Source organism: Neobacillus sp. FW104-15D2 (assembly GCF_058790155.1).
Genome location: NZ_JBYTCJ010000017.1, coordinates 57672 through 114662 on the forward strand (window position 1 = coordinate 57672; position 56991 = coordinate 114662).

The 56991-nt window shown below is 39.9% G+C and carries 61 protein-coding genes and 1 pseudogene (1 of these 62 cut by a window edge); 51 read left to right on the forward strand and 11 right to left on the reverse strand.

The window, feature by feature from the left end:
• The 4 genes from AC3WR0_RS14480 to AC3WR0_RS14495 all read left to right on the forward strand — a co-directional run.
• Nucleotides 1-2782, forward strand: partial view of a dynamin family protein gene (locus AC3WR0_RS14480; RefSeq protein WP_492552974.1) — the 3' portion only. Its footprint begins 869 nt before the window's first position; the window shows 2782 of its 3651 coding nt (coding positions 870-3651); its start codon lies beyond the left edge, outside the window; its stop codon occupies nt 2780-2782.
• 8 nt (nt 2783-2790) lie between these two features.
• Complete coding sequence (locus AC3WR0_RS14485; RefSeq protein ID WP_492552975.1) at nt 2791-3552, forward strand: nucleotidyltransferase domain-containing protein; 762 nt, start codon at nt 2791-2793, stop codon at nt 3550-3552.
• Nucleotides 3553-3563: 11 nt separating this feature from the next.
• A complete protein-coding gene (locus AC3WR0_RS14490; RefSeq protein ID WP_492552976.1) occupies nt 3564-4406 on the forward strand; it encodes a sulfurtransferase in 843 nt (280 codons plus the stop codon).
• 81 nt (nt 4407-4487) lie between these two features.
• On the forward strand, nt 4488-5390 hold the full coding sequence (locus tag AC3WR0_RS14495; RefSeq protein ID WP_492552977.1) for a 5'-3' exonuclease: 903 nt from the start codon (nt 4488-4490) through the stop codon (nt 5388-5390).
• 268 nt (nt 5391-5658) lie between these two features.
• Here the strand turns inward: AC3WR0_RS14495 and sspL are convergent, their stop codons facing one another.
• Nucleotides 5659-5799, reverse strand: a complete 141-nt coding sequence (sspL, locus tag AC3WR0_RS14500; RefSeq protein ID WP_027321989.1) for a small, acid-soluble spore protein L — start codon at nt 5797-5799, stop codon at nt 5659-5661.
• 84 nt (nt 5800-5883) lie between these two features.
• Between sspL and AC3WR0_RS14505 the strand changes: the two genes are divergently transcribed.
• Both AC3WR0_RS14505 and AC3WR0_RS14510 read left to right on the forward strand, forming a co-directional pair.
• Nucleotides 5884-6381, forward strand: coding sequence for a divergent PAP2 family protein (locus AC3WR0_RS14505; RefSeq protein ID WP_492552978.1), 498 nt, complete (start codon nt 5884-5886; stop codon nt 6379-6381).
• A gap of 39 nt (nt 6382-6420) precedes the next feature.
• Nucleotides 6421-6690: a DUF6123 family protein gene (locus tag AC3WR0_RS14510; protein ID WP_027321991.1), complete on the forward strand. Its 270-nt coding sequence runs from the start codon at nt 6421-6423 to the stop codon at nt 6688-6690.
• 30 nt (nt 6691-6720) lie between these two features.
• Here the strand turns inward: AC3WR0_RS14510 and AC3WR0_RS14515 are convergent, their stop codons facing one another.
• The gene (locus tag AC3WR0_RS14515) at nt 6721-7647 is read right to left on the reverse strand and encodes a DMT family transporter (protein WP_492552979.1); all 927 of its coding nucleotides are present in this window, start codon (nt 7645-7647) and stop codon (nt 6721-6723) included.
• Nucleotides 7644-8054, reverse strand: coding sequence for a reverse transcriptase-like protein (locus AC3WR0_RS14520; RefSeq protein ID WP_492552980.1), 411 nt, complete (start codon nt 8052-8054; stop codon nt 7644-7646). Before AC3WR0_RS14520 ends, AC3WR0_RS14515 begins: the two co-directional genes overlap by 4 nt.
• A 142-nt stretch (nt 8055-8196) precedes the next feature.
• Between AC3WR0_RS14520 and AC3WR0_RS14525 the strand changes: the two genes are divergently transcribed.
• Both AC3WR0_RS14525 and AC3WR0_RS14530 read left to right on the forward strand, forming a co-directional pair.
• The gene (locus tag AC3WR0_RS14525) at nt 8197-8853 is read left to right on the forward strand and encodes a reverse transcriptase-like protein (RefSeq protein WP_492552981.1); all 657 of its coding nucleotides are present in this window, start codon (nt 8197-8199) and stop codon (nt 8851-8853) included.
• Nucleotides 8854-8871: 18 nt separating this feature from the next.
• Nucleotides 8872-9057: a zinc-finger domain-containing protein gene (locus tag AC3WR0_RS14530; protein ID WP_027321995.1), complete on the forward strand. Its 186-nt coding sequence runs from the start codon at nt 8872-8874 to the stop codon at nt 9055-9057.
• Nucleotides 9058-9217: 160 nt separating this feature from the next.
• Here AC3WR0_RS14530 and cspD read toward each other — a convergent pair whose 3' ends face one another.
• Nucleotides 9218-9418: a cold-shock protein CspD gene (gene cspD / locus AC3WR0_RS14535; protein WP_027321996.1), complete on the reverse strand. Its 201-nt coding sequence runs from the start codon at nt 9416-9418 to the stop codon at nt 9218-9220.
• A 272-nt stretch (nt 9419-9690) separates the two neighbouring features.
• Between cspD and AC3WR0_RS14540 the strand changes: the two genes are divergently transcribed.
• From AC3WR0_RS14540 to mntR, 3 genes are all read left to right on the forward strand, one after another.
• The gene (locus AC3WR0_RS14540; protein WP_492552982.1) at nt 9691-9945 is read left to right on the forward strand and encodes a hypothetical protein; all 255 of its coding nucleotides are present in this window, start codon (nt 9691-9693) and stop codon (nt 9943-9945) included.
• Between the two features lie 206 nt (nt 9946-10151).
• Nucleotides 10152-12335: a DNA topoisomerase III gene (locus AC3WR0_RS14545; RefSeq protein WP_492553032.1), complete on the forward strand. Its 2184-nt coding sequence runs from the start codon at nt 10152-10154 to the stop codon at nt 12333-12335.
• Nucleotides 12336-12519: 184 nt separating this feature from the next.
• Nucleotides 12520-12942: a transcriptional regulator MntR gene (gene mntR, locus AC3WR0_RS14550; protein ID WP_492552983.1), complete on the forward strand. Its 423-nt coding sequence runs from the start codon at nt 12520-12522 to the stop codon at nt 12940-12942.
• 43 nt (nt 12943-12985) lie between these two features.
• Here the strand turns inward: mntR and AC3WR0_RS14555 are convergent, their stop codons facing one another.
• Nucleotides 12986-13198 carry a DUF3892 domain-containing protein gene (locus AC3WR0_RS14555; protein ID WP_492552984.1) on the reverse strand — a complete coding sequence of 71 codons (213 nt, stop codon included), beginning with the start codon at nt 13196-13198 and terminating at the stop codon, nt 12986-12988.
• Between the two features lie 134 nt (nt 13199-13332).
• Here AC3WR0_RS14555 and AC3WR0_RS14560 point away from each other — a divergent pair, with 134 nt between their 5' ends.
• Complete coding sequence (locus tag AC3WR0_RS14560) at nt 13333-14013, forward strand: class I SAM-dependent methyltransferase (RefSeq protein ID WP_492552985.1); 681 nt, start codon at nt 13333-13335, stop codon at nt 14011-14013.
• A gap of 40 nt (nt 14014-14053) precedes the next feature.
• Here AC3WR0_RS14560 and metA read toward each other — a convergent pair whose 3' ends face one another.
• On the reverse strand, nt 14054-14962 hold the full coding sequence (metA, locus tag AC3WR0_RS14565; protein WP_492552986.1) for a homoserine O-acetyltransferase MetA: 909 nt from the start codon (nt 14960-14962) through the stop codon (nt 14054-14056).
• A gap of 332 nt (nt 14963-15294) precedes the next feature.
• On the opposite strand from metA, the gene AC3WR0_RS14570 reads away from it, so the two are divergent.
• The 16 genes from AC3WR0_RS14570 to AC3WR0_RS14645 all read left to right on the forward strand — a co-directional run bounded on the left by AC3WR0_RS14570 (nt 15295) and on the right by AC3WR0_RS14645 (nt 31739).
• Entirely contained in the window at nt 15295-16983 is a 1689-nt protein-coding gene (locus tag AC3WR0_RS14570) for a formate--tetrahydrofolate ligase (RefSeq protein WP_492552987.1), read from the forward strand.
• 57 nt (nt 16984-17040) lie between these two features.
• Nucleotides 17041-17568 (forward strand): hypothetical protein, encoded by a 528-nt coding sequence (locus AC3WR0_RS14575; protein ID WP_492552988.1) that lies wholly within the window; start codon nt 17041-17043, stop codon nt 17566-17568.
• Between the two features lie 18 nt (nt 17569-17586).
• On the forward strand, nt 17587-18066 hold the full coding sequence (locus tag AC3WR0_RS14580; protein ID WP_492552989.1) for a glutathione peroxidase: 480 nt from the start codon (nt 17587-17589) through the stop codon (nt 18064-18066).
• Nucleotides 18067-18511: 445 nt separating this feature from the next.
• A complete protein-coding gene (locus tag AC3WR0_RS14585) occupies nt 18512-19360 on the forward strand; it encodes a DegV family protein (RefSeq protein WP_492552990.1) in 849 nt (282 codons plus the stop codon).
• 164 nt (nt 19361-19524) lie between these two features.
• A complete protein-coding gene (locus AC3WR0_RS14590) occupies nt 19525-20172 on the forward strand; it encodes an HD domain-containing protein (protein ID WP_492552991.1) in 648 nt (215 codons plus the stop codon).
• Nucleotides 20169-22052, forward strand: coding sequence for an ABC-F family ATP-binding cassette domain-containing protein (locus tag AC3WR0_RS14595; RefSeq protein ID WP_492552992.1), 1884 nt, complete (start codon nt 20169-20171; stop codon nt 22050-22052). Before AC3WR0_RS14590 ends, AC3WR0_RS14595 begins: the two co-directional genes overlap by 4 nt.
• A 56-nt stretch (nt 22053-22108) precedes the next feature.
• The gene (locus AC3WR0_RS14600) at nt 22109-23245 is read left to right on the forward strand and encodes a conserved virulence factor C family protein (RefSeq protein ID WP_492552993.1); all 1137 of its coding nucleotides are present in this window, start codon (nt 22109-22111) and stop codon (nt 23243-23245) included.
• A gap of 72 nt (nt 23246-23317) precedes the next feature.
• The gene (locus tag AC3WR0_RS14605) at nt 23318-23752 is read left to right on the forward strand and encodes a BrxA/BrxB family bacilliredoxin (RefSeq protein WP_492552994.1); all 435 of its coding nucleotides are present in this window, start codon (nt 23318-23320) and stop codon (nt 23750-23752) included.
• 172 nt (nt 23753-23924) lie between these two features.
• Nucleotides 23925-24698, forward strand: coding sequence for a class I SAM-dependent methyltransferase (locus tag AC3WR0_RS14610; RefSeq protein ID WP_492552995.1), 774 nt, complete (start codon nt 23925-23927; stop codon nt 24696-24698).
• 308 nt (nt 24699-25006) lie between these two features.
• Nucleotides 25007-25582 (forward strand): YpjP family protein, encoded by a 576-nt coding sequence (locus tag AC3WR0_RS14615; protein WP_492552996.1) that lies wholly within the window; start codon nt 25007-25009, stop codon nt 25580-25582.
• Between the two features lie 110 nt (nt 25583-25692).
• Nucleotides 25693-26274, forward strand: a complete 582-nt coding sequence (locus AC3WR0_RS14620; RefSeq protein WP_492552997.1) for a TerD family protein — start codon at nt 25693-25695, stop codon at nt 26272-26274.
• Nucleotides 26275-26410: 136 nt separating this feature from the next.
• Nucleotides 26411-27178, forward strand: a complete 768-nt coding sequence (locus tag AC3WR0_RS14625) for a TerC family protein (protein WP_492552998.1) — start codon at nt 26411-26413, stop codon at nt 27176-27178.
• A 135-nt stretch (nt 27179-27313) separates the two neighbouring features.
• The gene (locus AC3WR0_RS14630; protein ID WP_492552999.1) at nt 27314-28501 is read left to right on the forward strand and encodes an HpcH/HpaI aldolase/citrate lyase family protein; all 1188 of its coding nucleotides are present in this window, start codon (nt 27314-27316) and stop codon (nt 28499-28501) included.
• Complete coding sequence (locus AC3WR0_RS14635; RefSeq protein WP_492553000.1) at nt 28452-29828, forward strand: phosphoribosyltransferase family protein; 1377 nt, start codon at nt 28452-28454, stop codon at nt 29826-29828. The genes AC3WR0_RS14630 and AC3WR0_RS14635 overlap by 50 nt, the downstream gene beginning before the upstream one ends.
• Nucleotides 29821-30942, forward strand: a complete 1122-nt coding sequence (locus AC3WR0_RS14640) for a cysteine protease StiP family protein (protein ID WP_492553001.1) — start codon at nt 29821-29823, stop codon at nt 30940-30942. Before AC3WR0_RS14635 ends, AC3WR0_RS14640 begins: the two co-directional genes overlap by 8 nt.
• On the forward strand, nt 30939-31739 hold the full coding sequence (locus AC3WR0_RS14645) for an HAD family hydrolase (RefSeq protein WP_492553002.1): 801 nt from the start codon (nt 30939-30941) through the stop codon (nt 31737-31739). Before AC3WR0_RS14640 ends, AC3WR0_RS14645 begins: the two co-directional genes overlap by 4 nt.
• Here the strand turns inward: AC3WR0_RS14645 and AC3WR0_RS14650 are convergent.
• Complete coding sequence (locus AC3WR0_RS14650) at nt 31720-31980, reverse strand: hypothetical protein (RefSeq protein WP_492553003.1); 261 nt, start codon at nt 31978-31980, stop codon at nt 31720-31722. The two genes, AC3WR0_RS14645 and AC3WR0_RS14650, sit on opposite strands and share 20 nt — an antisense overlap.
• A 217-nt stretch (nt 31981-32197) precedes the next feature.
• On the opposite strand from AC3WR0_RS14650, the gene AC3WR0_RS14655 reads away from it, so the two are divergent.
• The 7 genes from AC3WR0_RS14655 to AC3WR0_RS14685 all read left to right on the forward strand — a co-directional run bounded on the left by AC3WR0_RS14655 (nt 32198) and on the right by AC3WR0_RS14685 (nt 38719).
• Entirely contained in the window at nt 32198-33835 is a 1638-nt protein-coding gene (locus AC3WR0_RS14655) for a YceG family protein (RefSeq protein ID WP_492553004.1), read from the forward strand.
• A gap of 4 nt (nt 33836-33839) precedes the next feature.
• Nucleotides 33840-34946, forward strand: coding sequence for a toxic anion resistance protein (locus tag AC3WR0_RS14660; RefSeq protein ID WP_492553005.1), 1107 nt, complete (start codon nt 33840-33842; stop codon nt 34944-34946).
• 39 nt (nt 34947-34985) lie between these two features.
• The gene (locus AC3WR0_RS14665; RefSeq protein ID WP_027322022.1) at nt 34986-35603 is read left to right on the forward strand and encodes a TerD family protein; all 618 of its coding nucleotides are present in this window, start codon (nt 34986-34988) and stop codon (nt 35601-35603) included.
• Between the two features lie 26 nt (nt 35604-35629).
• Nucleotides 35630-36208 carry a TerD family protein gene (locus AC3WR0_RS14670; RefSeq protein ID WP_492553006.1) on the forward strand — a complete coding sequence of 193 codons (579 nt, stop codon included), beginning with the start codon at nt 35630-35632 and terminating at the stop codon, nt 36206-36208.
• A gap of 237 nt (nt 36209-36445) precedes the next feature.
• Entirely contained in the window at nt 36446-37153 is a 708-nt protein-coding gene (locus AC3WR0_RS14675; protein WP_492553007.1) for an anthrax toxin lethal factor-related metalloendopeptidase, read from the forward strand.
• A 289-nt stretch (nt 37154-37442) separates the two neighbouring features.
• Nucleotides 37443-38237 (forward strand): thymidylate synthase, encoded by a 795-nt coding sequence (locus tag AC3WR0_RS14680; protein WP_492553008.1) that lies wholly within the window; start codon nt 37443-37445, stop codon nt 38235-38237.
• Nucleotides 38234-38719, forward strand: coding sequence for a dihydrofolate reductase (locus AC3WR0_RS14685; RefSeq protein WP_492553009.1), 486 nt, complete (start codon nt 38234-38236; stop codon nt 38717-38719). The genes AC3WR0_RS14680 and AC3WR0_RS14685 overlap by 4 nt, the downstream gene beginning before the upstream one ends.
• Before the next feature lie 51 nt (nt 38720-38770).
• On the opposite strand, the gene AC3WR0_RS14690 is transcribed toward AC3WR0_RS14685, so the two are convergent.
• Nucleotides 38771-39010, reverse strand: coding sequence for a hypothetical protein (locus AC3WR0_RS14690; protein WP_492553010.1), 240 nt, complete (start codon nt 39008-39010; stop codon nt 38771-38773).
• 324 nt (nt 39011-39334) lie between these two features.
• On the opposite strand from AC3WR0_RS14690, the gene AC3WR0_RS14695 reads away from it, so the two are divergent.
• The 13 genes from AC3WR0_RS14695 to hypE all read left to right on the forward strand — a co-directional run bounded on the left by AC3WR0_RS14695 (nt 39335) and on the right by hypE (nt 50986).
• The gene (locus AC3WR0_RS14695) at nt 39335-39529 is read left to right on the forward strand and encodes a twin-arginine translocase TatA/TatE family subunit (protein WP_492553011.1); all 195 of its coding nucleotides are present in this window, start codon (nt 39335-39337) and stop codon (nt 39527-39529) included.
• A gap of 126 nt (nt 39530-39655) precedes the next feature.
• Nucleotides 39656-40420 (forward strand): twin-arginine translocase subunit TatC, encoded by a 765-nt coding sequence (gene tatC / locus AC3WR0_RS14700; RefSeq protein ID WP_492553012.1) that lies wholly within the window; start codon nt 39656-39658, stop codon nt 40418-40420.
• A 455-nt stretch (nt 40421-40875) separates the two neighbouring features.
• Entirely contained in the window at nt 40876-41952 is a 1077-nt protein-coding gene (locus AC3WR0_RS14705) for a hydrogenase small subunit (RefSeq protein WP_492553013.1), read from the forward strand.
• Nucleotides 41949-43673, forward strand: a complete 1725-nt coding sequence (locus AC3WR0_RS14710) for a nickel-dependent hydrogenase large subunit (protein WP_492553014.1) — start codon at nt 41949-41951, stop codon at nt 43671-43673. The genes AC3WR0_RS14705 and AC3WR0_RS14710 overlap by 4 nt, the downstream gene beginning before the upstream one ends.
• 13 nt (nt 43674-43686) lie before the next feature.
• Entirely contained in the window at nt 43687-44490 is an 804-nt protein-coding gene (gene cybH, locus AC3WR0_RS14715) for a Ni/Fe-hydrogenase, b-type cytochrome subunit (protein WP_492553015.1), read from the forward strand.
• Nucleotides 44483-44971: a HyaD/HybD family hydrogenase maturation endopeptidase gene (locus tag AC3WR0_RS14720; protein WP_492553016.1), complete on the forward strand. Its 489-nt coding sequence runs from the start codon at nt 44483-44485 to the stop codon at nt 44969-44971. The genes cybH and AC3WR0_RS14720 overlap by 8 nt, the downstream gene beginning before the upstream one ends.
• Nucleotides 44968-45402 (forward strand): hypothetical protein, encoded by a 435-nt coding sequence (locus AC3WR0_RS14725; protein WP_492553017.1) that lies wholly within the window; start codon nt 44968-44970, stop codon nt 45400-45402. Before AC3WR0_RS14720 ends, AC3WR0_RS14725 begins: the two co-directional genes overlap by 4 nt.
• A complete protein-coding gene (locus AC3WR0_RS14730) occupies nt 45395-45754 on the forward strand; it encodes a hydrogenase maturation nickel metallochaperone HypA/HybF (protein ID WP_492553018.1) in 360 nt (119 codons plus the stop codon). The genes AC3WR0_RS14725 and AC3WR0_RS14730 overlap by 8 nt, the downstream gene beginning before the upstream one ends.
• Nucleotides 45751-46410 carry a hydrogenase nickel incorporation protein HypB gene (gene hypB, locus AC3WR0_RS14735; RefSeq protein WP_492553019.1) on the forward strand — a complete coding sequence of 220 codons (660 nt, stop codon included), beginning with the start codon at nt 45751-45753 and terminating at the stop codon, nt 46408-46410. Before AC3WR0_RS14730 ends, hypB begins: the two co-directional genes overlap by 4 nt.
• Nucleotides 46395-48692: a carbamoyltransferase HypF gene (hypF, locus tag AC3WR0_RS14740; RefSeq protein ID WP_492553020.1), complete on the forward strand. Its 2298-nt coding sequence runs from the start codon at nt 46395-46397 to the stop codon at nt 48690-48692. Before hypB ends, hypF begins: the two co-directional genes overlap by 16 nt.
• On the forward strand, nt 48665-48898 hold the full coding sequence (locus AC3WR0_RS14745; protein WP_492553021.1) for a HypC/HybG/HupF family hydrogenase formation chaperone: 234 nt from the start codon (nt 48665-48667) through the stop codon (nt 48896-48898). Before hypF ends, AC3WR0_RS14745 begins: the two co-directional genes overlap by 28 nt.
• A complete protein-coding gene (hypD, locus tag AC3WR0_RS14750; protein WP_492553022.1) occupies nt 48873-49985 on the forward strand; it encodes a hydrogenase formation protein HypD in 1113 nt (370 codons plus the stop codon). Before AC3WR0_RS14745 ends, hypD begins: the two co-directional genes overlap by 26 nt.
• Nucleotides 49985-50986 (forward strand): hydrogenase expression/formation protein HypE, encoded by a 1002-nt coding sequence (hypE, locus tag AC3WR0_RS14755; RefSeq protein ID WP_492553023.1) that lies wholly within the window; start codon nt 49985-49987, stop codon nt 50984-50986. Before hypD ends, hypE begins: the two co-directional genes overlap by 1 nt.
• A gap of 413 nt (nt 50987-51399) precedes the next feature.
• Here hypE and AC3WR0_RS14760 read toward each other — a convergent pair whose 3' ends face one another.
• Together AC3WR0_RS14760 and AC3WR0_RS14765 are read right to left on the reverse strand one after the other, a co-directional pair.
• The gene (locus tag AC3WR0_RS14760) at nt 51400-51567 is read right to left on the reverse strand and encodes a hypothetical protein (RefSeq protein WP_492553024.1); all 168 of its coding nucleotides are present in this window, start codon (nt 51565-51567) and stop codon (nt 51400-51402) included.
• A 49-nt stretch (nt 51568-51616) separates the two neighbouring features.
• On the reverse strand, nt 51617-53668 hold the full coding sequence (locus AC3WR0_RS14765) for a DUF7507 domain-containing protein (RefSeq protein WP_492553025.1): 2052 nt from the start codon (nt 53666-53668) through the stop codon (nt 51617-51619).
• A 521-nt stretch (nt 53669-54189) separates the two neighbouring features.
• Here AC3WR0_RS14765 and AC3WR0_RS14770 point away from each other — a divergent pair.
• Nucleotides 54190-54824, forward strand: a pseudogene (locus AC3WR0_RS14770) (ATP-binding protein); the annotation flags it as partial.
• 243 nt (nt 54825-55067) lie between these two features.
• Here the strand turns inward: AC3WR0_RS14770 and AC3WR0_RS14775 are convergent.
• The gene (locus AC3WR0_RS14775) at nt 55068-55424 is read right to left on the reverse strand and encodes a helix-turn-helix domain-containing protein (RefSeq protein WP_492553026.1); all 357 of its coding nucleotides are present in this window, start codon (nt 55422-55424) and stop codon (nt 55068-55070) included.
• 509 nt (nt 55425-55933) lie between these two features.
• Here AC3WR0_RS14775 and AC3WR0_RS14780 point away from each other — a divergent pair.
• On the forward strand, nt 55934-56632 hold the full coding sequence (locus AC3WR0_RS14780) for a YveK family protein (RefSeq protein WP_492553027.1): 699 nt from the start codon (nt 55934-55936) through the stop codon (nt 56630-56632).
• A partial coding sequence (locus AC3WR0_RS14785; protein WP_492553028.1) for a CpsD/CapB family tyrosine-protein kinase occupies nt 56616-56991 on the forward strand: 376 nt, incomplete at its 3' end. The genes AC3WR0_RS14780 and AC3WR0_RS14785, both read left to right, overlap by 17 nt.

The following is a 56991-nucleotide window of genomic DNA, read 5'->3' on the forward strand; positions in this document are numbered from 1 at the left end:
GCTTGAAAAGGAAGATTATCTTGCGCCATATCGTGAACTTCTAACAGAATTATCAGCTGAGGAACAGAGAAAAATTCCTGAAAACCTTTTTCATTTTAAAGAGGAATTAAAGGCTTTAGATGACAAAAAAGACAAGGCTATTGATGCGTTTGAGAATGAGTCAGAAAAAATTATAAAAAACGCTTATTTAATGCCATTCCAAACGAGGGAGTTGGCTGAACGCTACTTGGAATCCTGCCAGCCTGAATTTAAAGTGGGCATTTTATTCTCTAGGCAAAAAACTCAAGATGAACGAGAAGCACGGCTTGATCACTTTTATAATGACCTGTTTGAAAAAACAAAATCTCAGCTTGAGTGGCATCTTAGGGAATATTTAATTAGCGTTACAAAAGAATATAGACTTGAAGAGCAAAAACTGACTGCGATGGCACAGTCTTTTTCAATTCAATTTTCAAAAGAACTCCTTGAAAGTACTGTCAAGAAGGGTGCACGGCTTTCAGGAGATTATGTTCTGAATTATACGGATGATGTGGTAAAAGAAATAAACAAACTAGCCAGAGTTCAGTTAACTGACTTTAAAGAAGCCTTCTCAGATTCCATCAAACTGAAGAATGATAGCGGGAAAAAGAAGCTGGAAAGTGAATTAAGCGAAATTTCACGACTCGCAAATGCCCTCAAAGAAATTAAAGGTAAAGAGGAAGAAATCGGGAACTCTGAATCATCTATTTATACTATCTTAACCGAGGATATCAGCAATAAAGCATTGGTACAGGCTCACTTTTTCAGTGATGAAGAAGAAGTGGAAATTATTCGAAACAGCTTACATAAGGAAGAAAAACAAAAAATAGTTTCAAACGGAGCTTCTGACAACAATCCTCTCCCTGTTAATAAAAGTGGTGCTGAGTCAGAAGAAAGCCGGGTTCCAATATATGCAAACCGTCTAAGAAGTGCTTCTGCTCTTGTAGAAGGGATTTCCGGTTTCAGCAAGCTCGCAAATGGGCTTAGAGAGAAAGCGGGAAGACTGGAAAACCGCAGCTTTACTGTAGCTCTGTTTGGAGCATTTAGCGCTGGGAAATCTTCATTTGCCAATGCATTAATCGGTGAAAAAGTTCTGCCTGTTTCACCAAATCCGACAACAGCAGCTATTAATAAGATTAAACCGGTAACTTCAAGTATTCCTCATGGAACTGTTTTAGTTAAAGTCAAGGATTCAAAAACTTTACTAGAGGATGTAAACAAATCTCTTGAGGTGTTTGGACTCAGTGCAGTTAGTTTTCATGAAGCTCAATCAGGAATAATTGAGGTCTTAAAAAACGAAAAACAAGACAATGCACTGGAAAAGACACACTTTTCCTTTTTAAAGGCATTTAGAGATGGCTTTTCCTCCTTCGAGAGCCTTTTTGGCAATATTATCGAAAAAAATCTTGATGATTTTTCTGATTATGTAGCTAAAGAGGAAAAATCCTGTTTTGTCGAATGGATAGAATTATATTATGATTGCGAACTAACCAGAAAAGGCATTACCCTGGTGGACACTCCTGGGGCAGATTCAATTAATGCCCGTCATACAGGGGTTGCCTTTGAATATATAAGAAATTCAGATGCGATTTTATTTGTAACGTATTATAACCATGCTTTTTCAAGAGCGGACAGGGAATTTCTCATTCAGCTGGGAAGGGTAAAAGAATCCTTCCAGCTTGATAAAATGTTTTTTATTATTAATGCTGCCGATTTGGCTGAGAGTGAGGAAGAGAAAAACTCTGTGGTCCAATATGTAGGTGAGCAGCTTGTTCAATATGGGATTAAAAGGCCTCATCTATATCCTTTATCGAGTTTGCAGGCTTTAGAAGAGAAGAAAACCGAAACCCCTGAGTTAATCTCTGGGATGCCAGCTTTTGAGAATAATTTTTATCATTTTATCAACCATGATCTTACCGATATAGCAATTTCTTCTGCTCGGAATGAATTAGATCGACTCAAGGAGAGAATACAGAATCTCATCCAGGCTGCTTTAGAGGATCAAACCGAAAGGGAAAAGAAACGGGCAGAAATTGAAGCGAAACAGGACCAGGCACTTGCATGGATAGAGAAACAGACTCCTGAATATTTGTTAAAAAGTATGACTCAGGAATCAGATGAACTTACCTATTATATTAAGCAAAGAGTTTTCCTGCGGTTTTCGGACTTTTTTAAGGAGTCATTTAATCCTGCTACTTTAAAGGATGATGGGCGGAATTTGAAAAAGGAAATTCAAAACTGTCTGGAAGATCTGCTTAAGAGTATAGGCTTTGATTTTGCTCAGGAAATGAGGGCTACCCTTCTGCGCCTTGAAAATTATTCAACAAAGCTTTTAAAAGAATTTAATTCCTCTATGCAGGAGAAATTTGCTGATATTGATCAAGGACTATCTTTGGCTGAACCGGACTTATCACTTGGGGTTGAGATGGACTTTCCAAACGCCTTTGAAAATATGAACAGACAAGTCTTCGCAAAAGCACTTTCATATTTTAAAAACCCAAAATCATTTTTCGAGAAGAATGACAAAAAGTTAACGAGTGAGGAAGTATACAATGTCCTGCAAATACCTGCAGATGAGTATCTATCAAAGGAAAACGGACGCCTGAAGGATTCTTTTGAAAATTCTCTGGATAATGAATTTATAAACCTGCAGAATCAAATGAAGGAACAGGCAGAAGAATATTTCTTAAGTATCCTTTCCGCACTTGGAGGCGATGTGCCGCTTGATAAGCTGGAAGGAATTATCAGACAGCTTGAGGAATAGGTGATTAGATGATAGACCGCTGGCTATCGGAATTAGAAAATGAATATAATATTGAAATCTTATTCGCCTGTGAAGCTGGCAGCAGAGCCTGGGGGACCGCTACCGAACAGTCCGATCATGATATCCGTTTTATTTACCGCTGTAAGGATATCAGGTCTTATTTATCTATCAGAAAAAATCCTGCTGTATTGGACCTATCATCCCCCTATGATGCAGTTGGGTATGATATTTATAAAGCAATTGAATTGATACGGAAGTCCAACCCCGGGATTTATGAATGGGTGTATTCTCCGGAAATCTATAAGAATAAGGGCAGCTTTTTAAAGGATTTGACCGCTATCATAGAGGAGGAGTATTCTCCTTTCTCACTCTTAAAGCACTATCAGTCTTTGAAAACACGCAACCTTAAAGAAATATCAAGAAAAAAATCATTTAGTCCTTCGGCCCAAAAACAGCTGATTCATGTTATAAGAGCAGAGCTGATCAGCCAGGGAATTATTAGAGATAAAAAGGTTTTATCTCCTTTTCATTTACTAGAAGATAGTGCTGAATTTCTTCCTGCTATGAATGAAGCCTATATAAAGGTGTCGGATGCTAAGAGGAAAGGGAGCCTTATTGCTGATTCTGAAGTACAGGATATCATTTCTCTGATGGAGAGTAAGAGCAGCAGTATAGAAGTTAAAGCCGATCTGCTTAAAAAGGATCAGCCTAGTATAGATATATTAGATAAATGGCTTTCAAAAATATTGGACCTTACAAAACCAATTTAAGGAGGGTGAAAATGAAATATATAATTGATAAAGACGGGCTTTTTAAGAATTTACAGAATCCTAAATTGAGAATAGCCGATTGCCGTTTTTCATTGAAAGACTCGGGACAGGGGGCACGTGAGTATAGTATGAATCACCTGCCGGATGCTATATATTTTGATCTTGAAAAGGATTTGTCTGCCCCTCCGGGAGTCCATGGAGGCCGCCATCCGCTTCCAAATTGGGATCAGTTCATCAAGAAATTAGAACAGGCAGGAATTGGGAAAGATACAATCCTTATTGCATATGACAATGGTGATGGCGCCTTTGCTGCACGGTTCTGGTGGATGCTGAGATATCTCGGCCATGAAAAGGTTTATGTTTTAGATGGAGGGTTTCAAGACTGGTTAAAAGCAGGAGCCCCTTTATCTCAAACAATACCTCACTTTGAAAAAGCGACTTTCATTCCTGATTTTCAAAATGATATAAAGGCTGAATATGAGGAAGTTAAGAATCTTGTAAATGAAGAAAATAAAGGCTCCAAAATTTTAATTGATTCAAGAGAGAAAAATCGTTATCTGGGTTTTGAAGAACCTATTGATAAAAAGGCAGGCCGTATTCCCGGTGCTTTGAACAAACCATGGTTTGAAGGCTATGAGAATGGTAATGTGAAACCTGCAGAAAAACAGCGGGAAAGATTTTCTGATTTGGACCCGAAAAAGGAAATAATTGTTTACTGCGGCTCAGGAGTAACTGCCGCTCCAAATTATCTTTTATTAAAGGAAGCGGGATTTGAAAAGGTAAAGCTTTATCCTGGTTCCTTTAGCGATTGGATTTCTTATGAGGATAATCCAGTTGCTGCTGGTGAAGAGTAGGATATGGTATCAATATACAGCCAAAAGAGCCTAGAAATATGGTATAATAAATGAATAATTTTATTTTTGGAGGCTGTAAAATTGCAAATACAAAAACCTTCTCTTCTGCTTGTAGATGGCATGGCTTTGCTGTTTAGGGCATTTTATGCAACAGCAATGTCAGGCCAGTTTATGATAAATTCAAAGGGTATTCCCACTAATGCGATTCACGGTTTTACAAAGCATTTATTAACTGCTGTCTCCTCTTTTCGGCCAACACACTTGGCTGTTTGCTGGGATATGGGAAGCAAGACTTTCCGAACAGAGATGTTCCAGGACTACAAATCCAATCGTGCAGAAGCCCCTGTTGAGCTCCTGCCGCAATTCGATTTGGTAAAAGAGGTTGTTTCATCCTTTGATATACCTAATATCGGGCTTGCTGGTTTTGAGGCAGATGACTGCATCGGAACTATTGCACAGCAGGCGAAGGGTTTCGCGAAAGTATCTATTCTTACCGGTGATCAGGATATTCTTCAGTTAATAGATGAGGACGTATCGGTTATCCTGATGAAAAAAGGATATGGAAACTACCTGGTTCACACACCTGAAAGCTTTTTTGAGGAAAAAGGGATCACCCCAAGGCAAATGATTGACTTAAAAGCGTTAATGGGCGACCCGTCAGATAATTATCCCGGAGTAAAGGGGATAGGGGAAAAAACAGCCCTGAAGCTGTTAAAGGAATTCGAACATGTTGAAGGCATCATTGCCAATCTTGAAAACCTTTCAAAATCCCATAAAACAAAAATAGAACAGGATCTCGAAATGCTTCATCTTTCAAGAAAATTGGCAGAGATTAAATGTGATGTTCCTGTTTCAGTAACACTCGAAGAGGCAGAATGGCGCTTTGCAAGAGAAAAAGTAATAGATATGTTCACTCAAATGGAATTAAAAGGGCTTCACAGAATGCTTCCACTTGAAGAAGAAGAAGAAGAGGTAATAGCTTAATTAGAACGCTAAACCTATCCGCAAAAGGCGATGAAAAACAAATGCCGCGAAAGCGTACTGTGTCCGGCAGTGTTCTGTGATAAGATTTTTATTAAGGCTCTTTTTGTAAAGTAAAAATAGACTCGCTTTTCCGCGGGCCTGGTCAGCTAATGGAAATCAGCTGGCCCCTCTAAAAAAAGACTGTAGGTAAGCTCGATTACATCGGGCTTGTCTACAGTCTGAACGGCTGCTTCCGATTGGATCAGCCGTTTTTTTTGCACGCAGTTTTCTAGCGCTTTGTATTGCTTTTTTTAGCCCGATTTTCCAATTCGCTTTTTGGATCTTCAGTCATAGCTGCATCCTGACCGTACCCCTGCGGATTTACACCAGGTGCCTTTACTCCACGATTTCCATTATTCTTTTTACTCAATTCCCTCACCTCCGTTTTCTTAGTGTCTCCTTCGGGAATAATAAAACACGGATATTTTTAAAATCGTTAAAAGAGGTGAAGGTTTTGGTAAACAAAGGAGTCTACTTAGCATTATTTAGTATTGGACTAGCACAAGGTTTAAAAATCCCCATTCATTATTTTAAAAAGAAAGAACTTCGGCCTGATTTGTTTTTCCAGACAGGAGGGATGCCTAGCTCCCATTCAGCCGGGGTTGCATCTCTGACCACTTTTATTGCGCTTAAGCGCGGTCTTCCGACCTTTGATTTTGCTCTTTCTCTAGTATATGGGTTGATTGTAATGTATGACGCCCAAGGAATTCGCCGCCAAACTGGGGAATTAACATTAAAAGTGAATTCGCTTGATGACCTTATGGAAAAAATCCACAAGGATGATCCTGTTGCCTTTAAAGAAAACTCTCCAAAAAAACTCAAGGAAATGCTTGGACATCAGCCAGAAGAAGTAATCGGTGGTGCCCTTCTTGGAGTACTTATCGGGGTAACAGGCCATTTATTGACAAAAAAAGATAGAAAATTGTCGAAAAATGGGTTAAAATTGAAATAGAGAGATATATTTAAGGTGTACGAGAGGAAGGGTAAAAGATTGCGGACGGTAGATCAATATCTGAATGCGCTTCAAGGGAAAGGTTTTCAGCTGCACGAGGATGCGATTGGTTTTATATATTTTGGCAAGCATTATACCAACGCACCAGATGAACTGATTAACGCGGCGATTGAGCTGACACTAAAAGCTCAAAAGAGCTTTGACGGAAGTTTTTATATGTCATTGCTAGAAACGTTTATACAAAATAAAATTAGAACAAGAACAGCAGCAATAAAGTTTGTAAAAGAGAAAGAATTGCTGGCTATTTAAAGGGCATGCAAAACGCATGCCCTTGTTTTTTTAAATTTTCCCTTCGATTGCTTCCTTTTTGCGCAGGAAGGGAATTTTGCCAGCAGGCAGCTCGGCAAATACCATCCCGGCAAAAATCAGGACACATCCGATAAGGGCGCTGTTGGAAAGATGTTCATGCGCCCATACATATCCGGTAATGGCGGCAAACACCGGCTCCATTGCAAAAATCAATGCAACACGTGTTGGAGTTGTATATCTCTGAAAATTGGTTTGTGCAAAAAAAGCGATAGCTGTTGCGAACACTGAGGTTACAACAAGAGCAGTCAAAACATCACCGGATTCCATAATAGCTGGTTCAAATGCTCTTTTCCAATCCTCAAATAAAAAAGAAGAAATGATAGAGAAAATGGCAACAGTAGAAATTTGGATGACAGTTAAAAGAAGTGAAGGATATTTCTCGCTGAACTTTCCAGTTATGATAATATGCATAGCAAATGCGATTGCACAAATAAAAACCATGGCATCGCCAAAGTTAAGACCGGTTATATCTGTCATAGTCAGAAGGAATAGACCTAATGTTGCGATTATAACTCCCAATATAGCATTACGGCTTGGTGATTGCTTCATTAGCAAAAACGAGAAAAGAGGTACAAGTACTACCGATAAGCCAGTAATAAAGCCTGCTTTTGAAGAAGTGGTATACAGCAGCCCCATTGTTTGTGTAGCATAACCTAGAAAAAGCCAAAATCCCATCAGTATTCCTGAGAAAAGCATTTTTCTATTAAAAAAAGCGAGCTGCTTCCTTTCAAAAAGGATCAGCCAAAGACCCAGTAAAAGGGCAGCGATTAAGAAGCGAACACCATTAAAGGAGAAGGGCTCCAGTTTATCTATTGCATTTTGGACCAGGACGAAGGTCATCCCCCAAATTAGAGTAACAAGCAGCAGGCTGGAATCAGCAAACAGTGATTTTTTCATTTTTGTGTTTTGTCCTCCGGATGATTTTTTCTGATAGCAAGCCGTGCCAATTCATCGGCTGTTTTATTTTCCCGGCTGGGAATCCATTTCATAAAAAATAAATCAAACTGGCGTGTTAAGCCAAGTGCTTTTTCTAGTAAAGGCGCAAAGCTTTGATTTTTGGCAAATTCCTTTTCAACGGCCCTGTTTACAAGCTCTGAATCCGTTCTGAAAGAAACAGTGGCATAGCCCTTTTCAAGGCAAATTTCCAGCGCTTTAATAAATGCATGGTACTCCGCTTCGTGGTTTGACATAGTTCCGAGCGGAACTGAATACTTTTCTGCTGAACCGTGTCCTTTTATAAAAATTCCAGCTCCACTGGGTCCTGGATTGCCGGCACTTGCTCCGTCAATATATACTTCGATCAATTTGTCATTCCTCCAATGTCTTTTAAAATTTTACCATATTCCCATTGATTCTGCAGGCAGTATTAATCGCATTTCCACCAAAAGTTGGGTACTATAAAGGGTAAGCCCTTTTGGCAAAAAAATTTCGAAAGGCTGAAGATCATTGAAATATAAAATGGAATGGAATTATAAATTAAAAGGTAACCAAAAAATTTTATTCTCATCTGATTTTCTTGAGGGTGAAACAGCGATTCAAGCTGGCGAGGAACTAGAAAAATCGGGTAAAGCGATTGATATAACTTTTTATGACGAAATAGGAACCTCCTGGAATCTTAAAGAAATGAAAAAGCTCCTGACAGAAATTGAGGAGGATCCCCACGACCTTCTTGTTTATTTCGACGGAGGTTTTCAAAAAGAAACCAATAAGGCAGGGCTTGGTGCAGTGGTCTTCTTTCGCCAGGGAAAGAAAAAATACCGTGTTCGGGCAAACCAGCTTATTGGTGAAATGGATACAAATAATGAAGCAGAGTATGCAGCATTTTATTTTGCTCTTAACATTCTTGAGGAAATGGATGTACGTAATCTCCCATGTGAATTTAGAGGGGACTCAGCGGTTGTACTGAAACAGCTTGATGGGGAATGGCCTTGCTATGAGGAAGTATTAAATCGCTGGCTGGACAGGATTGAAGCAAAGTTAAGGCAGCTTGGTTTGGAACCAAAATACAGCCCGATTAACAGGAATGAAAATAAGGAAGCGGATAAGCTGGCAAGCCAGGCATTAGAAGGTAAAGAAATCTTCAGCAGAACACAGCTGCTATAGAAAGTTGGAGGGAAGACTGTGAAGGAAGCGGAAAGAAAAGAAGTTTTGGAAAACGTTGAATCGATTATTGGCATTTATTGTGACGGCTGCTTTTTGCACAGACAGATTAGGCAGGAAAAGGGGCGCAGGCAGGCGCATCGTTTTTGCATTAGTCAATGTACAGTTGGGGAGAAATTGAAAGAATACGGTGGAAAACTATCTTAGGGGAATAAAAATAAATACTGACAATCCCGTCAATGGAAAATAAAAAAAGCTAAAATAAAAGGCTGGCAAAATACCAGCAAAAAAAATAAAAGGCTGGGCAAAATGCCAGCAAAAAAATAAAAGGCTGGCATTTTGCCAGCCTTCCTATATGCTGTTCGAATTAAAGTTTTACAACGTTTGCAGCTTGAGGTCCACGGTTTCCTTCAACGATTTCAAAAGAAACTTCTTGGCCTTCTTCTAAAGACTTGAAGCCATCTCCTGAGATAGCAGAGAAGTGTACGAATACATCGTCGCCGCCTTCAACTTCAATAAAACCGAAACCTTTTTCATTGTTGAACCATTTTACTTTACCGTTTTGCATTTAACTTTTTCCTCCTATGCCTTTCAAGACACATTTTGTGCCCTAGGTGAATATTATCATAAAATGTTTTTTTGTACATTTTATGATGGTTATAATATACACAAAATATTTTTGTCAGTCAAGAAATGTAAGCGGTTTTTTATGATAATTCATCGATAATATTAAAAGATTGTGAATATAAAAAAAACACGTTTAACTATGCAGGATTAAACATAAAAATCCACTCTGCTCATATCTTTTAATAATCATTTGAAAGAGTGAAGGGTGAGGGAATGTACCGTTTTTCAGTTGAGGGAGAGGAATGGATTTTAAGATTTTCGCCAAATATTACGATTGAATCAGAAGAAAAAAAGGCAATTATTATGTCGCTGCTTCATATCGGAGATCAGCTTTCTTCTTTTTCCCATGGTAAGGCTTTTATTATGTTTAATGAAAAAATAGGAGCAATTATTTTTGAAGTAGAAAGAATTCCTTCGTTAATCCTTACCGTTTCAAACATTATTCCTAAAGAAAACTGGTACAAATAATTAACGGAAGTACCCGGAGCAGTCAGCAGCTGCCCCGGTTTTTTTATTTTTAGCAGTACTATCTGATGAGTTACTTACATTTAATTTTTGACTTTACTATTTTTAGAATACAGGTCTACAATGGATATGGACTCTTTAAAAGCATTTATATTATAAAAGGGGATTTGGTGCTGCGCTGCCAGGTTTCCGTAGATTGGAGCAAATGCATGAAGCTGATTATTGCTGAAAAGCCTGACCAGGGCAAGACTCTTGCTTCTGTTTTCAAAACAAAAAAACATCCAGATTATATTGAGATATTACCAAATGATATTTTCATAGAGGGAGCATTTGTAACTTGGGCAATCGGACACTTATGCCAGCTGGTATCTCCAGAGAAATACAAGCCTGAGTGGAAAAAGTGGACACTCGACAATCTTCCAATAATCCCCGAACAATTTGAATACGAGGTAACCAAAGACAAAGCAAAGCAATTTTCGACAATCAAGAAACTTGCTGGTGACCGGAGAGTAACTGAAATTATCCATGCCGGCGATGCAGGGCGGGAAGGCGAGCTTATTATCCGGAATGTCTTACGTCTAGCAAAGTGTAATAAGCCAATGCGGAGGCTTTGGATTTCCTCACTTACTCCTAATTCCATTCGAGAAGGTTTTAAGAATCTCTTAACTGACCAGGACACCCGAAATTTATATTATGAGGCATATACACGGGCCTGTTCAGATTGGATTGTTGGTATGAATGCCTCCAGATTGTACAGCCTTCTATTGCAGAAACAAGGATTTGCCGATGTTTTTTCTGTCGGAAGGGTGCAGACACCTACTCTTGCTTTAATTGTAAAAAGGGAGAGAGAAATAGAGAATTTCAAGTCTGAGCCATTTTGGGAAGTCCATGCCAAATTTAAAATAAACGGAAAAAAGTATACAGGTAAATGGGAAAAGGATGGAGAAACCCGAATCAAGTCAAAGGAAATGGCTGAAAAGATTGCTGCCTTTTGCATGGACAAGCCTGCTGCTGTGGCTAAGGTCCAGGCTGAAACAAAGGAATTTTTGCCGCCACTTCTTTATAATCTGTCAACGCTACAGGCAGAAGCAAATAAACGATTCAAATTTCCGCCTAAAAAGACGCTTGATGTTCTTCAGAAGCTTTACCAAAAGGGGAATGTTTCATATCCGCGTTCGGACTCGAGGTTTGTGACAAAAGGTGAGGCTGAAACCTTTCCTGATATTCTTAGAAAGCTGGGGGCAATTAAGGATTATGAAGGATTTTTCCCTTTGCCTGTTTCGTCAATTGCCGAGAACAAAAGGTATGTTAATGATAAAAAGGTAACTGACCACTATGCCATCATCCCTACAGAGCAGATTCCTAATGTAGAAAAGTTGCCGCCAGATGAACGGAAATTATATGATTTAATCGCAACAAGCCTGATTGCGGCACATTACAACAAGGCGATAGCTCAATATACAACTGTTATAACAATGGTGGATGGCCGCGCCTCATTTATCTCAAAAGGTAAAGTCCAAATTGAAGAGGGCTGGAGAAAGGTCCTTTCTCTAAAGGAAAAGGATGAAGATCCTGCGCTGCCTTCTCTTTTAGAGGGCGAGGAAGGGATAACAGAAAAAGCGGAAGTGAAAGAAAGTCATACGCAGCCGCCTAAACGGTATACTGAGGGCCAGCTAATTACTCTGATGAAAACAGCTGGAAAGCATATTGAGGACAAGGAATTGGAAAAGGTACTCAGTCACACAGAGGGCCTCGGTACCGAGGCAACAAGAGCAGGAATTATCACTATGCTGAAAGATCGCCTTTATATTGAAGTCAATAAAAATCTCGTGTACGCAACAGCAAAAGCGAAAATCCTAATTGATGCCATTGGCGGGCAAATTCTCGCTTCGCCTGAGATGACCGCGAAATGGGAGAAAAAGCTTAAGGAAATTTCAGAAGGGGCTGCCTCGCCAAAGAACTTTATGGAGCAGACTAATAAAATGGTCGTCCATTTGATAACCTCCAGCAGCACTCGTTCTGCGGAGTGGGAGTTTTCTGAGGAAGATCGCAGCACATTTACACCTGGAAAACAGAAGGGAAGAAAGTCCTTCACAAAGCTTGGGCCTTGTAAAAAATGCGATGGACAGGTTGTAGATAAAGGGAGTTTTTATGGCTGCAGCAATTATAAGAAAAATAACTGTAATTTTACTCTATCAAAAAGAATTCTAGGAAAAGCCATCACCCAGAGTAACATAAAAAAGTTGTTATCTGAAGGTCAGACAGACCTGATTGAAGGCTTTAAAAATAAAGATAAAACCTTTAGTGCTAAACTTTCATGGGATGAACAGGCGGGTAAGGTGAATTTTGTATTCCAAGAAAAAAGCCATGTAAAGACAGGAGCTAAAAGTTAAGAACAATATGGCTATTAGTAAGCAGGGCTTCATAGGATAAAATAGTGCCTTGTTTCTGGGAAGTTTATATAGTAAACTTTTAATGGTTTATTTTTAGCTAACAGAATTTATATCCATAACTTCTGAACGCATAAGAAAAACTTGAGAATACCGAGTTTTTCTAAAAGAAACGGGAGGGTACGGGATGCCGACGCCTAGTATGGAAGATTACATTGAACAAATATATATATTAATCGAAGACAAAGGCTATGCCCGAGTCTCGGATATAGCTGAAGCACTGTCGGTGCATCCGTCCTCAGTAACTAAGATGGTTCAAAAGCTTGATAAAGATGAATATCTTTTATATGAAAAGTACAGGGGTCTTGTACTAACTTCAAAAGGAAAAAAGATAGGAAAGCGTCTTGTTTACCGTCATGAACTGCTCGAACAGCTTCTTAAAATTATTGGTGTTAAAGATGAAAATATTTATAAAGATGTAGAAGGTATCGAGCATCACCTAAGCTGGGATTCTATCGACAGAATCGGTGATTTGGTTCAGTTTTTTGAGGAAGATCCAGCAAGGGCTGAGGCATTAAAAATCATATCAAAACAAAATGAAGAACAGTAATTATCGCATAAGAAAGGGTGTCTCAATAATAAGAGGCACCCTTCTAATATATTTCCGGCAGCTGGTCAAAAGAATTTTCTGGCGATGGAATTAGGGAGGGATTTCCAGTTGAATCAACAATACTTTCTACTCCTTCGAACACTCCGTTTTTAGCTTCCTCCAATGCTTTCCTGTAAGAAATTATTCGGCCCTCTGAGGTTGCAAAGCTTATAATATCACCAAAGTAATTTCGGTGAAGGGCGATTATTTTTTCCATCTAGCAACACCTCCTTTTTTTAGTTTTACACGTTCTTCATGTTTGTAAACAAAGGTTTTTCCATAAAGTCTGAAGAAGTAAGTAATAAATTCTATAGCTTATCATATTCAATGATTTGAAAAGGGTGGTTATTTATGGAGAAGTTTAATTGGAAAGATGAAGCGGAAAAACAATGGAATAAAATGGCTCAGAGCTGGCACTCTAAAAGCAGAGATATGTGGGAAACAGGGAGCAGAAAGGATATCCTGCCATTTTTTCAAAGGCAGATACCTGTGGGTTCAAAAGTTGCGGACCTCGGCTGTGGTGACGGTTATGCTTCTGCAAAGCTGGCAAGTTTGGGATATAACGTGACAGGGGCAGATGTTTCAGAGGAAATGCTTCAAAAAGCAAAAACAAGCTCCGGCTCACTTGTCGAATGGGTTCAAAGTGATATTTCCAATCTTCCTTTTGATAAGCAGTTATTTGATGGGGTGCTGGCAATAAATTCGATGGAATGGACCGAAAATCCATTGTTGGTCTTAAAAGAGATTCATAGAATCCTGAAAAAAGACGGATATGCATGCATCGGTCTATTGGGCCCAACAGCTATGCCAAGAAACAACAGCTATTCACGTCTATACGGAGAAAGAGTTATTTGCAATACTATGATGCCATGGGAGTTAGACAGGCTCGCAAGCGAAAATGGATTTACAAAGATTGATGAAATAGGGGTCTACAAAAAAGGAACAGATCATTTTCCAGTGGATTCTTTACCGCTCAATTTAAAGCAATCACTGTCTTTCATGTGGGTTTTTATGCTTCAGAAAAACGAATAAAGCAAAAAGCTGTACCACTCAACGAGGGGCACAGCTTCTTTTATTTCCATGTATATGGTGTTTGTTGGTATACATAATAATTTAACCAGTTAGAGAAAAGGAGAAATCCATGAGAACGCCAACTGTTCACTGGTGCCTGGGCTGGGTCATCCTGTGGAAAATAATGCTCCGGAATTTTTATATCCAGCCCCTTTTGTAAATCCCGCTCATATTCCCAGGCCAGCGTTCCTGCCTCATACTCAAGATGGCCGGTTATCATAATATGCCTTCCATCTTTTGAGGCAATAATAAGAGCACCAGCCTCTTTAGAGGAGGCAAGCAGTTTGAGAGCCGGATGGCCTTCTATCTCCTCAGAAGAAACATCCGTGTTGCGTGAATGGGGAGCAAAAAAGAAGTCATTAAACCCCATCATCAGCCTTTCATTTGGTTCATGGACCTTGTGGGAATATACTCCTGAGCATTTACTTGGAAGGGTCATTTTTCCAATTCCATAATGATAATGAAGTGCTGCCTGGGCACCCCAGCAAATGTGCAGAGTAGATGTTACATTGGTTTTTGACCATTCCATTATTTCAGTCAATTCCGGCCAATAGCCAACATTTTCGAACTCCATCAGCTCGACAGGAGCGCCTGTAATAATAAGACCATCAAATTTTTGGCCCTTTATATCCGAAAAGCTTTGGTAAAATAAATCGAGATGATCCCTGCTCGTATTCCTTGATTGATATGTATCTGTTTTTAAAAAGGTGACATTCACCTGTAAAGGAGTGTTACCAAGAACCCGCAATAGCTGTGTCTCAGTTGTTTCCTTAATGGGCATTAGATTTAAAATAAGGATGTTAAGAGGCCTGATATCCTGTGTATAGGCTCTTTCATCATCCATCACAAAGATATTTTCCTTCTCCAATGTCTCCCGTGCAGGGAGAAGTTTTGGTATGTTAATAGGCATTTTCGTTCCCCCTTTTTATTTATAGGAATTTATATCCAATCATTCCAAACGACACAGTGAAACTATGGCACTGATCTCATCTAAAGGCCCAACCAAGTTTTCTTTAGCAGGTAAGGACCCATAAAATTCGACTGGCCACTTCTATGTGGAGCTTTAATCCTGCATTGTACTAAATTTTCTTAAAAAACGTTCAACACAATTATAACGGTTTTTTCTTTTGGAACAATAAAAAATGAACAAAAATTTCATATTTATCTTCCTCTCTATGGACCATTGATTTGGTACAATGAAAATGAATAATATTCTTTTCAGAGGGGAATTGGGGGATTGTTATGACAATGAAAACAGAATTTAAATCTGATATTGAAATTGCACAGCAGGCAACAATGAAGCCAATTAAAGAAATAGCGGCAAAAATAGGGTTAACTGAAGATGACCTTGAATTATATGGTAAATTTAAAGCGAAAATATCAAATGAAGCATTAGCTAAACTAAAAACAAAAGTGAGCGGAAAAATTATATTAGTAACATCCATCAATCCTACTCCTGCAGGTGAAGGCAAATCAACCGTCACAGTTGGCCTTGCAGATGCTTTTAACCGTATCGGTAAAAATGCCATGATTGCCATGCGTGAGCCTTCCCTTGGGCCAACAATGGGCATTAAAGGCGGAGCTACTGGAGGAGGCTACTCTCAGGTCCTTCCAATGGAGGATATCAATCTTCATTTTACAGGTGATCTCCATGCCATTACCACAGCAAATAATGCTCTTGCAGCTCTCCTTGATAACCATATGCAGCAGGGAAATGAGCTGCAAATCGATCAGCGCCGAATTGTTTGGAAAAGGGCTGTTGATTTAAATGACAGGGCATTAAGAAAAGTGATTATTGGTTTAGGCGGCCCGCTTCAAGGCGTTCCCCGGGAAGATGGCTTTGATATTACAGTTGCCTCCGAGATAATGGCTGTACTATGCCTTGCAAGTGATCTTAAGGATTTGAAGCTGAGACTTTCAAGAATGGTTGTTGCTTATAATTATCAAAAAGAGCCTGTTACAGTGGGCGACCTCGGAGTTGAGGGGGCTCTTGCACTTCTGTTAAAGGACGCTGTTAAACCAAACCTTGTTCAAACCATTGAGCATACACCTGCTTTGGTTCATGGCGGTCCGTTTGCAAACATTGCCCATGGCTGCAATAGTGTGATCGCTACACAAGCCGCTTCAAAACTTGCGGATTATGTTATAACAGAAGGCGGTTTTGGCGCTGATCTTGGGGCAGAAAAATTTCTTCATATTAAATCAAGAAGTGCAGGGATAAAACCGGAGGCTGTGGTTATTGTAGCCACAATCCGCGCATTGAAAATGCATGGCGGAGTAGCAAAATCTGAACTAGGAAATGAGAATGTAGAAGCACTGATTAAAGGCTTTGCTAATCTGAAAAAACATATTGAAACAATTCAGAGTTTCGGACTCCCAGCAGTCGTTGCTATCAACCGTTTTACAGCAGACACTGATCTCGAGGTTCAGAATCTTCTAGAATTTTGTTCAAATGAAAATATCCCTGTCGCTCTCACAGAAGTTTGGGAAAAAGGCGGCGCCGGTGGAGAAGCACTTGCTGAACTCCTTTTAAAGGTTATTGATGAAAGTGAAAATAACTTCCACCCACTATATGAGTTGTCTGACTCAATTGAAGAAAAAGTAAAAACAATTGTTCAAAAGGTTTACGGAGGAGAAGGAGTAGAGTTTTCTCCAAAAGCAAAAAAACAGCTTATCGATTTTGAAAAATTCGGATGGTCAGATCTTCCGATTTGTATGGCTAAATCTCAGTACTCCTTGTCAGATGATCCTGCTAAGCTTGGGCGTCCGGTTGGTTTTACTGTAACAGTTAGGGAGTTCAAGCCTTCCATTGGTGCAGGGTTTTTGGTAGCCTTGACAGGAGAAGTGATGACAATGCCAGGCCTGCCAAAGAAACCAGCCGCATTAAAAATGGATGTGGATGAAGATGGTAATGCCGTGGGCCTATTTTAAAATGCTCCAGCTTCAGCGCCACTAATGGCGCTGAAGCTTTTCTAAGAGGTGAAGTTAATGTTTGACCCTACGGCTTTCGATAATATGAAAGTGGTTTTGGAAGGTGCTTTGTATGATAAGGATTTGGATAAACAAATAGTAATCACTGACCGAAATGATATTGTCAATCTTGCAAAGCTTTCCAGATCTTTTGATTTAATGTTCCAGCTGGCTGATGCGGAAGAATCCCATGCCAGGATTGTGCTGGATGCCAGGCTGCAAAACTTGGCATCTGAACTTCTCCTTGGTCACTTTTCAAGTGGTGAAGAAGGCTGCACAGTGAAGCTGGAATTTACCTTCATTCATAAAAACGAGCTTGATTATTTTTCAACTATTGCTGAGATGTTCAAACGTATATGGGGAAAAGATAGGAAAATCAGTCAAGCTGCTACTATTAGCCCTTTTGATAAGAACGATACTATTTGCAATACAATTACAGTCCAATTTGATAGAATCATTACAGAGGATCAAATGGATGACCTAGTGGATATGATTGATTACATGCTGGTTACGCTCAGAGAAGTAAGAGAGCTAATCATAAGCTAGCAGAAATGGAGGGCTGATATGTCGGTTTATTCTTTTAGCGCCAAAACGATTTCCGGGAAAGAAGTTTCCATGGAGGAGTACAATGGCAAAGTGCTTATGATTGTAAACACTGCAAGCAAATGCGGATTTACGCCACAGTACCAGGAACTGCAGGAGCTTTATGAAAAATATAAAGACAGGGGTTTTTCTGTTTTAGGTTTCCCGTGCAACCAATTTATGAATCAGGAGCCGGGTACCGAGGAGGAAATAGAGTCTTTTTGCCAAGTTAACTATGGTGTTACATTTCCAATGTTTAAAAAAGTGGATGTGAACGGCAAGGATGCTCATCCTTTATTTGTTTATTTGACTGAGAATGCTCCTGGACTTCTTGGCGTTAAGGCAGTTAAATGGAATTTTACTAAATTCTTAGTCGATGCCAACGGAAATGTCATCAAACGATTTGCACCCGCTACAAAACCGAAAGATATTATTCCAGATATTGAAGCCTTGTTAAAATAGCTTATGTCTTGTATAAGTAAATTAAAGGGGTAACTAACTAAAATTCTTTAACCCTAAAAATTTCTAAACCATTATGGATTTTAAAAAAGATAATTCGCATAATACACTTGGGAGCATCCCAAGTGTATTATTTATATACAGACCAAATCGTATATTTTATAATTTACTTTTTGTTAAAAACCCGTTAGAGTTAGAATTAAAGACTGAATTTTCGGTAAGTTGTTTTATACTATGTAATGTTGAAGCTGACTTTAACATTTTTCCCTCTGAACGTTGAACGTGAATTCAAAAACACTGCACGAGGGAGAAGAGAAAAAAGTGGTCCAAAGGAGACCCAGCAGGCAATGCGACGTGCAGCTCGCGAGTTACTTGCGGAAAGCGAGGACCTAGAGTATAAAAAAGTAAATTTTTAACAGACCTATAAACTTAAAAAAGGGGAGAGCAGATGAAAAAGATTGCTTGGGTAACAGACAGCACTGCTTTTTTAGATGATGAATTAAAAAACAACCCTGATTTATATAGCATTCCTTTAACTGTTTTATTAGATGGAGAAGAATTTTTGGATGGAATTGACCTGACATCAGAGCAGCTTTTTGAAAGGCTTAAATATTTGAATAACCCTCCCAAAACATCACAGCCGTCTATTGGCGCCTTTCAGGAATTGTATGAGAAACTCTCCAAAGAATATGAGCAGATTGTATCTGTTCTGCTTTCTTCCAAACTGAGCGGTACATTTTCATCAAGTGAACAGGCTGCACAGCTTGTGGATATCCCAATAACTTCAATTGACTCCAAAATTCTCGCTTATCCCTTATCTGTTCTTCTTAAAAGGGCAATCGAGACAGCGGCTTCCGGTAAAACCATGGAAGAAGTAAGGGCAGATGTGGAGAATATAAGGGACTCCAATGAAACTTATGTTGTGGTGGGAAGTCTGGAACAGCTGCACCGCAGCGGCAGGATGTCTGGTGTCCAGTTTTATTTGGGAAGCATGCTTAAAGTGAAACCAATAATATCGATTGCAGACGGTGTCCTCGAGGTAAAGGAAAAGGCAAGAGGAGACAAGAAGGCAAAGGAAAAAATGATAGAATATCTTCGCTCGTCTTACGAAAAGAATCAATTCAAAGAGGCTTATATATTATATGGCCTTCATTTAGAATCAGCTGAAGAATGGAAAAACGAGCTTCAGGAGGAATTTCCGAATCTCCATTTTTACTGCTGCCCGCTTGGTGCAACAATAGGAGTCCATGCAGGAGAGAATACGCTGGGAATCAGCTGGTATAACGAACTGAAATAAAGTGCCTGTGAGCACTTTTTTCTTTTGGCTTTTTCCTGGATTAGAGAAGAATCGGGCCAAAGCTGTTACATCTATAACTTAATCGCTTGGCAAGGGCTGAGGTTTCCTTAGAATAATACTTCCTTTTTTGGTAAAATAGCATGGATGGAAAGCGGGGAATAAGAATGAATATAGAAATGGTTAAATATATAGAAGACTTTGTCCGCAGTGAGCTCGGGGAAGACCCGACTGGACATGATTGGTTTCATATTGAACGTGTGCGCTGTAATGCGCTTTATATATGCGAAAAAGAAGGAACAGGGGATCCGTTTATTATTGAATTGGCAGCCCTGCTTCATGATATACCGGATGAAAAACTAAATGAAAGTGCTGAAAAGGGCACACAAAAATTAAATGCTTTTCTGAGTACGTTAGAATTGTCGGCAGATTCAAGAGAACGGATAAAAGAAATCATAGATTCAATCTCTTTTAAAGGGGGCCGAAAAATGGAGCTTCCATCTATGGAAGCTAAAATTGTCCAGGATGCGGACCGTCTTGATGCTATTGGAGCTATTGGTATTGCCAGAGCCTTTGCCTATGGCGGGAAAAAAGGGCAGCAAATATACAACCCTGAAATTTTAACAAGAGATAAAATGACGGAGCAGGAATATCGAAAAGGCAAATCGACCTCTATCAATCATTTTTATGAGAAGCTGTTAAAACTAAAAGATTTAATGAATACAGAAACAGCCAGGAACATGGCTGAAGAACGCCAAAATGTGATGGAAACCTTTTTGAATCAATTCTATAAGGAATGGAATGGTCAACAATGAAAATGCTCACTGGAGAAAATTTATTAAAAACCTATGGTGAAAAGGAACTGTTTAGGAACATTTCCTTCACTATTGGGGAAAAAGAGCGGGTGGGCCTGATTGGCGTCAATGGTACAGGGAAATCTTCCTTGCTTAAAATTGTGGCCGGTATTGATGTTCCGGATAATGGCGAGATAATTACAGCCAAGGATTATACGATTGCTTATTTGGAACAAAATCCTGATTTTGAGACAGACGAGACGGTTCTTGAGCAGGTTTTCAGAGGAAATTCCCCTATACTAAAATTGATGAGGGAATACGAAAGGGCCTTAATCAATTTAAACCAGTCACCCGAAGATAATAGACTGCAGGAATCCTTATTCGAATATCAAAAGCAAATGGATGCCCTTAATGCATGGGATGCAAGTACAAATGCCAAAACCGTTTTAATGAAACTTGGTATCGAAAACTTTGGCGCAAGAGTTGGAGAGCTTTCAGGTGGACAGAAAAAGCGTGTCGCTTTAGCACAGGTTCTGATTGAATCCCCTGATTTACTCATATTGGATGAACCAACAAACCATCTTGATTTTGATACTGTAAAATGGCTTGAGGATTATTTGGGCCGCTATAATGGTGCCCTGCTTTTGGTTACCCACGACCGTTATTTCCTTGATAGAGTCACGAACAGGATTTTTGAATTAGATGGAGGAAACTTGTACACCTATAAAGGGAATTATGCATCGTTTTTGGAAGCAAAGGCCATCCGTGAGGAAAATGAGGCAGCCACACTGGATAAAAGAAAAAATTTATTCAGAAGAGAATTGGAGTGGATCCGCAGAGGCGCAAAAGCACGGTCCACGAAACAAAAGGCCCGTATCCAGCGTTTTGAAGGTCTGGAAGAACAAGTGGGAGGCGGCAGGTCATCTGAAAAGCTGGATATTTCCCTAAACGGAAGCAGACTAGGAAAACAGGTATTCGAACTAAAAGATGCCTCCAAAACCTATGGTGAAAAAACCATTCTCAGCCATTTTAATTTGCTGGTAAAACCCGGTGACAGATTGGGCATCATTGGCCGTAATGGTACGGGAAAATCCACGCTGTTAAATATTCTGGCTAAAAAGATTCCCCTGGATAATGGGGAATATCAGATGGGGCAGACAGTAAAAATCGCTTACTATACTCAAGAGAGCGAAGATATGGATGGAAATAAGCGGATGATTGAATATATCAAGGAAACTGCAGAAGTGGTTGATACCTCTGATGGTAAAACAATATCAGCCGCTCAGATGCTTGAACGTTTTCTATTTCCTTCATTTTCTCATGGGACACCTATTCGTAAGCTTTCCGGCGGAGAAAAACGCCGTTTGTACCTGCTGAAAATATTGATGACCGCTCCGAATGTTCTTTTACTGGACGAGCCGACAAATGATCTTGATACTCAAACCCTTACGGTCCTTGAAGACTATCTGGAAGACTTTCCAGGTGTAGTTATCACTGTTTCCCATGACCGTTATTTTCTTGATAAAGTAACTGAACAGCTTCTCATTTTAGAAGGCCAGGGTATGATCAGCACCTTCTATGGTAATTATTCTGAGTACCTGGAAAAAGAGACCGAAGCAGCATCGGTTAAAGTACAATCGGCAGCACACGTACAATCCAAGTCTCCCGAACGGGAAAAAAAGAAAAAATTGAATTATAATGAAACACGTGAATGGGAATCAATTGACGACGAAATTGAAAAAACTGAAAACCGCTTGAAAGAGGTTGCTTCCGAGATGGAGAGAATCGGAAGTGATTTTACAAAAGGACAAGAGTTAATGAAAAAGGAAGCCGAATTGAACGAAAGGCTTGAATACCTGATTGAAAGATGGAGCTATCTGTCAGAGCTGGCAGAACAATAAAAAAAGTGAGCGCTGTAAAGAGTTATAAAATACAGAACTGGAAAAAGGTGATTGGATTGAAGATTTTATCAATAGAGCCAACTCCAAGCCCGAATACAATGAAAATTATATTGAACACTGAATTACCTATGGGCAAAAGCCATAATTATAAAAAAGATGCTTCTGAAGGGGCTCCTGAGGTTGTAAAAACAATTCTTTCAATTGAGGGGATAAAGGGAGTTTACCATGTTGCAGACTTTTTTGCTGTTGAAAGGAACGCCAAATACGATTGGAAGGAATTGCTTCCAAAGGTGAGAGAAGCGTTTGGAGATACAACGGCAGAAAATGCTCAGCAAACTACACAAGTTAATGACCATTTTGGTGAAATAAGGGTTCAGGTTCAAATGTTTAAAGAAATTCCTCTGCAGGTTAAGCTTTCAGACGGAACAACTGAGAGACGCTTTGGTATGCCTGAATACTTTTTACAAGCTAGAGAGAAGGCCCAGCTGGAAGATGAGAATTATATTTTGCTTCGTGGCTGGAAGGATTATGGCATCCGATACGGAGATTTTGATCAAGTAGGAAATGAAGTTGTTGAGGAACTTATCGCTTCCTATCCACCAGCACGCCTTGATGAGCTAGTAGCTCTAGGTGTATCAAAGGAAAGGGACAGCGCAGCTCCTGTAAAACACCAGCGTAAAAAAGTAAAAGTTGGCGATTTGGACAACCCTGACTGGCATATTCGCTATCAGCTGCTTGAACAGATGGATGATCCGACAATTGACGATCTCCCACTGCTTGAAAAAGCTCTTACCGATGAAAAAGCCTCCGTAAGAAGACTTGCTACTGTTTATATAGGGATGATCAAAGACAAGTCCGTTCTTCCGCTCCTTTATAAAGCTTTAAAAGATAAAACAGTCACAGTTAGACGAACTGCGGGAGACTGCCTGTCTGATTTAGGTTTTGAAGAAGCAGAGGATGAAATGATCCTTGCTTTAAAGGATGACAGCAAGCTCGTTCGCTGGAGAGCGGCGATGTTTTTATATGAAGTTGGCAGTGGAACAGCCCTTTCAGCTTTAAAAGAAGCCGAAAGTGATCCTGAATTCGAGGTCAGCCTTCAGGTTAAAATGGCAATCGAACGCATTGAAGGCGGGGAAGCAGCACTGGGTTCTGTGTGGAAGCAAATGACGGAGTCCCGTAAAGGCAAGGAATAAACCGATTCATTGCAGTACTGCCATCAAGTATAGTATGCTAACAGTAAATACGACCTATTGGAGGGATTATTTATGTCAATGGCATATGAAGAATATATGAGACAAATGGTTAAGCCGATGAGAGAAGAGCTTACCAGAGCAGGATTTCAGGAGCTTGGATCACCAGAAGATGTAGAGAGCTTTATGGAAAATACATCTGGTACTACATTAATAGTTGTTAATTCAGTATGCGGATGTGCTGCAGGGCTTGCTCGTCCTGCTGCAACCCAGGCTGTCCTTCAGAGCGATAAAAAGCCTGAACATCTTGTAACAGTATTTGCTGGACAGGATAAAGAAGCAACTGCAAAAATGCGGGAGTATTTTGAAGGCTACGAACCATCTTCACCATCCATGGCATTAATAAAGGGCAAGGAAGTTGTCCACTTCATTCCACGTCATGAAATAGAAGGAAACTCCATGGAAAACGTTATGGAAAACTTAAAGGCTGCATTTGAAGCCAACTGCTAAAACTAAGGGATGCCGTATAGGCGTCCTTTCTTTTTCATTTTTGGCTCTACCCTGAATAACTGTTATTGCATTCATTTGTGTGCCTATGTTTTTTGCATGGGTGTCTGATATAGCTCATTTAAGATTTTTAGCTTAATTTTAAAAAATAAAATCGAACTGGTATGTGATCTTTATGTTTATAACCACCGCGGGCCGAACAACTCAGGCGATGATAGAGATAGCGAAAAAGGCAGCCTTAGACCTGCAGGTGCCTTATGTTCCGAGGAAAAAGCAGTCCGTAGCTTCTATAACAAGTGAACAAGACAGTGACTGTCTGGTGATTGGAAAAGACAGGATGGAGTTATATAAAAAAAATGAATCCCAACCGTTCTTTTTTCATCCCAACTCCGCCATGTTCCGTGTAAAAAGGCTCCAAAGGGGAGAACGGGATCCTTTCATTGATGCTGCATCATTGAAGGAAGGTATGAGCCTGCTTGATTGCACACTCGGGTTAGCATCTGATGCAATTACAGCAAGTTATGTTGTAGGTGAAAAAGGAAAAGTTACTGGAATAGAGGGACAAAGGTATTTATCTTACATGATCAAAACCGGTCTAAAAACTTGGATGTCCGGTATTGATGAGATGGATGCAGCCATGCGTAGAATTTCGGTCAGGAATGCAGAAGCTTTTACCTATATTAAGGAATTACAAGACGAATCCTTTAACTGTGTATACTTTGATCCTATGTTTGAGGAAAGTATTCTTGAATCTGACGGTATTAAGTCTCTGGGGAATTTTGCTTTAAGAGAGGAAATTACAAGCGCAGCTATTGAAGAAGCATTAAGGATAGCAAAAAACAGGGTTATTCTAAAAGACCATTTTAAAAGCAAACGCTTTGAAAGATTTGGATTTAAGGTCCTTGTAAGGAAATCAGCCAAATTTCACTTTGGTTATATAGAAAAATAACATAAAGCCAGGCTGCTGCCTGGCTTTTATTATCGTTTAGGAAACTATAGAATTTTACATTGTTGCTTGCGTTTTTTGTTCTTAATCAACTGCAGATAAATAAATAAAATACACCAACATTAACAAACAGCCTAAGAAAACTACAAGATTCATGGAAATCCCCACTCCCCGTTCTATGCTTTATTATTAAGATATTAACCTAACATATAATTTTAAAACCTATTTTTCCATTTTTTCAAAAAAAGAAGTATAATATTTTATAAGATTTGAAAAAACGGGATATCTTCCGGATTGTGGGGTACTTACATATGAGTAAATGGGTGCGCAAGTCTTTTGTTGTATTGATATCTGTACTAACCTTTGGCCTTATATCGCCTTCTCAGCTAATGGATACCTTCTATTCGAAGAATCCTTCAGACAGGGATACGGTTGAAGCAGCATCAAACAATTCTTCGTATTACAGTGATAACCTGCCGGATAGGGAAGAATTAGTCTTTGAAATGGTCAAACAGGCAGAGTCACAGTCCTACCAAAAATTCGGATCAAGGATAAAGCCTGTAATAGAAAATGAGTTTAAGGAGATTATTTTGCCTAACATTCATAAGGCAATCGAAGAGACAGCTGCAAAGATACCGGAAGAAGATTTAGCGTATTTAACTATCTCAGAAGAACCGGGCGGCGGATATTCCGAAAAAATCTTCCACATAAAAAACTCCCTTACTGGCAAAGATGTTATCAGGTTTCATGTTCGGCGGGAGAATCCTCCTCAGGCTGGCTACTGGTTTAACTTTCATTACCATACAGCCTCTGATGAGTTCGCTCAGCACTATCCTTTGGGATCCATCTACTGGAATAAAAATACTCCTCCGAAATGGATGAGTTGAAAATCGCCTAATATTTGCATATAGGTGCCCAAAAAATTATTATGAAATTGTGAAACTTTTTTAGGAAAAGCTCGTAAATAGACTATAACCTAAAACGGAGGTATGAAAAAATGGCAGTAAGTTTATCAAAAGGACAAAAAGTAGATTTAACAAAAAATAATCCTGGTTTGAAAAATGTAGTAGTAGGATTGGGCTGGGATACAAATAAATATGACGGAGGCAATGATTTTGACCTTGACTCTTCCGTCTTTTTGCTTGGTGAGAATGGAAAGGTAACAACCGAAAGCGATTTTGTTTTTTATAACAATCCAAAAGGCGGCAACGGTTCAATAGAACATACAGGTGATAATCGGACTGGCGCTGGTGATGGAGATGACGAACAGGTTAAAGTCTCCCTTGGAACTGTTCCCGCGAACATTCAGCGTATCGCATTCACTATCACCATTCACGACGCAGAAACTAGAAACCAGAACTTTGGACAAGTTGCAAATGCCTATTGCCGCATTTTTAATGAGGAAACTGGCGAAGAACTAATCCGCTATGATCTTGGCGAAGACTTTTCTATTGAAACAGCACTAGTTGCGGGAGAGCTTTACCGCCATAATGGTGAGTGGAAATTCAGCGCCATCGGCAGTGGTTACCAGGGCGGCCTTGCGGCTTTGGCAACTGACTTTGGCCTTCAGGTAGGCTAATTAAAAATGAACGGACTCGGCGTCCTGCCGGGTCTTTTTAAAAGGGTTAATAGATAACTGTCAAGCTCAAGTGCCCAATGAAGTTGCTAAACTAAACGGGCACTTATGCTTTTCTAATTTGGGAGGAACTTTTTAAATGTTAGAAGGAATTTTACACACCTATTCAGAATTCTTTGATTGGGATATGTGGGGGAAAGTTTTAACTGACCCTGTCAGCTGGGGTTTGATTGGTACATTAATTATTCTTGAGGGTCTGCTTTCTGCGGATAACGCTCTTGTACTTGCTGTTATGGTTCGCCACCTGCCAGTGGAGAAACGGAAAAAAGCACTTTTTTATGGTCTGCTTGGTGCCTATGCCTTCCGTTTTGTAGCTATTGGTTTAGGGGTATTCTTAATTAAACTGTGGTGGATTAAAGTTATTGGTGCAGGCTATCTTGCATGGCTGTCCATTAAATATTTTATTGACAAAAGCAAAGGCGATTCCGAGGGTGAAGATGAAGCTGAAGGCATGAAACAGGGTGGACTGCTCATCCGTACTTTCGGTATTTTCTGGGGAACGGTTGTGGCTGTTGAAATAATGGATATTGCCTTCTCTGTGGATAGTGTGCTTGCTGCTTTTGGTGTAAGCCAGAAGGTATGGGTACTGTTTATAGGCGGTATTCTTGGCGTTCTTATGATGCGGGGAGTGGCAGGAGTATTCCTTAAACTGATTGACCGTGTGCCTGAGCTGGAAACAACTGCTTATGTATTAATCGCTATTATTGCAGTAAAAATGTTCCTAGGTGTATTCCATATTGAAATTGAATCAACCTACTTCTTCATTCTCTTAGTTATCACTTTTGGATTAACATTTATCATCCACTATGTAAATAAGAAGAAGGAAACCGGAAATCAGGAACAATAAATGAATAAAGCTAAAAGGGATCAGACATATGTCCGCTCCCTTTCTTTTTAACCAAAAGCACTGTTAGAATGTGGAAAATAAGAGAGTGCTTAAAAGAATTATGGAATTATCAATGATAGGGTGTGTAATCTTTCAATGAGATTTTTCTCTGATTTTTATGATAAAGAAATGTCAGACTTGTTTTTTAAGGAACCCGGGTCATTTAATAAATTCACCGATAGAGAGATACTTTCTTATGCCCTTGGAGCCACTCTTTATATGCCTGCAACCAGAGGAGATATTCATCAAAGCATTATTTCAAAGAAACATCAAGGCCTTACTTCGCTTGTCCTCGATCTTGAGGATGCCGTGGGCGACAAGGAAGTTTTGTTTGCCGAAAATAATCTGGTCGAAGAAATGGACCATTTAATGACTGCTGTAAAAAATGGATATTTGTCATTTGATGATCTGCCTCTGATCTTTATAAGAGTCCGGGACCTGGACCAATTGAAGAGAATAAGAGAACAATTGGGAGAGGGCATTCAAGTTTCGGCCGGTGTAGTGCTCCCAAAATTCGAACCGGTAAGCGGGCGGCTGCTCCTTGATGAGTTGCGCAGCATAAATACCGACTTTGGTCCTTTTTATGCAATGCCTATTCTTGAAACCCCTAAGGTAATACAAAAGGAAAGCAGAATGGATGAATTGATTGGGATAAAGAACCTTCTTGACGAATACCGGGAGTTTATTTTAAATGTCAGGATCGGTGCTACGGATTTCAGCGGTTTATATGGTATCAGGAGAAGCACTGATATGACAGTTTATGATATTGCGGTTTTAAGGGATTGTATCGCTGACATTATTAACGTTTTCTTAAGAGCTGACTCACCTTATATTGTATCTGGTCCTGTATGGGAGTATTTCTCTCCGAAGGAAAGAATGCTGAAGCCTCAGCTAAGACAAACACCTTTTCGTGAACGTTATGGCGAAGAAGGAATTAAATGGAGAGCTGATCTCATCGACAGAAATATGGATGGTCTTTTAAAAGAGGTCATGATGGATATTGCAAATGGAATAACGGGAAAAACAGTTATTCATCCATCCCATATTAAAGCAGTCCAGGCTATGAATGTGGTTTCCTATGAGGAATTTATGGATGCCCAAAACATTCTTGAAGCCGAATCGGACGAATCTGGTGCCGTAAAGAGCCAATTTGCCAATAAAATGAATGAAATAAAGCCCCATACATATTGGGCTTCCAAAATACTTTTGAAATCTCAACTATATGGGGTGCTGCATGAAGAATACACAAACCTTGACCTGCTCAGAAAAAAAGTATACGTATAATATTTTAAATTCGATTAAGGCGGAAATAGAACTCACCGAAAATCCATTTGACCTGAAGTTAGAAGAACTATTTGATATGGCGGCAAGAATCAATAAGAAAAGATCTTTCCTTTTTGTCAGCAAGGTACTTGGCAAGCATATTCCTGTATACCCGCAAAAAGCGCTTTTAACCTCTGCGCTGCTAGCCGCAGGTTATCTTGAAAAAGTGAAAGGCAAGAAGGCTGAGAGCAAAGACGCTCTCCTGTCTGCTTTTAAAACGAATGATTTTTCTTATATACTTGAACCTTTTATTGATAGTACCCATCGCCCGCTAATCATTGGTTTTGCTGAAACTGCTACTGCTCTTGGACATGCTTTTATTGATTGCTTCGAGACGGCCGATTTTTTCCATACCACGAGGGAAGAACTGTTGAACATTGATCCTGTAATCAGATTTGAAGAGGAGCATTCTCATGCCACCTCGCACCGCTGTTATATTCCTCTTGAACTCCTTCAGGATGGCAGAGAGATCATCCTAGTTGACGATGAACTGACCACTGGAAAAACAGCCTTAAATATTATTCGCTCTATTCAGTCTCAATTTCCAAGGAAGGAATATACGGTTGTTTCTATTTTAGATTGGCGCTCTGAGGAAGCAAGAGCTGCCTTTAAACAGGCTGAAGATGAAATAGGAATCACCATACATATTGTTAGTCTTGTTTCTGGACTAGCTAAGGTTAACAATGAAAAAGAAATTGAAGAAGAAGCTTTAGTCGCGATTCCTGAAGAGAGAATACCTGCGGAAGTGGAATATATTCATCTTCCAAACTATTTTGCAGGCATTCATAATCCTTCTGTCTCTGGGGATGGCAAGGTGAACAACTCTTATTATTTAAAAGAAACCGGCCGTTTCAGTCTAAAAGCTGAAGAAAACAGAGATTTATGGTCAGATTCCCGGAATGCGGCTGAATTCCTTGTGTCTAAAAGGAATGGCAGCAGGACCCTTTGTCTTGGAACCGGAGAGTTTATGTACCTTCCAATGAAAATAGCCTCTTTTATGGGGGAAGGTGTCAGCTATCAATCTACCACTAGAAGTCCTATTTATGTAAAAAATGAACCTGGCTACGGAGCAAGGTATGGTTTAGCGTTTCCAAATCCTGAAGATAAAACGGTTAATCATTTTGTGTACAACATTCCTCCAGGTTTATACGAAGAAGTATTTGTGTTTTTTGAAAGAGAGGTTCTGCATAAACAGCTGGCTGCTTTTCTAAAGGAACTTGAAAAAACACTTATTCCTTCTGTTAAAATAGTGTTTTTTTCAGCACAGGGGGGTGAAAGGCATGAATAAGGTTTTGGCTAAACCAGATAGTATTGGATCCTATAGTGAAAATGATGTTGTGTTTTTACTAAAGGATTTAAGCGGGATCAAGCTTGAAGATACAACAGAAAACAGGGAAAAGAATGTCCAGGCCGGACAGCATTACAGTGAGACTCTCCCAATGGAATACCAGCCTCCTGAGCACTATGTTGATTTGTTTTGGCATACTTTAAACGAGTACAAACGAAAAATGGCTCTATGCACTGGCGCTGTATCCGAGCAAATATATTTATTAAAAGGGAAAGACACAGTCCTGGTTTCTCTTGCACGGGCCGGGACACCAGTAGGAATTCTGCTGAAACGGTATTTGCAGGAGAAATACAATGTTTCACTGCCCCACTACAGTATAAGTATCATCCGGGACAGAGGAATTGATGAAAAGGCATTGGGATATATATTGGCTAAGCACCCGGGGTGTAAAATTCAGTTTGTTGATGGGTGGACAGGCAAGGGAGCTATTTCAAAAGAACTCACTAAAGCCTGCCAATTATTTAAGGGGAAATATGGTATAGATCTGGATGATAGTCTTGCAGTAATTGCCGACCCTGGATTTTGCACAACCCTCTATGGGACAAGAGAGGATTTCCTTATTCCTAGTGCCTGCCTTAATTCAACCGTATCCGGGCTGGTCAGCAGGACCGTTTTAAACCGTATGTATATTGGAAATGAAGACTTTCATGGCGCGAAATATTATAAGGAATTGGAAAGTCAGGATGTATCTAATGACTACATCAATCTAATTTCTAAAGAGTTTTGCTTTATTTTTGAAGAAGCTTCAAAGTTGGCCGCGGTAATAATGGCAGAAGGAAAAGAAGCAAGCTTTCAGGGGATGGAAGAGGTTCTTAAGATTCAACAGGAATTTGAAATTGAGAATTCCCATCTCGTTAAGCCTGGAGTGGGCGAAACCACACGTGTGCTTCTCAGGAGAGTGCCTTGGAAAATTCTTATGAGGGATCCTTCAAGCCCATATGTTAAGCACATTTTAATGCTCGCCAAAGAAAGAGGAGTGGAAGTCATCCATTATCCAAACATGCATTATTCCTGCTGCGGCCTGATTAAAAAGGTAAAGGGGAAAGAGGAATGATTTTTGCTTCAGACCTTGACCGTACGCTAATATATTCGGAAAGAGCCCTTTTGGATCTCGGATGTCCTGACAAGAAATCCCTTATGCCAGTGGAAATGAGAAACGGAGTATCCACCGCTTTTATGACAAAAGAAGCCTTTTCGCTTTTACAGGATCTTTGCCGCACAGCTATGTTTGTTCCGGTCACGACTAGAACTACCGACCAATTTAATAGGATTTTTATTTTTCAAAATGACCTTGAAATACGATACGCGGTTACTGCTAATGGAGCCAACATTTTGTATAATGGCAGCATTCTCGCGGACTGGGCTGAAATCGTCAGAAATCAAATGAAAACAGAATCCTGCCTTCAGGCTGAACTATTGTCTTTTTTAAAAAAAGAAAGCTTTATTTTCAAAGGGAAAATAAAGCAGGCAGAGGATCTATTTTTCTATTATATTCTTGATAAGCCACTTGATTGGGAAGAAGTGTCAGTGATATCAGGATTTGTTGACCATTTTGGATGGAGAGTTTCCCTGCAGGGCCGAAAGCTTTATTTTATTCCTAAGGCCGTCAGTAAGGGTGCTGCGATCGACTTTATCTGTCAGAGAGAAGGTATGAAAGCAGCTGGAGGAGCCGGGGATTCTATTTTGGACTGGGATTTCCTCCAGCATTGCAACTGCCGCTTTGTCCCTTCACACGGTGAACTGGCAGCAAATCGCTCTATCACCGAATATGTTTCTACTAACAAACATGGAGTTTTGGCAGGAGAAGAAATCCTTAGAGGTTTTTTGGCTCTTACTCATCAAAGAGTTTAAAAGGTTTTCCTCTGCTGGAAAAGAGAAAGAAATAACTTCCTGCAAAAACAAGATAAGTGCTGGCAAAAAAGATTAAGTCCATCTTTAAGGAATGAAGAACAGGCGAAAGCATGAGTGAAAATAAAAGGCTAAAAACAATCAAGTCGATATAGACAAAAAAGTCAGACTGCATGACTTCAAATATGGAATCCAGTTCAGAAGAAACGTCCTTGATTTTGGGCCGCTTAAAAAATAGCCTCATCTTGATCCACCTTCTTTTACATAAGTACTCAACTATATGCAAAAAAGGAGGAAAAGGTGAAAACGCCTCCCATAAAGAATAAATGAAACATTTTTTTTCGACATTCGTATAAAGAAATGAACCTTATATTTAACTGTGATATGATGGTAAAGAAAGCTTACATTATTTTCTAACCTATTCAATAAAATCTTTTGCTCTTTAGGGGAAGGGATTATAAATGTATCCATCATATAATCAATTACAAGTTCAGCCAATATCCCTTTCGTTTGAAAACTGGACAGAGATATTGAAAAAAACGATATCAGAGCGGCCGGCATTTTCTATGGAAAATGGAATGATCCATATTGGCCAGGTAGTGGGGAATTTTCTCGGCATACCGCTTGATGAAGATGAGTATTATAATCAGTTATTTGATTATGTACATAGCAAGGAGCTCAAACTTCATTTGCTAAGTGAAGATTCTCTTGATAAGACAATTGACAATCAGCATTTTCAGTCCATTCAAAAAGTGCTGAATATCCATCATGAACAAAAGCTTTCAATAAACCGTCTGGTTGCTTTTTTGGATGGAGAACAGCTTATTTTAAAGTCTAACGTCCCGGCGCTTCACAGAAAGGTCAGGGAGGCATGGATTTTAACACTTGAATTGTTTTCACGTCTTGAAAATGAAGGCTTAAAAAACACAAATTTGCGGCGTATAGTGGTGGACCTATTTAAATGGTCTAAAAACCATCTTGCTCCTTTGCTTGAGAAGGCAGACCCAGAAAAAGAGATGCCTCGGTTCCTGTGGTATGGAAACTTTAAAAGGAGCCATCAATATTTCCTTTATCTGCTGGTGCGTATGGGCTGTGATGTAGTTATTTTTCAGCCTGAAGGAAGCAATATATTGGAGGGATTTATCTCAGAGCAGGTTTTTGTTCATGAGTATCAGCAGACCAAGCCTGCCGAGCCTTTTCCAATAGAGAAAAGAGCACGTAAAACCACGGTTGCCTACCGGGCCTCAAGGGAGATTGAATCCATACTCAATCAGGAAGGTTCAGGCTTATATAAACCGTGGCAGCTGAGGGATTACACGCCTTCCTCTATAACTCTTAAAACGACCTATGATGAGTTTTTTATTTTGGCAAAGGAAACTGCGATGATCCGGCCAGATTTTGATGTTGCAAATGGATTGGTCCAAATACCTTCATTATTTGCTAAATTTCAGGGTGTCAGCAAGAATAGGAAGGAATACTGGGACAGACTCCATTCACTAACTCAGATGGAAAATAGCATCCTTATCAGATATTTTCCGTTTACCAGCTCCACTTCGAATGATTTCCGCTTCCATTACCGGAATGCCCTGGGCAGAGACGGATCGCTTAGTCCGGAAAAAATGATGGAGGCCCATTATTGGAAATACTCGCATCTTCCTTCCGGCCTTCAAAAAGGAATAGCCTGCGCGATTAGAAGGATATGTGAAAAGCCGGGATTAAAGCGAATAACACAGGAAAGTGAAGAGGAATTGAAGATATACCTTTTCAGCCATTCGATGCAAATTCCTAAAAATATGATTCAGCTGTTAGAACGATTTGATTATTCTCAGCAGGTTCCGAAGCTTATTTTATACAACAACGAAAAATATGGAATTATGACAAGAGAAGACGCTGCCCTCCTCTTGTTACTTAATCAGTTTGGGATCGATATTGCCATTTATAATCCAGCCGGTCATAATGATATTGAAAATTTTCTTTCAGAGTCTCTATTTGATACCCATTGGCTCGAGGAGGTTGTTTTTGATCAAGAATTCAAAGAACCTTCTATTATTAAAAAAGGTATTTTCCAAAGCTTTTTAAAAAATTTAAGGGGAGATTGACCTAATGAATCAATTACCAAACACGTCCGCAAACCTGATGGAATCAAAACCGGATGAACTGCTGACGGAAACGAAGGTTTCAGATATCAAGCTCGCCCTCAGAAAAGAACCTGAGGTCCAGAACCTGGCCAACTCAATTGATGAGCGTGACCAAATCCAGATTCTTGAATTCGGGAAAGAGCCTGCAGTTCAAATCTCCCGCTTCTCTGACCAGATTCTTCATAACATGAGATCAACAAAGGTTGAAGATTCAGGAGAATTGCTTAAACAGCTGGGCCGCATCATGGACAAGTTTGATAAGAAGGATTTTGAGAAAACATCAGGCGGCATATTTTCAAAGCTTTTCAAAAAAGGCGAAAAAGTGGTTGAAAAGCTTTTTGGTAAATATCAGACGATGGGAAGCGAAATTGACAAGGTTTACGTTGAGATTTCCAAGTATCAGCATGAAATGACAGACGCGACCCATATGCTTGAGCAAATGTATGAACAAAACTATCAATATTATTTAACCCTTGAAAAATACGTGGTCGCCGGTGAATTAAAGGTAGAAGAAATGAAGAACCATCTGCTTCCGCAGCTTGAGTCCCGGGCAGCCTCCGGAGATCAGCTTGCATCGATGCAGCTGGATACTCTCCGTAATGGAATTGAAGCGCTTGAACAGCGTGTTTATGACCTTGAAATGGCTAAAATGGTATCACTGCAAACGGCACCGCAGATTAGGCTGCTGCAGCGTGGTAATACAAAGCTGATTGGGAAAATTAATTCGGCCTTTGTTACAACCATCCCTATTTTTAAAAATGGTTTAATCCAGGCGGTTGCAGCAAAGCGTCAAAAGCTTGTAGCTGATTCGATGAGTGAGCTAGACCGCAGGACAAATGAAATGCTTGTGCGAAATGCTCAGAACATATCTCAGCAAAGTGTTGATATTGCACGGCTTGCAGGCAGTCCGAGCATTAAGATTGAAACAATTGAAGAAACCTGGAACATAATCATTAAAGGAATGCAGGAAACAAAAGCGATTGAAGAAGAGAACAAGCGTCTTCGTACAGAAGGTACCAGAAGGCTTGAACAGCTTCAGGAAAACTTTAAAAATATAAGACAGCAAGGTTAATTCATATAGGCTTATAAAATCTATTATGGGGTGAAATCTATGGCAATCAATTTACAAAAAGGGCAAAGAGTAGATTTAACGAAAACAAATCCAGGATTATCAAAAATATTGGTAGGCTTGGGCTGGGACCCAGTTAAGAGCAGCGGTGGAGGCGGCGGTTTATTCGGCTCACTGTTCGGCGGTGGAAGCAGTGCACCAAACGTGGACTGTGACGCATCAGTTATTATGCTTGGTGCGAATGACAAACTTACCAGCAATAAAGATGTCGTTTATTTTGGAAACTTAAAAAGCGCTGATGGAAGCATTCAGCACTCCGGTGATAACCTTACTGGAGACGGAGATGGAGACGATGAGCAGGTACAAGTAGATCTTTCAAGAGTCCCATCAAACATCCAAAAGCTTGTATTCATTGTTAATATTTATGACGCTGTAAAAAGAAAGCAGCATTTCGGCATGATTCAAAATGCCTTTATCCGTGTTGTTAATCCATCAAACGGGCAATCTTTGCTTCACTATAATTTAACGGATGATTACAGTGGAAAAACATCCTTGGTTGTAGGTGAAATCTACCGCCATGGCACTGACTGGAAATTTGCTGCTGTAGGTACAGGAACAAACGCAGCCAGCCTTGGCGAAGTAGTAAAATCTTATAGCTAAAATTCATTCTTTAGCGGGGTGACAAGATGAGCATTAATTTATCAAAAGGACAAAGAATCGATTTAACAAAAACAAATCCTGGCCTGACAAAGGTTATCATCGGACTCGGCTGGGATACAAACCATTATGATGGCGGCCAGGACTTTGATCTCGATGCTTCAGCGTTTCTAGCTGATCTAAATGGAAAGGTAGTTAATGATGAAGACTTCATTTTCTACAATAACCTGGTTCATCCAAGCGGCTCAGTGGAGCACACCGGCGATAACCGCACAGGTGAGGGTGATGGCGATGACGAGCAAGTTAAAATTGACTTTAGCAAAGTTCCATCTCATGTCCATAAAATTGCCATTACAGTTACTATCCATGATGCTGGCCAAAGAAACCAGAACTTCGGTCAGGTATCGAATGCGTTTGCCCGTGTAGTAGATGAAGAAACCGGCCGTGAAATTCTGCGTTTTGACCTCGGTGAGGATTTCTCCGTTGAAACTGCTGTCGTTATTTGTGAGCTATACCGCCATAATGGTGAGTGGAAGTTCAACGCTGTCGGCAGCGGCTTTGCTGGAGGACTAGCAGCACTGTGTCGGAATTTTGGATTAACTGTATAAGAAGATAATAAGAGGTGCCGAGGGGCATCTTCTTTTTTGGCTAATCAGAATTTACATCCCTAAATTCTGAACGCATAGGTAAAACTAGGGCATCCGCCAAAGGGACTTGGCGAATGCCAAGTTTTTCTAATGGTGAGGTATTCCATAAAATAACAGATAAGGTGGGCATTTTACAGCCTACTAATCTATTTCCCCGTGCTATAATTCTAGTAAAAAGAGAACATTGGGGAAATGAAAATGAAAAAATGGATGACTTCATTAGTGCTGGCTGTGTTTTTTCTCTCCATGATTACTACTTCCCACGCTTCTTATGATGGAAGATTGCTATCAGAGTTCCCAAGAAACTCAGTATTATATCAAAATGTAAAAGAGAAAAGTGCACGCCAATACTTAAATAATATCATTATCCTCCCGGAAGCTACTTTTGATCATAACCAGGCTGAAGGAATGATCGGGCGGATTGGATCTTTGCCGGTATCTATGCTCCAAAAAATTAATAGAGATGGTATATATATTAAATTATTTAATGGTCAGCTGACCGATAATCCCACTGCTAAATATTTAAATGGTGTGGTTCCCCGCGGCTATCCTAACAATAAAACCACCTGGAACGATGTCCCTGGAATGGGAGGATCAAAGCTGGTCCTAGTAAAAATCGGCAGCAGCGAGAAAGGAAAGGGCCACAGCTCGGTTAACCTGGAGCTCCATGAACTGGCTCACTCAATCGACCGTTATGTTTATAATGGAATTCGCAGCAATCCAGATTTTCTAGCAATATGGAATACAGAAAAAACGGCACTATTTCCTGGAAACTCGTATTTCCTTGATTACCCAGAGGAATACTTCGCTGAATGCTTTGCAATGTATTATCTTGGACCTCATACAAAAACGCTCTTAAAAGATAAAGCACCTGAAACTTTTAACTATATTAAGTCATTAAGATAACTCTCAGGGGTTATCTTTTTTTGGGAACTGTTAATTTTTATGAAAAATTAAATACTACTTGAATAGGGACCAGCAAAGAGTCTTACCGGTTGATCTAAGAAACAGGAGGGGCTTCTCACTTTTTATAACCTATGACTAATGTTGATAAGGCCCATTTCGTTTGGAATAAAGGCGAACGCATGAAGTGGAAACCAACAAGAAAGTTTAACGTGCTAGAATAATAAAAATTTTTTAATCGACAAGTCTCGTATGTTAAAATGATTAGAAGAGTATTTGGGGAGTGAAGGATTTGAAACAGTATTTGCAGCTTTGTGAGCATATTTTAGAAAACGGCAATGTAAAAGAAGACCGTACAGGTACAGGCACAATTAGTACCTTTGGCTATCAAATGAGATTTAATTTGGAAGAGGGCTTTCCTCTATTAACGACAAAAAAGCTACATTTACGTTCTATTATCTATGAGCTTCTCTGGTTTTTACAGGGAGATACCAATGTAAAATATCTTCAGGACCATGGAGTTCGTATTTGGAACGAGTGGGCTGATGAAAATGGCGAGCTTGGACCTGTATACGGCCATCAGTGGAGATCATGGACCGGAGCAGACGGAACGACTGTAGACCAGATTAGTGAATTAATTAGCCAGATAAAAAACAATCCTGATTCCCGCAGATTAATTGTTAATGCGTGGAATGTTGCAGAAGTTAATAAAATGGCCTTACCCCCTTGTCACTGTATGTTCCAGTTTTATGTGGCAGATGGAAAACTTTCTTGCCAGCTTTACCAGCGTTCAGCGGATGTATTCCTCGGGGTGCCTTTCAATATCGCATCGTATGCACTTTTAACATTAATGATTGCCCAGGTATGTGACCTAAAACCAGGTGAATTTGTGCATACCTTTGGTGATGTTCATATTTATAAAAATCATATTGATCAGGTTAAAATGCAGCTGGAAAGAGAGCCTCGCACACTTCCACAGCTTAAAATTAATCCTGAGGTTAAAGATATTTTTGGATTCCAATTTGAAGATTTTACACTTGAGGGCTATGATCCGCATCCGCATATTAAAGGAGTTGTCAGTGTTTGATTTCTTTTATATGGGCAATGGACGAGGAGAGGGCGATTGGGAAAAACAATCAGCTGCCATGGCATTTGCCAGAGGATTTAAAGTTTTTTAAAAGGGTTACTATGGGACACCCTATCGCCATGGGCCGAAAAACCCACGAGTCAATTGGACGCCCGCTTCCAGGGAGAGAAAATATTATTATCACCCGGAATAAGAATTATTCGAGTGAAGGCTGTACGGTTTTTCATTCGGTAAAAGACTTTGTGGAATACAGCCGCCAAATAGAGGACGAAATCTTTGTAATTGGCGGAGCGGAAATATTTATTGAGACTTTTGAATATGCCGATAAGCTTTATCTAACAAGGATCCACGACCGATTTAGCGGTGATACCTTCTTCCCTGAATTTGATTTGTCAGAGTGGAAATTAGTTTCGAATGAAAAGGGCATTAAAGATGAAAAAAACCCGTATGAATTTGAGTTTTGCATATATGTAAGGCAATAAAAACAATGACCCTATCACGGTTGTGATAGGGTTGGTTTCTTAAAAGGATTATTAGTAGCCTAGTTCGCCCATTTCATATTCCGCGAGCCTTGAAAGCATTCCGTTAAATTCATGCGGCTGGCAGAATTCATCTTCACGGAAGTGCGCTTTCACCCATTGAATCAGTTCTTTTGGGCTGTTAAAAAACTCTCCGCTTGTGTCGCTTTTCCTAATCATATAACGCCCATTGTCATCATCAATCGTGATTTCTACCGGCAGGGCACCATCAAAGCTATCCAGGGAAAATTCCATTTTAATCACTTCCTTTTTAAAAATTCATTTCTTTTGACATAGTATATGCAAATCTCAATGGAATATTTTCAAAGTGAAAGAAAAGTTTGAAAATAGACATTTCCGGTTTTGTACATTGACTTCGTTAATAGATATTGTTAAATTGTGAATAGAGTTAATGCATAGAAATGCTTTTCTCTAAAATGTAAAATGTCACTTTTTCATCATTTAGATTCATTTTTGTGAACTTCTTATGACTTTTTTATTTTATTTGGCCCAAGCAGCCTTTAAAATACTATAATCATAGTAGATTTAATATTGATAACCTAAAGGGGATGTTCATCCATGTTTTCAAATATCGGCGTACCAGGATTAATTTTAATATTGACTTTGGCCCTGATTATCTTTGGACCAAAGAAGCTTCCTGAAATCGGCCGTGCATTTGGGCAAACGCTTAAGGAATTTAAAAAGTCCACTCGCGAGCTTACTGATGATGTTATGCATGATATCGATGAAGAAAAGAAAAATTTGACTAAATAAGGTGTAAGATTCGTCTTGCACCTTTTTCTTTAGCTATTCCGAATATATTAATCAATTAGGAAACTGAAAGCATCGTCCTCTTGATTTTTTTTAGAGATGCAACAAACGAATTGGCAGGGGAAAAGTATGGAAGATAAAGAACTTCATTTAACCGATCACTTAGAAGAGCTAAGAAAAAGGCTGATTATAACCGTTATTGCCTTTATGATTTTCTTCATTGTCGGCTTTATATATGTAGAGGATATTTATAAGTGGTTCGTTCGTGACCTGGATATAAAATTAATGGTACTTGGCCCCAGTGATATAATGTGGATTTACTTTACTCTAGCGACTGTGGTTGCAATAGCCTGTACCATTCCTGTGCTGGCAATCCAAATATGGGCTTTCGTTAAGCCTGCCCTGATGCCGAAGGAAAGGAAAATTACTCTTACCTATATCCCGGCGTTGTTTTTCCTGTTTTTACTCGGGCTTGTATTTGGATATTTTGTGATCTTTCCGATGGTTTTAAAATTTCTCGTCGACATGGGCGGAGATATGTTTGTTACCAATTTTACCGCCGAAAGGTATTTCCAGTTTATCATGAATATGACTCTTCCATTTGGGGTTCTGTTTGAATTGCCTGTCGTCGTCATGTTCCTGACTTCATTAGGGATTATTAATCCTTTTGTTTTATCCAAAATCCGCAAATACGCTTATTTCGTATTGATTATCATCGCAGTGGTCATTACGCCTCCGGACTTTATGTCGGATTTCGTTGTAACCTTGCCATTGTTGTTCCTTTATGAAGTAAGTATTAATTTATCAAAAATTGTGTATAGGAAGAAACTTAAAAAAGAAGCAGAATGGGCAGAGACAGAGGACAGTGAAGAGGAAACCGGAGTAGTACAATAGAATATTATTTTCAAAAACCTTCAGAGCGATCTGGAGGTTTTTTTGCTTTTATGAATAATTTCTTAACGTACGACGGACAGGACAAGGAAAGCTTTGTCAGCTATATTATTGCACGATGGAAAAACTTCTGCTTTTCCGAGTAAGCCCTAGTCAGACGAAAGCCATAGGATAAGGAAGACTTCGTCAGTTTTACCCCGCATGGGGAAAAGGCATAGCTTTTTCGAGGATGAACTGTTTGGAGTGGAGTGTGATAAGCAAAACTCGGCACTCGCCAAAAGGACTTGATGAATGCCAAGTTATATGTTGGTGGGAGTTTCCACTAAAAATAAGATAAAAATACACTTAAGAAGACTTTGTGTACTTTTCGGAAAATTCAAGACTAATTCCCTATATTTATGCTACATTTACGCTGAAAAATATATATTTTCTACTTGTTAAGTGGAGGGGAAAAGCGGATGAAGAGACAGAAAACCGTATATGAAGCCGCTATTGATCATGGATTTACACGCCGGGATTTCCTGAAGATGTGTACAGCTGTAGCAGCCGCTCTCGGTCTGGAATACACCCAGTCCGACACCGTTGTTAAGGCTATGGAAACGAAAACTAGAGTGCCGGTCGTATGGCTGCAGTTCCAGGACTGCACAGGCTGTTCGGAATCATTTATCAGATCATCACAGCCAAAGACTGAAAGCGTTCTGCTCGATATGATTTCACTTGAGTATTCTGAAGTGCTTTCGGCAGCTTCCGGCCATCAGGTCGAGGCCGCGATGAAGCAGGTACTAAAGGATTACAAAGGGGAGTATGTCATTGCGGTTGAAGGAAGTATCCCAGAAGATGACTCCTTCCTGTCTGTTGCAGGACAATCCGCAAAAGAAACATTCCTCGAAATGGCGGAAGGCGCAAAGGCAATCATTGCTTACGGTTCCTGTTCTTCCTGGGGAGGAATTGCCGCTGCTCATCCAAATCCAACAGGGGCAAAGCCTGTTACAAGTTATGTGAAAAACACACCGGTCATCCTGGTGCCTGGCTGCCCGCCAATAGCAGAGGTTATGACAGGTGTTATTGCCCATATAATTACTTTCGGAAAGATGCCTGAGCTTGATAATCAGGGAAGGCCTAAAGCTTTCTACCGCCACCGCATTCATGATAAATGCAACCGCCGGGCATATTTTGATGCAGGCCTGTTCGTTGAGGATTTCGATGATGAGGGCGCCAAACAGGGGTATTGCCTTTATAAAGTAGGCTGCAAAGGACCGACAACTTACAACTCCTGTGCCGAAATGCGCTGGAATAGCGGGGTTAGCTATCCAATCCAATCCGGAAACCCTTGCATTGGATGCTCAGAAAATGCCTTTTGGGATAATGGCCCATTCTATACAAGAAGAGCTAAGATACCTGGAACACAAACTACAATTAATCCTGATATGGTCGGGCTTGCTGCTATTGGGGCAACCACTGCCGGAATTGCTGTTCACGCTGCAGGGACTGTAATCAAGAAAAAGAAAGACGACCAACGAGGTGACGAGGAATGAGCGAACGAATAGTTGTAGATCCGATTACCAGAATTGAAGGCCATCTTCGAGTAGAAGTCGATGTTGATGAAAAAGGAACAATCAAGGAAGCATACAGCTCGGGTACGGCAGTCCGCGGACTTGAGCTTATTGTAAGAGACCGTGATCCCCGTGATGTCTGGGCTTTCGTCCAGCGGATCTGCGGTGTATGTACGACGGTCCATGCCTTGGCCTCCATACGATCGGTTGAAGATGCTCTTAAAATAAAAATCCCAAGAAACGCTCATTTAATTCGCGACATCATGAATGAAACACTTTTTGTTCACGACCATGTGGTTCACTTCTACCATCTCCACGCATTGGACTGGGTCGATGTTGTCAGTGCTTTAAAAGCAAATCCTGCTGAAACCTCGAGGATTGCACAGTCCATCTCAAGCTGGCCAAAATCATCACCTGGATATTTTACCGATGTACAAAACAAAGTGAAAAAGATAGTGGAAAGCGGACAGCTTGGAATTTTCGCAAATGGCTATTGGGGACATAAAGCTTATAAACTGCCTCCTGAGGTTAATCTATTGGCTGTAGCCCATTATCTTGAAGCGCTTGACTGGCAAAAGGAAATTGTAAAAATTCATACCATCTTCGGTGGCAAAAACCCGCATCCTCACTATGTGGTGGGAGGTATGGCGACACCGCTGGATATTGATAGTGATAACGGCATTCATGCTGAGCGTCTGATGCATGTATCTCAGCTGATTGACCAGGCTAAAGAGTTCGTTAACCAAGTTTATATTCCTGACCTTCTTGCGATTGGTTCGTTCTATAAGGACTGGACCTATGGGGGAGGATTAAATAACTATCTATGTTATGGAGATTTTTCAACAAGTGACTTATACGATGTGAAAAATTACAGGATGCCAAGAGGAGTAATCCTGAACGGCAACTTAAATGAAATCCATGATATTGACCTAAAAGATCCTGAACATGTACAGGAATTTATCGATCACTCCTGGTATACCTATGATGGCAGTGAGGGTGACGGTCAGGGCAAGCATCCTTTTGAGGGTGAGACAGCCCTAAATTATACAGGACCTAAAGCACCTTTCAAAAATCTTGATACGGATAAGCAATACAGCTGGCTTAAGGCACCTCGCTGGAAGGAACATCCGATGGAAACAGGTCCTCTAGCCAGGATGATTGTCGGATATGCTGCTGGTAAGGATGAAATTGTCGGCATAGTTGACGATACGCTTAAAAAACTTGGCCTTCCTATCTCTGCTCTTCAATCCGCATTGGGTCGTACCGTAGCCCGGGGGTTGGAAACTGTGCTCATTTCAGGATGGCTAAGAAATGATATGAATGAGCTGCTGAAAAATATAAGGAGCGGCAACCAGGTTACCTTTGACCGGACCAAGTGGGATCCGTCAAGCTGGCCTAAGAGAGCCAAGGGTGTTGGCTGGATGGAAGCACCAAGGGGCGCACTGGGTCACTGGATAGATATTGAGGACGGAAAAACAAAGAACTACCAGGCAGTCGTACCATCAACCTGGAATGCTTCACCAAAGGATCATAAGGGTGAAATCGGTGCTTATGAGGCAGCGCTGAAAGGAACACCGATGCTGAATAAAGAACAGCCACTGGAAATCATGCGCATTATCCATTCCTTTGACCCTTGTCTTGCTTGTGCAGTTCACTTAACAGATTTGGAAACGAACAATACGACTGAAATTCGTTTAGGTTAGGAGGAGAGGCAATATGTCAGACCTCATGCCACATATACCGAATCAAATGCCTGCTCCCCTGCCGGATCCCGCCCCCGGGAAAAGCAGCGAGGCATCTTTCCATCCAGAAAGGCTAATAAAATATAAGCCTATCAAAACTGAATCGGTAAAAGTGTATGTTTGGGAGCTTCCCGTCAGGATTTTTCACTGGGTTAATACTTTTGCGACTCTTCTATTAATGATCACTGGAGTTTACATTGGAAAACCTTTTGCATCTGCATCTATTGGCGGAGAAGCCTATTATTCTAATTTAATGGGCTGGGTTCGATACATTCACTTTTTCGCCGCCTTCCTGTTTACGCTTAATCTGATTTACAGGCTATATTGGACATTCGCCGGAAATAAATATGCAACGTCCAATCCATTCAGGCTGATATTTTGGAAGGAAGTTTTTGAGACAATCAAATTTTATCTCTTTTTGAAAAATAAAAAGCCGCACTATGTAGGTCATAACCCTCTGGCGCAGCTTAGCTACTGGATTTTTATCGGATTGGGTTCATGGATTGTCATGCTGACCGGATTTTATATGTATTTTGAACCTCAGCACGAATCCGTCTGGGCCTCACTGTTCAATTGGGTGCCGTTCCTGTTCGGCGGTGACAGCTATGTATTAAGATCCTGGCATCACCTGGCTGCTTGGGGGTTCATGCTATTCATGTTTATCCATATTTACATGGCTTTCCGGGATGATTACCTGGAACGCAACGGCTCCGTTTCTTCCATGATTACAGGCTATAAAACGGAACCTAAAAAAACAGTTGGTGACAAACATGAATAATAGACAGATTGATAAAAAGGTAACGATTTTAGGAATTGGCAACACCCTCTTCTCTGATGAGGGTGTTGGCATCCACATTTTGCCCTTGCTCGAGGAAGCCCTTGGCGAGGAAGAAAATGTAGAAATCATTGAAGGCCTGACAGACGGAATGAGATTATTGGGACCTGTTGAGGATGCTGAAAAGCTGATTATCATTGATGCGATCAATGCGGGAAAAACGGGAGGAACAATCATCAGGCTTGAAGGCGATGAAATTCCAGCTTATTTTGGCATCAAAATGTCAATCCACCAGCTTGGATTTCAGGAGGTTCTTCTTGCTGCAAAAATGCGGGACCGCTATCCACAGCAAATTGTTATGTATGGCATGCAGCCTACATCCTTAGAGCTTGGAGTGGAATTAACAGATACGAATCGTGAAAAGCTGAGTGAACTTGCAGAAAGGATTATCGACCAGGTAAATCAATGGAGAGATGCCTCATGAAAAGACTGGATTTTTTAAAGGAAATGGGCGGAAGCTTGTTTGAAACAGTCAAGTCGGTTTATGAACCCTTTTTAAAGGAAGATTTGGAAAAAGTTGAGGATGCTGCTGACCGTGTTCTTGGGATTGAATGGCACCCACTTGATTCCCAAACAGAAAATCTCGAACTCCGATTTATTGGGGGAAGACCCGTCATATTGTTTTCTACTGATACGAACATGCAGGCATTCAGCAGTATTTGTCCTGTATGTTCGAATATTATTACCCTTACAACACTATATTCAAGTGGAAAATGTTTGAATTGTGAGAAAGAATATTACTTTTTCACCGGAAAAGGCGAGTTAAAGCTAGAAGAATTATCAGTGAAAAAACGAAACAGCCAATATTTTGTTGGTTTCCAAAAGATAAAGAAACAAGGTGGCAGCCATGCATGAAATGTCATTAATGGGGGATATTCTTCAGCTGGTACACGAAGACGCTTGCAGTAAAGGGTTCGAAAAAATTGAGAAAATAGAGCTGGTGGTTGGCGAAATTTCAAATGCGATGCCTGAAGCACTGCAAATGGCCTTCGCCATCTTTAAGGAACAGAATCCGCATTTGTTTTCACAAGAAGCAGAACTGGTGATTCAAATAGAAGAAGCACAAGCAGAATGTGTCATTTGCGGACTCCAATATCATCCTGATTATAAAATTGCCCAGTGCCCTAGCTGTGGTGTTCCATCTGGGAAGGTAACGAGCGGAGAAACATTTCAAGTCCTATCATATGAAGGGAGCGGTACGAAATGAAAGTAACTTTACGGACAGACGTGTTAACCAACAACAATAAAGCAGCAGAATTCAACAGGGAGCTGTTTGAGAAAACGAAAACAATGGTAGTCAACATTATGAGTTCCCCAGGTGCCGGTAAAACGACTGTGCTGGAAGAGACCGTTCGTTCCCTGTCAGGAAAGTATAAAATTGCCGTGATAGAAGGTGACCTCGCTACTGAAAAGGATGCGGACCGTATTCGTGCAATGGGAGCACATGCTATTCAAATTAACACTCATGGCGGCTGTCATCTTGATGCAAGAATGATCGCTGCAACTCTAGGAGAGCTGGATTTAGATGAAATCGACCTTTTGTTTATTGAAAATGTCGGAAACCTTGTCTGTCCTTCAGGTTATGACCTTGGACAAAATCATAAAGTGGCCATCCTTAGCGTACCTGAGGGCAATGATAAAATTCCAAAATACCCAACTATGTTCATGAGAACGGAACTTGTTTTAATCAATAAAATCGACCTTCTTCCATATTTGGATTTCAGCCTGGAGGAAGCACGGCAGGACCTTTCCGGACTTAATCCCGAATCTTATTTAATCCCGCTGTCCGCCCGAACCAATGAAGGTATGGATGAATGGTTCTCCTGGATTGAAGGGGCGTACCAAAGATGCTTAGAGCAGTAAAAGTTGCCGTCCAGGGGAGGGTGCAGGGAGTTGGCTTTCGGCCTTTTGTTTTCCAGCTTGCTGAGAAATATCATCTCGCGGGTACAGTGCAAAACAATATGGACGGAGTCAAAATCCATATCGAAGGAGAATCGGTCCAAATTGAAGTTTTTTTATCTGATTTGGAAAATAAAGCACCCCGGCTTTCAAAAATAAACAAGATCATTCGTGAAGAAACGGCGGTTAGCGGTAGATCAGGCTTTTCAATCATTCCAAGCGAGAGAAGCGGAACATCGATGCTCATCATTCCAATTGATTCTGCTGTCTGTGATGACTGTCTGAACGAAATGAATGATCCGAACGATTTTCGGTATCAATACCCCTTTATTAACTGTACTCAGTGCGGACCTCGCTATACGATTATTCGTGAACTTCCCTATGACCGTCCTTACACAAGCATGAGTGAGTTTCCTATGTGTGATGACTGCAGGAGGGAATATGAGGACCCCATGAACAGAAGGCATCACGCACAGCCAATTGCCTGCCCAAAATGCGGTCCGCAGGTAAAGCTGCTTGATATCAATGGAAATGAGCTTGAGTCAGCCACTCAAATCGAAAGCACAATAAAGCTGCTGTCTGAAGGCAAAATCATTGCAATAAAAGGGATTGGCGGTTACCACCTTTGCTGTGACGCAAGGAATGAAAAGGCTGTAGCTGAGCTTAGGAAACGGAAAAACCGTCCTATACGGCCGCTCGCCGTTATGGCTGCATCATTGCAAGCAGCCAAAAAATTTGCTGATATAACAAAAGAAGAAAAAGTTTTAATGGAGAGTCCCGAGGCACCCATTGTTATTTTAAAAAAGGGAGAAGCATACAGGCTGGCTGAGAGTGTCGCGCCAGGTATGACGACGATTGGAGTTATGCTTCCTTATACTCCTCTTCATCATTTGCTTTTTCAGACAGGAGAAATCTCCTGCCTTATCATGACAAGCGCGAATCCTTCCGGCCAGCCGATTATGTATAGAGATGATAAGGCTTTGGATTACATGAAGGGAATTGCCGATTATTTTCTCACACACAATCGGGAAATTCTGCATCCGGTTGACGATTCAGTCGTTCAAATAAATAATGGAAAAACCGATTTTTTCCGCAGGTCACGAGGTTATGTTCCGGACCCATTTGCAACAGACAGGGATGTTACGGGAATTATTGCACTCGGAGGACAGCAAAAAAACACCTTCACAATTGGACGAAACGAACAGATATTTATAGGACCGCATATTGGTGATCTGGAAAACCTTGAAACCATTAATCATTATAAGCAGGAGTTGGAGCATTTATTAAAATGGATTGACACACCTAAAAAGGCGGCCGTAATTGATGCGCATCCTGGTTATTATGTGCGTAAACTTGCAAACGAGTTTGCAAGAGTGATAGAGGTTCAGCATCATCATGCCCATATGGCAGCCTGTATGGAAGAGCACAAAATCGAGGGTGAGGTTTTCGGGATCATTTTAGATGGAACCGGGTATGGTCCTGACGGAAATGTTTGGGGATTTGAAATCCTACATGGGGAACGTGCTGATTTTAAGCGGCTTGCGCATTTAAAATACACCCCTCTTCCTGGGAACGAAAAAAGCATTCGTGAACCATGGAGAAATGCTGTTGCCATGCTAATGGATCTCCATGGAGATCGAGGAGCAGAGCTAGCCAAAAAGATTTTTCCGGAAAAAACAAACGAGATTGATATTCTGCGAGCCATGATTGATAAAAAAGTAAATACAATTCAGGCGGGAACATGCGGCAGATTATTTGACGCGGTCAGTGCGATATGCGGCATAACAAAAGTATCAACATACGACGGTGAAGCGGCAATTCTTTTATCAGAGTTAGCCAATGAGAATAACATCTTAACGTCTTACGGATACAACTTTAACTTTGAAGACGGTCATCTCGTATTTGATTTTTCAAAAATGATAGAGCAAATTGCAGAAGATGTACTTTCTGGAATTGATAAATGCAAGATTAGCGGAAGGTTCCATGAGACAGTAGCAGAGGCAATCATCCGAGCGATGGAGATTATAGTCAGAGATTCTGAGAGAAAAGTAGTTTTGTCAGGAGGCAGTTTTCATAACCGATACCTTCGCAAACGAATAAGTGAAGAATTAACAAAAAAAGGATTTGAAGTATTTGTCCCTGAAAAAATCCCCTGCAACGATGGAGGCCTTTCATTTGGCCAGCTTGCCGCAGCGGAGGCAAAGAGGAGGAAGGAATCATGTGTGTTGGCGTACCAGCAAAAGTAGTCAAAAAAATGGAGTACAGCGCAGTGGTAGACGTGATGGGTTCGCAGACAACGGTTGGAATTATTTTTGTGCCGGAAGTAGAGCTGGGTGATTATGTTATCGTACATGCCGGCCAGGCAATGAGCATCGTTGATGAAAAGTATGCACGTGAAAGCGTGCTGGAATGGAGGAAGCTCATCGATGCTCGAAATTCTGAAAGAGTCTAATAATCCCGAGATATGCAAACCGCTGGTAGAGGCAGTCATTGAAAAAGCGAAAGAATTTCAAAGGAAGTTTGGACGAAAACCGGCCTTCATGGAGGTGTGCGGTTCACATACTATGTCTCTTGCAAGAACCGGTGTGAAAATGTGCTTGAAGAATGATGTAAACCTTATATCAGGTCCCGGCTGCCCGGTCTGTGTAACAGATCAGCGCTCGATAGACGCCATGATTGCCTTGTCAGAGGGTGAGAACAGGATTATCAGTACATTCGGAGACATGATGCGAGTACCAGGCTCCAGTAAAACACTCCTTGATTCCAAAATTGCCGGAAAAGACATCCGGGTTTTATACGCGCCAACAGATGCCATAAAGGTAGCAGAAGAAAACCCAGACAAAGAGGTTATTTTCCTAGGTGTAGGTTTTGAGACTACCATTCCAATCCTGACCCTGATGGTGGGGGAGGCAGAGAGAAGAGGCATTCAAAACTTCTCAATCTGGATGACTACAAAGCTAGTAGAGCCGGTACTTCGCTATTTATTGGATGCAGGTGAAGTAAAATTGGATGGCTTTTTACTTCCCGGTCACGTTTCAATTGTACTTGGAGAGGATTCCTATCAATATTTAGTGGACGAATATAATATATCGGGTGTGATTACAGGCTTTGAAACAGCCGAATTACTTTCCGGAATTTATAAATTAATTGACCTTGCTTTAAAAGAAGAAAAGGCCATTTTAAATAATCACCCAATGGCGGTTACCAAGACAGGAAATCAGGTTATTCATAGTTGGATGGAAAAATATTTGGCTGAGTGTGATGAAGCCTGGCGCGGAATTGGTGTTATCACTGCAAGCGGCCTTGATTTAAAACCAGAGTATGACCAATACAATGCGAAAAAGCGCTTCACTGTAAATGTAGGTGAACCAAGAAAAACGCAATGCCGCTGTGGCGAGGTGATCAGAGGATTGATAACACCTAATGAATGCCCATTGTTCGGTAAAGCCTGCCATCCAATGAACCCAGTCGGACCATGCATGGTTTCAGCAGAAGGCAGCTGTTCAGCTTATTATCAATACATGAGGGAGACCTTCTAATGGAAAAGTATATCAGCCTCGCACACGGAGACGGCGGTGAACTAAGCCACCGTCTAATCCGAGATATATTTATAGAAGCCTTTGGTTCCGATGGCTCTGCTTTATTTGATGCAGCCTCTTTGGGAATTGAGGGAAGCAGGATCGCTGTTACAACAGATTCATTTGTTATTAAACCAATCTTCTTTCCAGGCGGCACCATCGGCAAGCTGGCGGTTGCCGGGACCGTAAACGACCTGGCAGTCAGCGGAGCAAAGGCTCTATATCTAACCTGCGGGTTTGTGATTGAAGAAGGCTTTTCAATCTCCGACTTAAAGAGGATCGTAGAAGATATGGCAGCTGAAGCCCGGAAAACAGGTGTCACGATTGTGGCCGGTGATACAAAAGTAGTAGAACGTGGCAGTGCAGACGGGGTTTACATTAATACAACTGGTCTTGGTGTCTATAAGGAGGGCATTGGCTGCAGTTTGGAATTTGAAGAAGGGGATGCCATCATTGTTTCCGGAAGCATTGGGGACCACGGCATTGCTGTCCTGGCAGCACGGGGAGAACTTGGCATAACCGTTCCTCTAAATAGCGACTGTGCTTCATTAAATAAAATGTTGTGGGAAGTACTTGAAAAAACAGATGGTGTTCGTATTATGAGGGATCCTACACGCGGTGGACTTGCAACTACACTGGTGGAAATTGCTGAAGACTTCTCGTTAACTATGAAAATTAACGAACTGGATTTGCCTGTAAAACAAGAGGTACATGGAGTTTGTGACCTGCTGGGATTTGACCCCCTCTACCTCGCAAATGAAGGAAAAGCGATTGTGATAGTTGCAGATAAAGAGAAAGAAAAGGTATTGGATATATTGAGGAGTTTTCCCGAGGGTCAGGATGCAGTTGTAGTGGGTTCTATAATTGGTAAAGAAAAAGGACAGCTACAGTTGGAAACTCCGCTAGGGTCTAAGCGGCTTCTCTCAAGATTATCAGGGACTATGTTTCCGAGGATATGTTAAGGAAGAAAAATACAATTAACTAATATGTAATAGTACCCCATCGTTTGGTTATTCTTTAAAAGTGCCATGTATAGGTAGTCAAGGTATTGTACCGGAGGTAAGCTTATTTATGTCCCATTGATAGCTTTGTTTTAGGAATGTAAGAGTTAGTTCAATCCGATGCTCTTAATTTATTTTAATTCTTTTCTATCCCTTTAAGTTGAAAATCAGTTTATATATACTTTCTCTTAATAATCCGCTATTCATACTCGCTGGACTCATCATGAATAGAGATTTTCTAACTTAGACACAAAAAAACCCCCAAATAAGGACACTGTGATTATATGTGTCCGTTATTTGGGGGTTTTTCACCTTTTGACAACGCTGCAAAATGTTTTTTTAAATAAAATTATCATCAAAGTGCTATAAAAAAGCTATGAATTACACAATATATCTTCCACCCAAGTGTTTTTATAAAATCCAGTTTCAGGATCAAATTTAAACTCCCAATATGCAGTTTCCTTAATATCTAATACATCTAACACAGGTTTTACCCAAGTTTTTTTAATTTGTTCCTTATTTTTTATTGAAAAACTCTCCATTGTTTTCACCCTTTTCAAACATTTTAGAAAACATTGTAGTAGATAAAAGCTAGTAAGATCCAGCACCGGTGAAAGTGCCCTTATCAAAGTCCATAATGTTTGGTTTTTCTTCGTTTCCAGCATTATCAATGCTATAATACCTTACTATATGCGTAACCCCAGCATAAATAACAAATGGTTTTGTATAGGCAGTCCAGGCACCACCGTCAATCTGATACCAGGTGCTTTTTACTCCAGACTGATTATCTGAAACCTGGAGACTTATTGTGAATCCTTTAATATATTGACCTTGACAGCTGGTACAATATATGGGATCAAGATGGTATTTAGTAATAGGTGGAACAGTATCCGCTGGAGGAATATATCTCACCGTTTGTGTAGCTTGATTCGAGGTAACTCCATTGGCCGATGCTGTAGCCACGTTTGTTACCGATCCCCCATCAATGTCCGCTTGGGTAATCGTGTATTGAGCTTGGCAAGTGACGGATTCTCCAGGGGCAAGAGCACTGTTCGGACAGCTAACTTGTACTTTGTTGTCTTGCACTGTGATCTGCCCAGCCAGCGACACATTACCGGTGTTCGTCACCACATAGTTATAGTTTATAATTTCACCTACAGCACTATAAGTGGTAAAGGAAGCGGTTTTCTGTAAATTCAGCGATTTATTCTGAATGCCATTGACCGTTAGGGTCGCCTGGTTGGAGGTAATACCATTGGCCGACGCTGTGGCCACGTTCGTTACAGAACCGCCATCAATGTCTGCTTGATTTATTGTGTATTGAGCTTGACAGGTCACAGATTCACCGGGAGAAAGAGCACTGCTCGGACAGGTAACTTGTACTTGGTTGTCTTGCACTGTGATTGGCCCAGCCAGCGACACATTGCCGGTGTTAGTCACCACGTAGTTATAGTTGATAATTTCGCCTACTGCACTGTAAGTGGCAAGGGAAGCGTTTTTCTCTAGATTCAACGATTTATTTTGGACCGCTTGGACCGTTAGGGTTGCCTGGTTGGAGGTAACATCATTGGCCGACGCTGTGGCCACGTTCGTTACCGATCCGTCATCAATGTCTGCTTGTGTAATCGTGTATTGAGCCTGGCAGGTTACGGATTCTCCAGGAGCAAGAGCAATGCTCGGACAGGCAACTTGTACTTTGTTATCTTCCACTGAGATTGGGCCGGCCAGTGATACATTGCCAGTATTCTTCACCAAATAGTTGTAGTTAATAACATCTCCTACAGTATTATAATTTGAAGGAGATGCGCTTTTCTGTAGAGTAATTTCAGGATTAGCGGCCGTAAGAATCACGATTTTGTCTGCTGTTCTTTCCTCTTTGGTCGTTTCTTCCACCAATTTAGCATTGTTCACCAGTACGGACTCCGCTAATCCAGTTGTCCCGGTATTGGTTATTGTCATCTTATACTCGACAGTGCCGCTGTCATTCATCGTCCATGGACCCGACTGACTTTTGGTGCAATTAAAACCTGCAGGACATATGGAACTATCACTAATTACAGCTGTACCGTCAATTGTTTGTAAAGAAGTGTCGACTGGGATCAGGATACCACCTTGCTTTGGTGTTGGACCTTTCGGGGTTCCCAAGCTGCCTGAATGGTTTGTAATTGTGACTTGAGCAATAACTTTATAAGTAGAATTACTTTTGCCGTTAAGAGAAATTTCGTACGGATACGATTTAGTTTGACCCGGTAGAAGCTGTTCGCTAGGAATAATAGTTACAGTAGCATCTTCTATGTTTTCTAAAAAGGCGACGATTTTCAAGCCTTTAGTAGTTCTACTGCCGCCATTCGTTACAGTAACTTGACCTCGTACAACGTTTTCGATTGTTTCTGATGCTAGTGAACGGGTGGCCTGCAAAGTGTATAATAAATCAATAGATTTATTGGGTTGAAAAATTAGAGTTTCCTTATCTACAGATTTCTTTAGAATCCAATCATATGCCACTTTCTTAACACTAAAACCTTCTCCTGCTACTGTCGCACTCAAAGTTGTGCCAGCTTGTCCATTGCTAGCAAAAACCACAGAACCAAATATCGACAGTAGTACGTTCAAAACAAGCATTAAACTCAAAATACGTTTCAAGTCCTAACCCCCTTTATGATTTTTCGTTCTTAATTAAGAATGTAACTCAGAAGAACTGGGAGTGTCAAGGAATAAAAATCAACTTTAAAATATTAAGGATAAACTATACATTGCTTAATGTTTGTATCTACTAAAGATCGAAATGTATTAGGATATAGTTCGTAAAGATAGGGTTCACATTTGCAAAAATAGGTACTTTTTTAATTAAAGTCTGCAAGATTATATATTCATTATTTAGGATGGTAATGGAGCATTTAAAAATGAAAATTAATAAAAGTAAATTAGTAGAAGAATAAGGGCTTGGATCGCAGAAGGAAAATATTCACTTTGAAACAAAAGATGGGGAACTAGTAGATGTCAATGTTGCCATGTTACTACTATCCTAATCCATATGCTATGCCAGAGTTTTATTTAAGTATTACTAAGTCTCAAAATATACTTCTCTCCTTTTTATCGGAAGCCTTTTGAAGCATATAGGGGTGTACCTTCAGAAATTGTGAAAGATAATATAAAAACAGTAATTCGTGGACACTCTTTTAAAAAGAACAAAATACGAAATTAATGTACGTGAACAAAATATGATTCACTCGATGGTGAAAGTAGGAGCGTTTCCACATTTAAAAGAAGTAAATGATTTTGACTTTCAACCATCGAACAATCAACAACAAATCTTCGATTTTTTAACGTTCGTTTTATTGAGAAGAAAGAAAATATCTTCTTTTTAGGACCGAGTGCGGTTGGAGATCCCACTTGGCAACATCCATTGGGAACCACGCAGCTAAGAAACGAACGAGTTCGTATTTTATTAAGTGTAATGATTCGATACAGAATCTGAAAAGAGCGCAGTTGGAATTCGCTTGGAAAGCCAGTTGAAACACTTTGCAATGTACAAGCTATTAATTATTGATGAAATAGGGCATGTACTCATTGATCATGAGGATGCTAAGATGTTTTTTCAACTCATTGATACACTTTACGAGAAACGCTGTAAGATATTTACCACGAAAGTAAACTATAAAGCACGGGTTGAAGTCTTCCAGGAGCCAAAGCTCGCTAACTCCATTTTAGATCCTATTTACACCCTGCGACTGTGGTAGTAACAAAGGTAGGGAAATCTTATCGTTTAGAAGGTCATTTAGCCAAAGAAAACCAGTAATTTTATTCATCCTTATACAAGCCTAATTGTACATATTTGTGTTGAAACTTATAAAAATTGTCTAAACTGTAAGTAAACGGTAACGAGGATTTAGTATTTAACATCTTCTTATCATGAAAATTGGCAACAAGTCTAATTAAAAATCAATGGATTGCTTAATGGGCCATCCACCATCCCCTTACCTATACTAATAAATTGGTATTTTATCATCGATTGTAATAAGCCACTTAATTTTAAAGGTATTCAAACTTGATTTTTTTCCCAGATTTTAAATTTAATAAAGTTAATATATTCTCTAAAATCTTCTTTATTTACTCCATCTTCAATAGCCTTTTCAATTATTCTTTTCCACTCTTCATCAAGAATTTTTTTTCCCTTTTTGCCTAAGTGATTTTCTTCATGATCAATGCAAGTCAGTAAGTATTCAATGGGAACCTCTAAAGATTTAGCGATTTTCATTAAAAAATGAATAGATGGATTTTTATTGAGATTCCGTTCTATATAGCTCAAATATGATTTTGAGACATTAGCATGTTCAGCTAGCACAGAAATTGTAATTCCCTTTTCTTCTCTTAATTTTTTTATCCGCTCCCCGATCATAAGCTTCTCCTCTCTAACTATCTCTTACGGTTTATCTAATAAATGTGTTAAAACGCTTTCAAACCTTAACGAATTACAAGAAGTAAATAGTAAGAATTGCAAAAGGTAGAAATTCGTTTTATGGAAGAACAGGTTGGAGTACTTTTCCTCAATGAAGTTTAAACAGTATCTTGATTATTTTTATTATCTATTGGATATTATAAACCAAATTTTGTTCTTTTTAAAGAACTTTAACAAGAAAATACAAATAAACTTCTAGAAATGTCGTTTTAATATAACAACATAGGGACTGAACAGGTTCAAATTACAGCTGGGGTTTATCACGATTAAAATTTAATTCTTAATAACCATAACTTAAGTACCTAGAAAATAGGTGCTTGATTTTTAAAAGTGAGATATTAACACAATTTTATAAATAAAATATTGACTTGTTCTTTATATAGAATTATTATAGGTTTATATAAAGGTTCTTTAAAAAGAACGGAAATCGATAAAAAGTGGTGAAATAATTGGAAAATGAATACAGTTTAAAAAAATTTTTTGATGTAATTAAGAAACGGTTTTGGTTAATTATTATCCTAAGCATTATTTTTTCGTCCTTTGGTGGTATTTATAGTATTTTTTTCACGAATCTCTTATATGAATCTTTTTCCAAAATCATTATCAGGGCAGATGACGATAACATGGCCAACATGATGGTAATGATAAAGGAGCCTGCTTTATTGAATAATGTAGTAAAAGAGCTAGATCTTACAACATCGTCTGAAGCATTAAGTGGGCAAATTTCAGCCGAGAGAATAAATAGCTCTCAAATCGTAAAAATTAGTGTGGTGGATTCTGATCCTACACAAGCAGCAGAAATTGCCGATAAAACAGCAGAAGTTTTTAAACAAGAAATGCCTAAATTATTTAAATTTAACAATATTAGTATATTATCTAAAGCGGAGGTAAATCCCTTTCCTATTAATGATAATAAAAAAAGAAATATTATTTTAGGGTTATTAATTGGAATCCTCACTGGTTTCGGTCTTACATTTTTATTAGAGTCTCTAGACAATACTTTAAAGTCCAAAAGAAGTGCCGAACAATTACTCGGGATCCCAGTATTGGGAAGTGTAACTCGAATAAACCAAAAAAACACATTTTTGAAGAGTAGTAAGAAGGTAAAGGTAGAAGTAAGGAGGGAATCGCTTGGATCTTATAAATAGGAAATCATCACTTTCAAAAAAAATAAGTTTAATTGCGGCTACCAACCAAAAAAGTAAAATTTCCGAACAATATCGAACGATTCGAACGAATTTTCTATCATCCATAGATTGTATAAAAGCAAAAACAATAATTATTACTTCTCCAAAACAAAAGGAAGGGAAATCAACTACCGCTGCAAATTTTTCAATATCATTAGCACAGCAGGGAAAAAAAGTTCTTTTAATTGATGCGAACTTAAGAAATCCAATACTTGGCTGTTCATTTAAGATAGATAATTCTATTGGGTTAAGCAGTGTATTGAATGGAAGAAGTAGGGTTGAGGATGCAATTAAAAATACAGAAGTAAAAGGGTTAGATT

Bases quoted from the DNA above. Each gene is read 5' to 3' on its own strand.
- AC3WR0_RS14585 (WP_492552990.1), top strand. From the start codon at position 18,512: ATGAAAAAGATTGCTTGGGTAACAGACAGCACTGCTTTTTTAGATGAT.
- AC3WR0_RS14610 (WP_492552995.1), top strand. From the start codon at position 23,925: ATGTTTATAACCACCGCGGGCCGAACAACTCAGGCGATGATAGAGATA.
- AC3WR0_RS14580 (WP_492552989.1), top strand. From the start codon at position 17,587: ATGTCGGTTTATTCTTTTAGCGCCAAAACGATTTCCGGGAAAGAAGTT.
- AC3WR0_RS14670 (WP_492553006.1), top strand. From the start codon at position 35,630: ATGAGCATTAATTTATCAAAAGGACAAAGAATCGATTTAACAAAAACA.
- AC3WR0_RS14545 (WP_492553032.1), top strand. From the start codon at position 10,152: ATGAAGCTGATTATTGCTGAAAAGCCTGACCAGGGCAAGACTCTTGCT.
- AC3WR0_RS14760 (WP_492553024.1), bottom strand. From the start codon at position 51,567: ATGGAGAGTTTTTCAATAAAAAATAAGGAACAAATTAAAAAAACTTGG.
- AC3WR0_RS14515 (WP_492552979.1), bottom strand. From the start codon at position 7,647: ATGAAAAAATCACTGTTTGCTGATTCCAGCCTGCTGCTTGTTACTCTA.
- AC3WR0_RS14570 (WP_492552987.1), top strand. From the start codon at position 15,295: ATGACAATGAAAACAGAATTTAAATCTGATATTGAAATTGCACAGCAG.
- hypB (WP_492553019.1), top strand. From the start codon at position 45,751: ATGAAAGTAACTTTACGGACAGACGTGTTAACCAACAACAATAAAGCA.
- AC3WR0_RS14650 (WP_492553003.1), bottom strand. From the start codon at position 31,980: ATGAGGCTATTTTTTAAGCGGCCCAAAATCAAGGACGTTTCTTCTGAA.
- cybH (WP_492553015.1), top strand. From the start codon at position 43,687: ATGTCAGACCTCATGCCACATATACCGAATCAAATGCCTGCTCCCCTG.
- AC3WR0_RS14575 (WP_492552988.1), top strand. From the start codon at position 17,041: ATGTTTGACCCTACGGCTTTCGATAATATGAAAGTGGTTTTGGAAGGT.
- cspD (WP_027321996.1), bottom strand. From the start codon at position 9,418: ATGCAAAACGGTAAAGTAAAATGGTTCAACAATGAAAAAGGTTTCGGT.
- AC3WR0_RS14690 (WP_492553010.1), bottom strand. From the start codon at position 39,010: ATGGAATTTTCCCTGGATAGCTTTGATGGTGCCCTGCCGGTAGAAATC.
- AC3WR0_RS14730 (WP_492553018.1), top strand. From the start codon at position 45,395: ATGCATGAAATGTCATTAATGGGGGATATTCTTCAGCTGGTACACGAA.
- AC3WR0_RS14695 (WP_492553011.1), top strand. From the start codon at position 39,335: ATGTTTTCAAATATCGGCGTACCAGGATTAATTTTAATATTGACTTTG.
- AC3WR0_RS14640 (WP_492553001.1), top strand. From the start codon at position 29,821: ATGAATAAGGTTTTGGCTAAACCAGATAGTATTGGATCCTATAGTGAA.
- AC3WR0_RS14720 (WP_492553016.1), top strand. From the start codon at position 44,483: ATGAATAATAGACAGATTGATAAAAAGGTAACGATTTTAGGAATTGGC.
- AC3WR0_RS14745 (WP_492553021.1), top strand. From the start codon at position 48,665: ATGTGTGTTGGCGTACCAGCAAAAGTAGTCAAAAAAATGGAGTACAGC.
- AC3WR0_RS14595 (WP_492552992.1), top strand. From the start codon at position 20,169: ATGAAAATGCTCACTGGAGAAAATTTATTAAAAACCTATGGTGAAAAG.
- AC3WR0_RS14625 (WP_492552998.1), top strand. From the start codon at position 26,411: ATGTTAGAAGGAATTTTACACACCTATTCAGAATTCTTTGATTGGGAT.
- AC3WR0_RS14605 (WP_492552994.1), top strand. From the start codon at position 23,318: ATGTCAATGGCATATGAAGAATATATGAGACAAATGGTTAAGCCGATG.
- AC3WR0_RS14660 (WP_492553005.1), top strand. From the start codon at position 33,840: ATGAATCAATTACCAAACACGTCCGCAAACCTGATGGAATCAAAACCG.
- hypD (WP_492553022.1), top strand. From the start codon at position 48,873: ATGCTCGAAATTCTGAAAGAGTCTAATAATCCCGAGATATGCAAACCG.
- tatC (WP_492553012.1), top strand. From the start codon at position 39,656: ATGGAAGATAAAGAACTTCATTTAACCGATCACTTAGAAGAGCTAAGA.
- AC3WR0_RS14615 (WP_492552996.1), top strand. From the start codon at position 25,007: ATGAGTAAATGGGTGCGCAAGTCTTTTGTTGTATTGATATCTGTACTA.
- AC3WR0_RS14675 (WP_492553007.1), top strand. From the start codon at position 36,446: ATGAAAAAATGGATGACTTCATTAGTGCTGGCTGTGTTTTTTCTCTCC.
- AC3WR0_RS14665 (WP_027322022.1), top strand. From the start codon at position 34,986: ATGGCAATCAATTTACAAAAAGGGCAAAGAGTAGATTTAACGAAAACA.
- hypE (WP_492553023.1), top strand. From the start codon at position 49,985: ATGGAAAAGTATATCAGCCTCGCACACGGAGACGGCGGTGAACTAAGC.
- AC3WR0_RS14710 (WP_492553014.1), top strand. From the start codon at position 41,949: ATGAGCGAACGAATAGTTGTAGATCCGATTACCAGAATTGAAGGCCAT.
- AC3WR0_RS14630 (WP_492552999.1), top strand. From the start codon at position 27,314: ATGAGATTTTTCTCTGATTTTTATGATAAAGAAATGTCAGACTTGTTT.
- AC3WR0_RS14725 (WP_492553017.1), top strand. From the start codon at position 44,968: ATGAAAAGACTGGATTTTTTAAAGGAAATGGGCGGAAGCTTGTTTGAA.
- mntR (WP_492552983.1), top strand. From the start codon at position 12,520: ATGCCGACGCCTAGTATGGAAGATTACATTGAACAAATATATATATTA.
- hypF (WP_492553020.1), top strand. From the start codon at position 46,395: ATGCTTAGAGCAGTAAAAGTTGCCGTCCAGGGGAGGGTGCAGGGAGTT.
- metA (WP_492552986.1), bottom strand. From the start codon at position 14,962: ATGCCTATTAACATACCAAAACTTCTCCCTGCACGGGAGACATTGGAG.
- AC3WR0_RS14560 (WP_492552985.1), top strand. From the start codon at position 13,333: ATGGAGAAGTTTAATTGGAAAGATGAAGCGGAAAAACAATGGAATAAA.
- AC3WR0_RS14645 (WP_492553002.1), top strand. From the start codon at position 30,939: ATGATTTTTGCTTCAGACCTTGACCGTACGCTAATATATTCGGAAAGA.
- AC3WR0_RS14635 (WP_492553000.1), top strand. From the start codon at position 28,452: ATGAAGAATACACAAACCTTGACCTGCTCAGAAAAAAAGTATACGTAT.
- AC3WR0_RS14540 (WP_492552982.1), top strand. From the start codon at position 9,691: ATGTACCGTTTTTCAGTTGAGGGAGAGGAATGGATTTTAAGATTTTCG.
- AC3WR0_RS14775 (WP_492553026.1), bottom strand. From the start codon at position 55,424: ATGATCGGGGAGCGGATAAAAAAATTAAGAGAAGAAAAGGGAATTACA.
- AC3WR0_RS14620 (WP_492552997.1), top strand. From the start codon at position 25,693: ATGGCAGTAAGTTTATCAAAAGGACAAAAAGTAGATTTAACAAAAAAT.
- AC3WR0_RS14590 (WP_492552991.1), top strand. From the start codon at position 19,525: ATGAATATAGAAATGGTTAAATATATAGAAGACTTTGTCCGCAGTGAG.
- AC3WR0_RS14490 (WP_492552976.1), top strand. From the start codon at position 3,564: ATGAAATATATAATTGATAAAGACGGGCTTTTTAAGAATTTACAGAAT.
- AC3WR0_RS14705 (WP_492553013.1), top strand. From the start codon at position 40,876: ATGAAGAGACAGAAAACCGTATATGAAGCCGCTATTGATCATGGATTT.
- AC3WR0_RS14555 (WP_492552984.1), bottom strand. From the start codon at position 13,198: ATGGAAAAAATAATCGCCCTTCACCGAAATTACTTTGGTGATATTATA.
- AC3WR0_RS14485 (WP_492552975.1), top strand. From the start codon at position 2,791: ATGATAGACCGCTGGCTATCGGAATTAGAAAATGAATATAATATTGAA.
- AC3WR0_RS14655 (WP_492553004.1), top strand. From the start codon at position 32,198: ATGTATCCATCATATAATCAATTACAAGTTCAGCCAATATCCCTTTCG.